This is a genomic window from Pseudomonas zanjanensis, assembly GCF_014268745.2.
GTDB classification, from domain to species: Bacteria; Pseudomonadota; Gammaproteobacteria; order Pseudomonadales; family Pseudomonadaceae; genus Aquipseudomonas; species Aquipseudomonas zanjanensis.
In genome coordinates this window covers 859,189-907,099 of sequence record NZ_JABWRB020000002.1, presented here as the reverse complement: position 1 = coordinate 907,099, position 47,911 = coordinate 859,189, and the positions used below count along the sequence as shown (strand labels likewise).

41 protein-coding genes (1 of these 41 cut by a window edge) are annotated in these 47,911 nt (G+C 61.0%); 13 read left to right on the top strand and 28 right to left on the bottom strand.

Going from position 1 to position 47,911, the window contains the following annotated elements; all coding sequences use genetic code 11:
* Positions 1 to 189: 189 nt before the first annotated feature.
* On the bottom strand, positions 190 to 657 hold the full coding sequence (locus HU715_RS19855) for a TlpA family protein disulfide reductase (protein WP_186707028.1): 468 nt from the start codon (positions 655 to 657) through the stop codon (positions 190 to 192).
* A gap of 113 nt (positions 658 to 770) precedes the next feature.
* On the opposite strand from HU715_RS19855, the gene arsC reads away from it, so the two are divergent.
* The 3 genes from arsC to HU715_RS19840 are packed head-to-tail and all read left to right on the top strand — an operon-like array spanning position 771 to position 2,153.
* Positions 771 to 1,133, top strand: a complete 363-nt coding sequence (arsC, locus tag HU715_RS19850) for an arsenate reductase (glutaredoxin) (protein ID WP_186707029.1) — start codon at positions 771 to 773, stop codon at positions 1,131 to 1,133.
* Positions 1,130 to 1,735, top strand: a complete 606-nt coding sequence (gene wrbA, locus HU715_RS19845) for an NAD(P)H:quinone oxidoreductase (RefSeq protein WP_186707030.1) — start codon at positions 1,130 to 1,132, stop codon at positions 1,733 to 1,735. The genes arsC and wrbA overlap by 4 nt, the downstream gene beginning before the upstream one ends.
* On the top strand, positions 1,728 to 2,153 hold the full coding sequence (locus HU715_RS19840) for a DUF2069 domain-containing protein (RefSeq protein WP_186707031.1): 426 nt from the start codon (positions 1,728 to 1,730) through the stop codon (positions 2,151 to 2,153). Before wrbA ends, HU715_RS19840 begins: the two co-directional genes overlap by 8 nt.
* A gap of 98 nt (positions 2,154 to 2,251) precedes the next feature.
* Here the strand turns inward: HU715_RS19840 and HU715_RS19835 are convergent, their stop codons facing one another.
* Both HU715_RS19835 and ttcA read right to left on the bottom strand, forming a co-directional pair.
* Positions 2,252 to 2,926, bottom strand: coding sequence for a DNA-3-methyladenine glycosylase I (locus tag HU715_RS19835; RefSeq protein WP_109753950.1), 675 nt, complete (start codon positions 2,924 to 2,926; stop codon positions 2,252 to 2,254).
* Between the two features lie 67 nt (positions 2,927 to 2,993).
* Entirely contained in the window at positions 2,994 to 3,818 is an 825-nt protein-coding gene (gene ttcA, locus HU715_RS19830; RefSeq protein WP_003178962.1) for a tRNA 2-thiocytidine(32) synthetase TtcA, read from the bottom strand.
* 395 nt (positions 3,819 to 4,213) lie between these two features.
* Between ttcA and HU715_RS19825 the strand changes: the two genes are divergently transcribed.
* Positions 4,214 to 4,816: a Yip1 family protein gene (locus tag HU715_RS19825; RefSeq protein WP_186707032.1), complete on the top strand. Its 603-nt coding sequence runs from the start codon at positions 4,214 to 4,216 to the stop codon at positions 4,814 to 4,816.
* A 164-nt stretch (positions 4,817 to 4,980) separates the two neighbouring features.
* The gene (locus HU715_RS19820; protein WP_186707033.1) at positions 4,981 to 5,475 is read left to right on the top strand and encodes a SprT family zinc-dependent metalloprotease; all 495 of its coding nucleotides are present in this window, start codon (positions 4,981 to 4,983) and stop codon (positions 5,473 to 5,475) included.
* A 121-nt stretch (positions 5,476 to 5,596) separates the two neighbouring features.
* Here HU715_RS19820 and HU715_RS19815 read toward each other — a convergent pair whose 3' ends face one another.
* Together HU715_RS19815 and HU715_RS19810 are read right to left on the bottom strand one after the other, a co-directional pair.
* Entirely contained in the window at positions 5,597 to 6,778 is a 1,182-nt protein-coding gene (locus HU715_RS19815; protein WP_186707034.1) for a CaiB/BaiF CoA transferase family protein, read from the bottom strand.
* 303 nt (positions 6,779 to 7,081) lie between these two features.
* Entirely contained in the window at positions 7,082 to 8,413 is a 1,332-nt protein-coding gene (locus HU715_RS19810) for a dicarboxylate/amino acid:cation symporter (protein WP_186707035.1), read from the bottom strand.
* A gap of 332 nt (positions 8,414 to 8,745) precedes the next feature.
* Between HU715_RS19810 and HU715_RS19805 the strand changes: the two genes are divergently transcribed.
* Complete coding sequence (locus HU715_RS19805; protein ID WP_186707036.1) at positions 8,746 to 9,744, top strand: AraC family transcriptional regulator; 999 nt, start codon at positions 8,746 to 8,748, stop codon at positions 9,742 to 9,744.
* A gap of 162 nt (positions 9,745 to 9,906) precedes the next feature.
* On the opposite strand, the gene HU715_RS19800 is transcribed toward HU715_RS19805, so the two are convergent.
* The 3 genes from HU715_RS19800 to HU715_RS19790 all read right to left on the bottom strand — a co-directional run bounded on the left by HU715_RS19800 (position 9,907) and on the right by HU715_RS19790 (position 12,637).
* On the bottom strand, positions 9,907 to 11,253 hold the full coding sequence (locus HU715_RS19800; RefSeq protein ID WP_186707037.1) for an ATP-binding protein: 1,347 nt from the start codon (positions 11,251 to 11,253) through the stop codon (positions 9,907 to 9,909).
* A complete protein-coding gene (locus HU715_RS19795) occupies positions 11,250 to 11,927 on the bottom strand; it encodes a response regulator (protein ID WP_053124352.1) in 678 nt (225 codons plus the stop codon). Before HU715_RS19795 ends, HU715_RS19800 begins: the two co-directional genes overlap by 4 nt.
* A 110-nt stretch (positions 11,928 to 12,037) precedes the next feature.
* A complete protein-coding gene (locus tag HU715_RS19790) occupies positions 12,038 to 12,637 on the bottom strand; it encodes a hypothetical protein (protein ID WP_186707038.1) in 600 nt (199 codons plus the stop codon).
* 145 nt (positions 12,638 to 12,782) lie between these two features.
* Between HU715_RS19790 and HU715_RS19785 the strand changes: the two genes are divergently transcribed.
* Positions 12,783 to 13,574: a dienelactone hydrolase family protein gene (locus tag HU715_RS19785; protein ID WP_186707039.1), complete on the top strand. Its 792-nt coding sequence runs from the start codon at positions 12,783 to 12,785 to the stop codon at positions 13,572 to 13,574.
* Between the two features lie 199 nt (positions 13,575 to 13,773).
* Positions 13,774 to 14,499: a 4'-phosphopantetheinyl transferase family protein gene (locus HU715_RS19780; RefSeq protein WP_202892781.1), complete on the top strand. Its 726-nt coding sequence runs from the start codon at positions 13,774 to 13,776 to the stop codon at positions 14,497 to 14,499.
* A 117-nt stretch (positions 14,500 to 14,616) separates the two neighbouring features.
* Here the strand turns inward: HU715_RS19780 and HU715_RS19775 are convergent, their stop codons facing one another.
* Both HU715_RS19775 and HU715_RS19770 read right to left on the bottom strand, forming a co-directional pair.
* Positions 14,617 to 16,227, bottom strand: coding sequence for an ATP-binding protein (locus HU715_RS19775; RefSeq protein ID WP_186707041.1), 1,611 nt, complete (start codon positions 16,225 to 16,227; stop codon positions 14,617 to 14,619).
* A complete protein-coding gene (locus HU715_RS19770) occupies positions 16,224 to 16,946 on the bottom strand; it encodes a response regulator (RefSeq protein WP_186707042.1) in 723 nt (240 codons plus the stop codon). Before HU715_RS19770 ends, HU715_RS19775 begins: the two co-directional genes overlap by 4 nt.
* An 861-nt stretch (positions 16,947 to 17,807) precedes the next feature.
* On the opposite strand from HU715_RS19770, the gene HU715_RS19765 reads away from it, so the two are divergent.
* A complete protein-coding gene (locus HU715_RS19765) occupies positions 17,808 to 20,699 on the top strand; it encodes a ribonucleoside-diphosphate reductase subunit alpha (protein WP_053124363.1) in 2,892 nt (963 codons plus the stop codon).
* A gap of 346 nt (positions 20,700 to 21,045) precedes the next feature.
* Here HU715_RS19765 and flgE read toward each other — a convergent pair whose 3' ends face one another.
* The 6 genes from flgE to HU715_RS19735 form a co-directional block, all read right to left on the bottom strand.
* Positions 21,046 to 22,344, bottom strand: a complete 1,299-nt coding sequence (gene flgE / locus HU715_RS19760; RefSeq protein WP_186707043.1) for a flagellar hook protein FlgE — start codon at positions 22,342 to 22,344, stop codon at positions 21,046 to 21,048.
* Positions 22,345 to 22,372: 28 nt separating this feature from the next.
* The gene (gene flgD, locus HU715_RS19755) at positions 22,373 to 23,095 is read right to left on the bottom strand and encodes a flagellar hook assembly protein FlgD (RefSeq protein ID WP_186707044.1); all 723 of its coding nucleotides are present in this window, start codon (positions 23,093 to 23,095) and stop codon (positions 22,373 to 22,375) included.
* A gap of 15 nt (positions 23,096 to 23,110) precedes the next feature.
* A complete protein-coding gene (gene flgC / locus HU715_RS19750; protein WP_039591882.1) occupies positions 23,111 to 23,554 on the bottom strand; it encodes a flagellar basal body rod protein FlgC in 444 nt (147 codons plus the stop codon).
* 3 nt (positions 23,555 to 23,557) lie between these two features.
* Complete coding sequence (flgB, locus tag HU715_RS19745) at positions 23,558 to 23,965, bottom strand: flagellar basal body rod protein FlgB (protein WP_186707045.1); 408 nt, start codon at positions 23,963 to 23,965, stop codon at positions 23,558 to 23,560.
* A gap of 353 nt (positions 23,966 to 24,318) precedes the next feature.
* Positions 24,319 to 25,146 carry a protein-glutamate O-methyltransferase CheR gene (gene cheR / locus HU715_RS19740; protein WP_186707046.1) on the bottom strand — a complete coding sequence of 276 codons (828 nt, stop codon included), beginning with the start codon at positions 25,144 to 25,146 and terminating at the stop codon, positions 24,319 to 24,321.
* Positions 25,147 to 25,204: 58 nt separating this feature from the next.
* Positions 25,205 to 26,131 carry a chemotaxis protein CheV gene (locus HU715_RS19735; RefSeq protein WP_186707047.1) on the bottom strand — a complete coding sequence of 309 codons (927 nt, stop codon included), beginning with the start codon at positions 26,129 to 26,131 and terminating at the stop codon, positions 25,205 to 25,207.
* Between the two features lie 78 nt (positions 26,132 to 26,209).
* Between HU715_RS19735 and flgA the strand changes: the two genes are divergently transcribed.
* The 4 genes from flgA (at position 26,210) to HU715_RS19715 (ending at position 28,815) form a co-directional block, all read left to right on the top strand.
* On the top strand, positions 26,210 to 26,974 hold the full coding sequence (gene flgA, locus HU715_RS19730) for a flagellar basal body P-ring formation chaperone FlgA (protein ID WP_186707048.1): 765 nt from the start codon (positions 26,210 to 26,212) through the stop codon (positions 26,972 to 26,974).
* Between the two features lie 172 nt (positions 26,975 to 27,146).
* Positions 27,147 to 27,461: a flagellar biosynthesis anti-sigma factor FlgM gene (gene flgM, locus HU715_RS19725; RefSeq protein ID WP_186707049.1), complete on the top strand. Its 315-nt coding sequence runs from the start codon at positions 27,147 to 27,149 to the stop codon at positions 27,459 to 27,461.
* A gap of 47 nt (positions 27,462 to 27,508) precedes the next feature.
* Entirely contained in the window at positions 27,509 to 27,976 is a 468-nt protein-coding gene (locus HU715_RS19720; RefSeq protein WP_186707050.1) for a flagella synthesis protein FlgN, read from the top strand.
* 92 nt (positions 27,977 to 28,068) lie between these two features.
* On the top strand, positions 28,069 to 28,815 hold the full coding sequence (locus tag HU715_RS19715) for a flagellar regulator YcgR PilZN domain-containing protein (RefSeq protein WP_186707051.1): 747 nt from the start codon (positions 28,069 to 28,071) through the stop codon (positions 28,813 to 28,815).
* 60 nt (positions 28,816 to 28,875) lie between these two features.
* Here the strand turns inward: HU715_RS19715 and HU715_RS19710 are convergent, their stop codons facing one another.
* The 12 genes from HU715_RS19710 to HU715_RS19650 all read right to left on the bottom strand — a co-directional run.
* Entirely contained in the window at positions 28,876 to 30,231 is a 1,356-nt protein-coding gene (locus HU715_RS19710; RefSeq protein WP_186707052.1) for an MFS transporter, read from the bottom strand.
* Between the two features lie 70 nt (positions 30,232 to 30,301).
* Entirely contained in the window at positions 30,302 to 31,543 is a 1,242-nt protein-coding gene (locus tag HU715_RS19705; RefSeq protein WP_186707072.1) for a glutamine synthetase family protein, read from the bottom strand.
* A 340-nt stretch (positions 31,544 to 31,883) separates the two neighbouring features.
* Positions 31,884 to 32,576, bottom strand: coding sequence for a sensor histidine kinase (locus HU715_RS19700; RefSeq protein ID WP_060741029.1), 693 nt, complete (start codon positions 32,574 to 32,576; stop codon positions 31,884 to 31,886).
* Positions 32,569 to 34,176, bottom strand: coding sequence for a tetratricopeptide repeat-containing response regulator (locus HU715_RS19695; protein ID WP_186707053.1), 1,608 nt, complete (start codon positions 34,174 to 34,176; stop codon positions 32,569 to 32,571). Before HU715_RS19695 ends, HU715_RS19700 begins: the two co-directional genes overlap by 8 nt.
* A 452-nt stretch (positions 34,177 to 34,628) precedes the next feature.
* On the bottom strand, positions 34,629 to 34,856 hold the full coding sequence (locus tag HU715_RS19690) for a hypothetical protein (protein ID WP_186707054.1): 228 nt from the start codon (positions 34,854 to 34,856) through the stop codon (positions 34,629 to 34,631).
* 51 nt (positions 34,857 to 34,907) lie between these two features.
* A complete protein-coding gene (locus HU715_RS19685) occupies positions 34,908 to 35,777 on the bottom strand; it encodes a hypothetical protein (protein WP_186707055.1) in 870 nt (289 codons plus the stop codon).
* 52 nt (positions 35,778 to 35,829) lie between these two features.
* Positions 35,830 to 36,444 (bottom strand): GAD-like domain-containing protein, encoded by a 615-nt coding sequence (locus HU715_RS19680; RefSeq protein ID WP_186707056.1) that lies wholly within the window; start codon positions 36,442 to 36,444, stop codon positions 35,830 to 35,832.
* Between the two features lie 143 nt (positions 36,445 to 36,587).
* A complete protein-coding gene (locus tag HU715_RS19675) occupies positions 36,588 to 36,944 on the bottom strand; it encodes a hypothetical protein (protein WP_186707057.1) in 357 nt (118 codons plus the stop codon).
* Between the two features lie 300 nt (positions 36,945 to 37,244).
* On the bottom strand, positions 37,245 to 37,958 hold the full coding sequence (locus HU715_RS19665; protein ID WP_186707059.1) for a hypothetical protein: 714 nt from the start codon (positions 37,956 to 37,958) through the stop codon (positions 37,245 to 37,247).
* Complete coding sequence (locus tag HU715_RS19660; RefSeq protein ID WP_225917658.1) at positions 37,955 to 47,179, bottom strand: two-partner secretion domain-containing protein; 9,225 nt, start codon at positions 47,177 to 47,179, stop codon at positions 37,955 to 37,957. Before HU715_RS19660 ends, HU715_RS19665 begins: the two co-directional genes overlap by 4 nt.
* A gap of 45 nt (positions 47,180 to 47,224) precedes the next feature.
* Complete coding sequence (locus HU715_RS19655; protein WP_109753925.1) at positions 47,225 to 47,743, bottom strand: toxin-activating lysine-acyltransferase; 519 nt, start codon at positions 47,741 to 47,743, stop codon at positions 47,225 to 47,227.
* A gap of 9 nt (positions 47,744 to 47,752) precedes the next feature.
* Positions 47,753 to 47,911, bottom strand: partial view of a ShlB/FhaC/HecB family hemolysin secretion/activation protein gene (locus tag HU715_RS19650; protein WP_186707060.1) — the 3' portion only. 1,503 nt of this gene lie beyond the right edge of the window; the window shows 159 of its 1,662 coding nt (coding positions 1,504–1,662); its start codon lies off the right edge, out of view; the stop codon is at positions 47,753 to 47,755.

Sequence of the window (47,911 nt, the reverse complement as noted above, 5' to 3'; positions counted from 1 at the left end):
ATGGTTGACCCTGTGGCGAGGGAGCTTGCTCCCGCTGGGCTGCGCAGCGGCCCCCTCCATTCTGTCTGACACATCAAAGTGACAGGTACATCTGGGGCCGCTTCGCGGCCCAGCGGGAGCAAGCTCCCTCGCCACAAAAGCTCCCTGTCACAGAACCTATATAACCAAACGCCCTATGTCAGTTCGGGATCACTTGAGTGCCTGCAACGCCTCAAGCCTGGCCATCACCCCCGCCGCCGTCTGCTCCCCCAGCAACTGTTCGCGCACCTTGCCCTGGTTGTCGATGATGTAGGTCACCGGCAACCCTTCGCTGCGAGGCAGGTCGAAAATCTCGGCCGGGTCTCGCGCCAGCACCGTGAAGCGAATCCCCATCTTGTCGCTGGCATTCTTGAGTTCTTCACCCTGCACCTGGTCGAAGTTGACCCCGAACACGCCGATGTTGCGCCCCTTGAGCTGTTCGGCCAGGGCATTGAACTCCGGGATCTCGGTGCGGCACGGCGCGCACCACTCCGCCCAGTAGTTGAGCACCAGCCATTGTTTGTCCAGCCGCTGGGAGGCGATGGCCTGGCCGTTCTGATCCACCCCGTAGTCGTTTCCGCAACCGGCGAGCAACAGGATGCCCATGAATGTCAGTGCCGCCGTCAATCGCCTTGTCATGTGCCAATCCTTGTCTGATGTGAACGCTGCCGCGACCCTTCGCCTCTCTAAGGTGCTAGGGACTTCGCGGCACAGTAGAATAGCCGCCACCTTACGCAAGATGCGACCCGCTCATGACCGATCTGACGCTTTATCACAACCCGCGCTGCTCGAAATCCCGCGGTGCGCTGGAACTGTTGGAGGCCCGCGGCCTGGCGCCGACCGTGGTCCGCTACCTGGAAACCCCGCTCGACGCCGCGCAACTGGAGCGCCTGCTGGCCAAGCTCGGCATCAGCGCCCGGCAGTTGCTGCGCACCGGCGAGGACGAATACAAGGACTTGAACCTGGCCGACGAAAGCCTGAGCCAGGCCCAGTTGATCGCCGCCATCGCCGCCCACCCGAAACTCATGGAACGGCCGATCCTGGAAGCCGGTGATAAGGCCGCGATCGGCCGTCCGCCGGAAAAGATCCTGGAGATCCTGGAGATCCTGCCGTGACCACGCCGTATATCCTGGTGTTGTATTACAGCCGCAGCGGCTCCACCAACGAAATGGCCCGGCAGATCGCCCGTGGTGTCGAGCAGGCCGGGCTGGAGGCCAGGCTGCGGACGGTGCCGGCGATTTCCACCGAGTGCGAAGCAGTGTCCCCGGACATTCCGGAGCAAGGCCCGCTCTACGCCAGCCTCGATGACCTGAAGAACTGCGCCGGCCTGGCCCTGGGCAGCCCGACCCGGTTCGGCAACATGGCCGCGCCGCTCAAGTACTTTCTCGACGGCACCAGCAACCTGTGGCTGACCGGCGCGCTGGTGGGCAAGCCGGCCGGGGTCTTCACCTCCACCGCGAGCCTGCACGGCGGCCAGGAAACCACTTTAGTGTCGATGATGCTGCCACTGTTGCACCACGGCATGCTGATCACCGGCCTGCCCTACAGCGAATCGGCCCTGATCGACACCCTGGGCGGCGGTACGCCCTACGGCCCGAGCCATCACGCCGGGGCCGACGGGAAAAGCGGCTTGAACGAGCATGAAGTCGCCCTCTGCCGGGCCTTGGGTTCGCGCCTGGCGAAAACCGCCCTGTTGCTGGAGAACGGCCGTGGCTAAGAAGCCGAAGATCCTGCCTTCCATCCAATGGCTGGAACCGCGCGTACGCCTGGCCCGTGTCCTCAGCCTGCTGTGCTTTTTCGGCCTGGTGGGATTACTCAGCGCGTATTACCTGCTGATCGCCGACCTGCACGGCGCCCGGCCCTGGGTGATTCTGCTGATCGAACTGGTGCCACTGCTGATACTTGCGCCCGGCATGCTCAGCGGCAGTGCCCGTGGACATTCGTGGATGTGCTTCGTGGTGAACCTGTATTTCATCAAGGGCGCATTGGCGGCCTATGACCCGAACCGGCAACTGTTCGGCGTGCTGGAAATGGCGGCAAGCGTGGCGGTGTTCTGCTCGGCCTTGCTGTATGTGCGCTGGCGGTTTCAGTTGAATCGGCGGTTGGCTGGCGAAGGCGAGCCCTCCGTCGCCTGATAGGCCGCCTTCGCGAGCAAGCCCGCTCCCACAGGGATTGGTGAACGCCGAACATTCCCTGTGGGAGCGGGCTTGCTCGCGAATGGAGCGACGCGGTCTCAATGATTGACTGTATAAGCCAGCATCATCGATATCTGCGACATCGGCCGCCCACCGCTCTCTTCATGCCACTGGTTGAAGGCATTCTGCACCGTCGCCAGGTCCCGCAGGCTGGTGGGGACTTTGTCGATGATGTCTTGGGCGTTGAGCGCCGCCACCACGTCATAACTGGGCACGAAGGTGTCCTTGCCCATCATCCGCAAGAAGCGCGGCGCCGACAGGCCGCCCAATTGATGGCCGTGCTTCTTCAGGTAGGTCCACAGGCCAACGATATCGGTCACCGGCCAGTCGGCGACCAGCGCGCCGAAGCTGCCCTTTTCATGGGCCACGTCCAATATCAACTGCGCGTTGCGCGGTACGCTCTTGAGCTTGCCCAGGTGGCGGATGATCCGCGCGTCCTGCATCAGCCGCTCCAGGTGTTCGGCGCTCATCAGTACGACTTTTTCCGGGTCGAACTTGAAGAACACTTCTTCGAAGGCCGGCCACTTGGCGTCTACCAGGCTGTGCTTGAGCCCGGCACGGAACACTCGCAGCGCCATGGTCGACAGGTAGCGGTCGTCGCTGATCTTGCGCAGTTGCGCCGGGGTCTTGGGAACAGGCAGGTGGGCTTCCAGTTCAGCTGCCGAACCGAAGCGGTTCAGACAATACTCGTGCAGCCACTTGTAATCGCGCATGCCCTCTCCTGGGTTAAAAAATGAAAACGGCGCTCGCAAGCGCCGTGAATAGACGTCGCTGCGACCGTCAGAGATTCACCACATTGACGAACCGCGGCGTGGCGTTTTCGTCAATGCGCAGGTTGGTGAAGTCGAACAGGTTGCGGTCCGCCAGTTGCGACGGAATGACGTTCTGCAAGCCGCGGAAAATGCTCTCGGTACGGCCCGGGGTCTTGCGTTCCCATTCCTGGAGCATTTCCTTGACCACTTGGCGTTGCAGGTTTTCCTGGGAGCCGCACAGGTTGCAGGGGATGATCGGGAACTGCTTGAAATCCGAATAGGCCTGGATGTCTTTCTCGTTGCAATAGGCCAGCGGACGAATGACCACGTTGCGCCCGTCATCGGCACGCAGCTTGGGCGGCATGGCCTTGAGCGAGCCGTTGTAGAACATGTTCAGGAAGAAGGTCTCGACGATGTCGTCGCGGTGGTGCCCCAGCGCCATCTTGGTCGCACCGATCTCGTCGGCGAAGGTGTAGAGCGTGCCGCGGCGCAGGCGTGAGCACAGCGAACAGGTGGTCTTGCCTTCGGGGATCAGTTCCTTGACCACCGAATAGGTGTCTTTCTCGACGATGTGGTATTCCACGCCCAGCGACTCGAGATAGGCCGGCAGCACGTGCTCGGGGAACCCGGGCTGCTTCTGGTCCATGTTCACCGCGACGATGTCGAACTTGATCGGCGCCACCTTCTGCAAATGCATCAACACGTCGAGCAAGGTGTAGCTGTCCTTGCCGCCGGACAGGCAGACCATGACCTTGTCGCCGTCCTCGATCATGTTGAAATCGGCGACCGCCTCACCGGCCAGGCGGCGCAGGCGCTTTTGCAGTTTGTTCTGGTTGACCGTAAGAGTGCCCATGACGCGAAATCCGTGAGGTGTGACGAAAGGCCGGCATTTTACGCAAAAAATCCCCGCTGTGGCACGGCCCTTGTGGCGAGGGAGCTTGCTCCCGCTCGGCTGCGAAGCAGACGCCAACAGGACGACCCCAGAGGGTCGCTTCGCAACCCAGCGGGAGCAAGCTCCCTCGCCACAGGGAATCTATTCGCCAGCGAAATTGTGCATACAGATCAAGCCGCGATTAGCCGGCCCCGCTACAGCGCGATTTGCTCTAAGCCCCCCATCCCCCTCGGGGTAACTCCTTTCTATACTGCGACATAAGGTCGCACACATATCCAGACCTTTACTTACTTGGCCGTTTTGGCCCGTAGGCGCTCCGTTGGGGGGCGATGGCAATAACAAAGGAGTGACTGACTATGATCCATCATGTCGTGGGGCTCTTTACCCACCCTGATCAAGAATGGAAAGAAATCCGTGGCGATCAGGAGGAAAGCATCAGCCACATGTACCTCACCCACACGCTGATCCTGGCGGCCATTCCCGCGGTTTCGGCGTTCATCGGCACCACGCAGGTGGGATGGGTCATCGGCAATCGTCCACCGGTCATGCTCACCCAGGAAAGCGCGCTGTGGATGACCATCATGTCGTACCTGGCCATGTTGGGCGGCGTGGCGGTCATGGGGGCCTTCATCCACTGGATGGCGCGCACCTATGACGCCAATCCGAGCCTGGCCCGTTGCGTTGCGTTCGCCACCTACACCGCGACACCTTTGTTCATCGGCGGCCTCGCGGCGCTCTACCCGCACATGTGGCTGGGGATGATCGTTGGCACGGCAGCAATCTGCTACACGGTCTACCTGTTGTACGTCGGCCTGCCGACGTTCATGAACATTCCCCAGGACGAAGGTTTTCTGTTTTCCAGCTCGGTGCTCGCCGTCGGCCTGGTGGTGCTGGTGGCCATCATGGCGTTCACAGTGATCGTCTGGGGGCTGGGCGTCGGCCCGGTCTATACCAGTTGAACTTCTATACCCATTGAAGAATGCCCTCCCATAAAAAAGCAGGATCTGCCGACACAGGCCGCCGCAAGGCGGCCTTCCTGTGTGCGAAACGACCATTGGGCACCTGGACGATTCGCAACGGCCGGCGCTTGCGGCATACTCGGGCTTCTGGAGACCCGTAAAGCATGCTCGAGCAACTCAATACCCGCGTCGAAGAGTGTTACCAACAAGCCGAAGCCTTTTTCAAACGTCCTTTCAAACGCCCGGTGGTCAGCTTCAAATTGCGCGGCCAGAAGGCCGGTGTCGCGCACCTGCATGAAAATCTGCTGCGCTTCAATCCTCAGTTGTACCGGGAAAATGCCGAGGACTTCCTCAAGCAGACCGTCGCCCACGAAGTCGCGCACCTGATCGCCCACCAACTGTTTGGCGACCGTATCCAAGCCCATGGCGAGGAATGGCAGCTGATCATGCGCGGGGTGTACGAACTGCCGCCCAACCGTTGCCACACCTACGAAATCAAACGCCGCACCGCAACCCGCTATATCTATAAGTGCCCTTGCGACGGCAGCGACTTTCCGTTCACGGCCCAGCGCCACAGCCTGGTGCGCCAGGGGCGGCGGTATTTGTGCCGCAGCTGTCGCGGTACCTTGGTGTTCAGTGGGGAGACTCGGGTCGAATAGCGATTTTTTGTAGTGCTTTCAATGGCCCCTTCGCGAGCAGGCTCGCTCCCACAAGGGTCTTTGCAAACGCCAGAGATCCAATGTGGGAGCGAGCCTGCTCGCGAAGGGGCCATTGAGGGCACTACAAAACCACCTTGGCACTGCGCAATTGAGCGATTCGCTCAACACTGAACCCCAACGCCCCCAACACCTGATCCGTATGCGCCCCCAGCCTCGCCCCTATATGCCGAGGCTCGGGCAGCCCTTGGGAAAACTTCAATGGACAGGCCATCTGCGCCTGACTTGAACCCTCCCCACGTGGCACCTGTGTCACCAGTTCCCGAGCCTGTAGCTGCGGATGCCGCACGGCTTCTTCCAGGCTCAACACCGGCTCGACACAAGCATCAATCCCGGCAAACAAACTGCACAGATCGGCAAAATCCCGCTTTTCGAACTCAGCCTGCAACGCCTGCTTGAGGACGTGTTGCTGTTCAGGCTTGGGCGACAACCCCGTGGCCGCCAGTTCCGGCCGCCCCAAAGCCTCGCACAGCGCCTGCATAAAGGCCGGTTCCAGGCTGCCCACCGACATCCAGCGACCGTCACGGGTGCGGTAATAATCATAGAAGCTGCCGCCGTTGAGCATCTGGTTCTCCCAACCCGGTTCCACGCCACAGGCCAGGTAACCGGCGCCGGCCATGGCGTTGAGGCTGAACACGCAGTCGGTCATGCTCACGTCCAGGTGCTGTCCCTGCCCGGTCTGCTGACGGGCGATGACCGCCGCTAGCAGACCGATCACGCCGTGCAATGAACCACCGGCGATGTCCGCCGCCTGGATCCCCAGCGGCAGCGGCCCGCTGCCGGCACGGCCGGTGTGGCTGGCCAGCCCCGCCAGGGCCAGGTAGTTGATGTCGTGACCGGCACGGTCCTTATAGGGGCCGGTCTGGCCGTAGCCAGTGATCGACACGTAGATCAGCCGCGGATTGATGGCCTTCAAGGCCTCGTAGCCCAGGCCCAGCCGCTCCATCACGCCGGGGCGAAACTGTTCCAGCAGGATGTCGTAGTCCCCCAGCAACTGCGTGACCACCTCCAACGCCTCCGGCTGCTTGAGGTCCAGGGCCAGGCTGCGCTTGTTGCGGTTGAGGTAGGCATGGCTGGCCGATACGCCTTGGTCATGGGGCGGCAGCACCCGCAGCAGGTCTTGGCGGGTCGGCGACTCGACGCGCAACACCTCGGCCCCCATGTCCGCCAGCAACAGCGAGGCGAACGGGCCGGGCAACAGGGTCGAGAAGTCCAGAACCTTGAGCGATGCCAGTGGACCTTGCATGGGCGATCTCCGAGAGGGTGATGATTGAAGACTAGGCAGGGATGGAGGGTGGGGCAATCACCGGGGGCATCGTTCGGGCTGACCAATCCGCTCAGTCCGGGACCATCGTGGCGAGGGAGCTTGCTCCCGCTGGGTTGCGAAGCAACCCCAATATGTATCTGCCACCGCATAGCTTCAGGTAATTCGCAGGGGGCCGCTGCGCAGCCCAGCGGGAGCAAGCTCTGGCCACAGAAGCGCGCCAGCTTCAAAATCGAGAACCAATAAAAAACCCGCCGAAGCGGGTTTTTCATTGCAGCCTGAAGATTACTTCGTTGGCACTGCGGTTTCAGCGGTTGCCACCACGTCGTCATCTTCACGGACGTCGGAGATACCACGACCACCGGAAGCCAGCTCGGTCTGCAACTGGTCTTCGTCCAGCTCCTTGACCCACTTGGCAACCACGATCGTGGCAACGGCGTTGCCCACCAGGTTGGTCAGGGCGCGGGCTTCGGACATGAAGCGGTCGATACCCAGGATCAGTGCCAGGCCAGCCACCGGCAAGGTGCCTACGGCCGACAGGGTCGCCGCCAGTACGATGAAGCCGCTACCGGTCACGCCAGCCGCACCTTTGGACGACAGCAACAGCACCAGCAGCAGGGTGATCTGGTGAGTCAGGTCCATCGGGGTGTCGGTGGCCTGGGCGATGAACACCGCAGCCATGGTCAGGTAGATCGACGTACCGTCGAGGTTGAACGAGTAGCCCGTCGGGATGACCAGGCCTACGACCGACTTCTTGGCACCCAGGCGTTCCATCTTGATCAGCATGCGCGGCAGGGCCGATTCCGAGGAGGAAGTACCCAGCACGATCAGCAGTTCTTCACGGATGTAGCGGATCAGCTTGACGACGCTGAAGCCGTGGGCGCGGCAGATGGCGCCCAGTACCACCAGTACGAACACCACGCAGGTGATGTAGAAGCAGATCATCAGCTGGCCCAGTTGCACCAGCGAACCGACACCGTAGGCGCCGATGGTGAAGGCCATGGCACCGAACGCACCGATAGGCGCCAGCTTCATGATCATGTTGATGATGATGAACATGACGTGGGCGAAGCGATCGATGAAGTCCAGGACCGGCTTGCCGTAGGCACCCAGGCGATGCAGGGCAAAACCGAAGAGCACCGAGAACATCAGCACTTGCAGGATGTCGCCGTTGGCGAACGCGCCCACGATGGTGTTCGGGATCACGTTGAGGATGAAGGCGATGATGCTCTGGTCTTTACTGGCATTGATGAAACCAGCGATCTTGCTGGTGTCCAGGGTCGACACGTCGATGTGCATGCCGGCGCCCGGTTGCACGACGTTGACCACGACCAGGCCGATCAGCAGGGCAATGGTGGAGACGATTTCGAAGTACAGCAGCGCGTAGCCGCCGGTCTTGCCCACCGATTTCATGTTCTGCATGCCGCCGATACCACTGACGACGGTACAGAAGATGATGGGAGCAATGACCATTTTGATCAGTTTGATGAACCCGTCGCCGAATGGCTTGAGGGCAACACCGGTCTGCGGGTAGAAGTGGCCGAGCAAAATGCCGATGGCAATGGCTACGATCACCTGGAAATACAGGGATTTGTACAGTGGCTGACGAGTCGTCATGGCAAACCTTCCTCAAGAGTCCCGCATGACGACTTCCACCTGTCGTCCACGGCACCTCAATTGCGAACCCTCCTGCACTGGAGGGATTTGTTTTGTTCGGCTGCACGCGGCAGACCTGCAGGCTCTATCGCAAAGCCCGTGCCATTTTTTGGAAAAGCCCTACAACCGTTATTACAGAAGGCGTCGTGGATTACTCAACGGTTAAACACGGCGGCGAAAGATGGCGGATTTCCGCCAACGGGGTGTTTATCACTCCGGGATTTGGCGGATATCCGCCTTGTCCAACCTCGTCCCCCTGCTACCATCGCCCGCTTAACGGACGGATTTCTGCCATGCGCCAACGCACGATCGCCAGCCACTTCGCCCGCGCCGCCTTGGGCGGTGCGCGGCGGCAAGGCTTCGACTATTTGCCTTTGCTGCAACAGCTGGGCATCAGCCCGGAACTCTTGGATGAGCCGCGCGCGCGGATTGCGCCGGAGCAGTTCGCCCGCCTGTTGCAGGCCCTGTGGCTGGCAATGGAGGACGAGTATTTGGGGTTCGGCCGGGCACCGAGTAAACCCGGGACGTTTGCGATGATGTGTCACGCGTTGATCCACTGTCGGACCCTGGGCAAGGCCCTGCAGCGCGGCTTGTTGTTCTATGGTTTATTCCCCGACGCCCCGCGCCTGACGCTGGAAACCGAAGGCGAACGCGTGCGGCTGGTACTGGACGATTCGACGCTGTGGGACCCGGATCACTTCCTGACTGAAAGCCTGCTGGTGGTCTGGCATCGCCTCGCCAGTTGGCTGATCGGCCAGCGGATCGGCCTGGAGCAGGTGACGTTCGGCTACACCAAGCCCGCCCACGCGGCTGAGTACGACTTGTTGTTCCCCTACCCGTTGGCATTCGACGCACCCGGCAGCAGCCTGTTGTTCCACAGCCGCTACCTGGACATGCCGCTGTTGCAGGACGAACGCACCCTCAAGCATTTCCTCGAACACTCCCCCGCCGACCTGCTGTCGCGCCCGGACGATGGCCACAGCCTCAGCAGCCAGCTGCGCCGCCTGCTCAGCCGCGACACGGCGCGCTGGCCGGACCTGGACACCGTCGCCGCCCATTTGCACATCAGCCCGCAGACCTTGCGCCGGCATCTGCGGGAAGAAGGCACCAGCTTCCAGGAACTCAAGGATCAACTGCGGCGGGATATCGCCATCTACCATCTGGGGCGTGCCGAGCTGTCGTTGCAGCAGATTGCCGAGCAGTTGGGTTTCTCCGAACCTTCGGCGTTTCACCGGGCGTTCAAGAAGTGGACGGGGGTGACGCCGGGGGCTTATCGGGAGTTGGAGAGCTGAGTGATCACATCCAACTTCTGTGGTGTATCCACCGTCTCCTGTGGCGAGGGAGCTTGCTCCCGCTCGAGTGCGCAGCGCTCGCAAGTTTTTGGGGCCGCTTCGCAGCCCAGCGGGAGCAATCTCTGGCCACAAAGGCCGGCAAACACACCGAAAATACTCCAGTCAAACCACCGGAAAGTGAATCCGGAACGCCGCCCCGCCCAGCTCTGAATCCCCCAGGGTCAACTTGGCGCCGTAGCTGTCGATGATGTCTTTCACCACCGCCAGGCCAATGCCTTGCCCCGGATGCTGGCGATCCAGCCGCTCGCCACGCTGGAGAATCCGCGCCCGTTGATCCGGCGGCACGCCCGGCCCGTCGTCCTCGACACTCAACTCCGTGCCGCCGAGGGTCTGGTGCATGCTCACGCGCACCTCGCCCAGGCACAGCCGATAGGCGTTCTCCAGCAGGTTGCCGAGCATTTCCAGCAAGGCGCCCTGTTCGATCGGCACCTGGCAGTGCTCCGGCAGGTCGAAACTGACGGTGACCCGCTTGTCGCGATAGACCTTGTCCAAGGTGTCGCACAGGCTTTGCAGCACCGGGCGCAAGCGCACCTGATGGCGCACCAGCCCACTCTTGCGCAGGCTCGCGCGCTGCAATTGGTAGCCGATCTGCTGGCTCATGCGCTCGATCTGGGTTTGCAGCACCCAGGCCTGGCCACGGTCCTCGGGGCGCCGGGCCATGTCTTCGCTGACGCCCTGCAACACCGCCAGCGGGGTTTTCAGGCTGTGGGCCAGGTCATCGAGGGAGTCGCGATAACGGCTGCGCTGTTCCCGCTCGCTATAAAGCAAGCGGTTGAGGGAGCCGGTCAGGCGCAACAGTTCCCGGGGGTGTTCGGTGCTGAGGCTTTCCCGGGCCCCGCTTTCGATTTCGTCCAGCTCCTGGCTCAGGCGCCGCAACGCCCGCAGCCCCCAGGTCAGGCCGATCCACAACAGCGCCAGCAACACCGCCAGGGCCGCGCCAAAGCCGAGGTAGAGATTGTCCCGCAGGCCCTGCAAGGTCACCTCGTACTCGCGCACCGGGTGCAGGGTAACGATGCTGAACGCCGCGCTCTGGCCGCCGAGCAGCTTGATCTCGACGTCGTAGACAAAAAACTCCTGGCCATTGCTCTCGCGAATGCGGGCGAACTGGTTGCCCTGGCCGTCATAACGCGGCGTGTAGTTGATGTTTTTTTCCTGGGTCGCCTTCGACCGCCAGACCAGCCGCCCCTCGCGATCATAGATATAGCCCAGCAGGCGGGCGTCGGCGAGGTTGAAGCGTTCATCGGGCAACTGCGCCGGCATCTTCAAGCGGTTGTTTTCCACCCGGGCGGCGGAAATCAGCGTGGTCACGTCCGAGGCCAGGCGTTGCTCGATGGATTCCTGCAAGGCCAGGCTGAACGCCCCTTGCATGGCCGGCAGCAAGGCCAGCATGAACAGCACCGCCAGGGTCATGGCGGCCAGCATCAGCCGCAGCCGAAGCGAACGAATCACTGGCAGCGCTCGTTGAACAGATAACCCAGGCCCCGCACGGTGTCGATTGGCTTGAAGCCGGCCGGGGCCTCCAGCTTACGGCGAAGGCGTCCTACCAGCACTTCGATGACATTGGGATCACGCTCGCCGTCATCGGGGTAAAGCTGCTCCATCAAACGATCCTTGGCCACCACCTGCTGGTGATGACGCATCAGGTACTCGAGGATGCGGTATTCGTAGGCGGTCAACGCCAGCGGCTCCTCGTCGAGGGACGCCTGCTTGCGGTTGAGGTCCAGCAGCAACGGCCCGGCGACGATGGTCGACTGGGTGAAGCCGCTGGAGCGGCGCAACAGGGCGTTCAACCGAGCCTCCAGCTCTTCGAACTGGAACGGCTTGACCACGTAGTCGTCGGCACCGGCGGCCAGGCCTTCGACCTTGTCCTGCCAGTTGCCGCGGGCGGTCAGGATCAGGATCGGAAACGTCTTGTCCTGGGCCCGCAGCCGGCGGATCAGCTCCAGCCCGCTGATGCCGGGCAGGCCCAGGTCGATCACCGCCAAGTCATGGTTGAACTCCCGGGCCTGGTACAAGGCCTCCTCGGCATTGGCCACGGCCTGCACCACATGGCCGCTGTCGGTGAGCCGGGTTTGCAGGTGATGACGCAACAGCGCTTCGTCTTCGACGACCAGTAATTTCATGGAGCCTCTCCCCAGGCAAATCAAACAATCCAGTGCGGCGCACCTCAACGAAAGGCGCCGGATCGTCTTCGACCGATCCGGCTGGATCTCCTCACCGTGCCCTCGCCTGCTTAGAACGTGTAGTTGGCGGACAGGTAGGTCTGGGCGCTGCTGGTCAGGTCCAGCGAGCCAACCTTGGCGCCACCGTGCGGGCTCATCTCGGTGCTGGCGTTGCTGCGCAGGTAACGGTAACCCAGTTCAATCGAGGTGTTTTGCGAAATTTGTTGCAGCACGCCGCCCTGCAAGCCCACCGCGTAGCCGATGTCGCTGTCGCGACTGAAGCCAGGCGAATCCTGGGTCAGCTTGGTCAGGCCCGCCGTGCCGCCACCGAACAGTTTGGTGCTGCCGGTGACCGGATAGAACACATCGTAGCTGCCCAACAGGTTTTCCTGGCGCAACTTGATGCCGTTGTGGGTGCCCGAGACGTTGTCGTAGGTGGCGTAGTAGCGGCCCTGGTCGTTCTGCTTGCCCAGTCGCAGACCATAGGTGGTGTCCTTGCCGATGATGCCGTCGGCGTTCGGGTTGTTCAGGGCGCTGTTCAAGGCGTCGGACTTCTTCACCTTGTCGCTGGTCTGGCCCAGGGTCAGGCTGGCGAAATTGTCATCGGCGTGGGCCATGGCGCTGGCGCCCAGCACGGTGAAGGCCAGCAGCAGTTTTTTCATAGCAGTCATGATCAAGTTCCTTTGCAGCGTGGATGTGTTGTGAAGTCGCCGTCACCTTAACCAGCGGTCCCTGAACACCCGTTGAACGTTCTCTGAACCGGCGCTGAATGAATCGGCTAATCTGTGCGGACCACTTTTTATAAGGAGATCCGTCATGCGCAGGCTGCTAGCTGTTGTACTTCTGGCCATGAGCGGTGTGAGCCACGCCGCCATCCAGACCCAGGAGATCCCCTACACCAGTGCCGACGGCACCCAGCTGATCGGTTATTACGCTTATGACGACGCCGTCAAAGGCCCGCGCCCAGGCGTGGTGGTGGTGCATGAATGGTGGGGGCTGAACGATTACGCCAAGCGCCGTGCCCGTGATCTCGCGGGCCTGGGCTACAGCGCCCTGGCCATCGACATGTACGGCGGCGGCAAGAACACCGAGCACCCCAAGGACGCCATGGCCTTCATGCAGGCGGCGCTCAAGGACGGCAAGGCGGCCAGCGCCCGCTTCCAGGCCGGTCTCGACCTGCTGAAAAAACAGCCCCAGACCGATCCGGACAAACTCGCTGCCATTGGCTACTGCTTCGGCGGCAAAGTCGTGCTCGACGCGGCGCGCCAGGGTGTGCCGCTGGCCGGCGTGGTGAGCTTCCACGGTGCGCTGGTGACCAATACCCCGGCCACGCCAGGCAGCGTCAAGGCCAAGGTGCTGGTGGAACATGGCGCCTTGGACAGCATGGTCACCCAGGACAACGTGACCGCGTTCAAGAGTGAGATGGACAAGGCCGGTGTCGACTATAAATTCGTCAACCTCGAAGGCGCCAAGCACGGTTTCAGCAACCCCGATGCCGACCGCTTGAGCCACGGCGAGCATGGCGGACCGGACATCGCCTACAACAAGGAAGCCGACGAGAAGTCGTGGGCGGATATGCAGAAGTTCTTCAAGAAAATCTTTGGCTGAGCACACTTCTTTCAGCTGAAAAAATGATGTTTTTGTGGCGAGGGAGCTTGCTCCCGCTTGAGTGCGTAGCGCTCACAGATCTTTTGGGGCCGCTTCGCAGCCCAGCGGGAGCAAGCTCCCTCGCCACAAAAGCCAGCCATGCCTCACATAAACGCCACGCCACTACCCAGCCTCCCACCAACCCGGCAAAATGCCCGGCATGAAGACACTCCCCACCCTCCCCGCCTGTTGCTCGCCCCTGGATGAGCACTGGCTATTGCCCGACGCCCTGCCCGATACGGTGCTGCTGAGCACCCGCTTCGACCCGTTGTTGCTGGTGGGCGCCGACTTCACCAACAGCGTCATCGAGCCACCGGCGAGCATCCAGCGTTCGGTGGCCAAGCGTCAGGCAGAGTTCCTGGCCGGGCGGATCTGCGCTCGGGCGGCGTTGCAGCGACTCGATGGCCAGATCTGCGTACCGGCCATTGGCGAAGACCGCGCCCCGGTGTGGCCGGCGCATATCAGCGGCTCGATCACCCACAGCACGGGCCGGGCAGCGGCCATCGTCGCGAAAAAAGAACACTGGCAAGGCTTGGGCATGGACGTGGAGAACCTGCTCGACCCCGAACGCGCCGAACGCCTGGCCGGTGAAATCCTCACCTCGCCAGAGCTGCAACGCATGACCCGGCTCGCCCGCGATGACCAGGCCTTGCTGGTGACCCTGACCTTTTCAGTGAAGGAAAGTCTGTTCAAGGCGCTGTACCCCATCGTCAGGCAGCGTTTTTATTTCGAGCATGCCGAGGTTTTGGATTGGAGCCCCGATGGACAGGTGCGATTGCGTCTGCTGACGGACCTGTCGGCCGAGTGGCGCCATGGCAGTGAGCTGCAGGCGCAGTTTGGGGTGAAGGATGGGCAGTTGTTGAGCCTGGTGGGGATCAGGGCCTGAGACTTGTTGTGCCTGGAATGCCGCCTTCGCGAGCAAGCCCGCTCCCACAGATGGAATGCATTCCAAAATGTGGGAGCGGGCTTGCTCGCGAAGGGGGACTATCGATCACTGCATCTCTCAGGACCTGTCCTGATGCCTCGGCCAACTCAAGCTGAAGCACGCCCCACCCAGGCTCTTGCTCTTGCCGATCAATGCCCGGCCATCGTGCCAGTGGATGATCCGCCGCACGATCGACAACCCCAGCCCATGACCGCCCGACGCACGGGCACGGCTGTCGTCCAGGCGCAGGAACGGCTTGAAAATCCGCTCCCATGCCGCTTCCGGCACGCCGGGCCCGTCGTCTTCCACATCCACCCGGCAGCGCAACTGGCCCACCTGATAACTGACCGTGACCTTGGAATGGGCGTGGCGCATGGCATTGCCCACCAGATTCTGCAACGCGCGATGCAGGAAGCGTGGCTCGGCCTCGACCCAGGCGCCGTCGCAATCAGCGGCCGACAGGCAGAGGCCGCGCTCGACGATGACTCCGGCCCGCAACGGTCCCAGTTCATCGATCACCTGATTGACCAGCGCATCCAGATCCACCCGCTGGAAATTCAACGCCGGTGAGCCTTGTTCCAGCCGCGCGTAGGTGAGCATTTCGTCCACCAGCCGATCCAGGTCTTCGATGTCGTGGTCCATGCCCGCCAGGTATTTGTCCCGGGCCTGGGGCGTGGTGGCGCTGCCGAGCATTTCCAGGCCGAAGCGCAGGCGCGCCACCGGGGTGCGCAATTCGTGGGACACCGCCCGCACCAGCTCGCGCTGGATCGCCAACAGTTGCTGCAGGTGTTCGGCCATGCCGTTGAACGCCGCAGCCAGTCGCCCGACCGAGTCGGCGCCTCGGGCGGGCACCCGGGTTTCCAGGCTGCCCTGGGCGATCTGGGTGGCGGCCGATTCCAGGCCACGCAACCGTCGCTCCAACTGACGCACCAACAGATAGACGATCAAGCCGATCAGACTCAAGCCCAGCGCCGCGATCAACACCAGCCATTGCGGCGGATAAGGGTTCATCTGGTACAGCGGGCCGATCTCCAGCACCCACGGCGTACCGACCATGCCAGCGAAGACCCGGATGGAGTCACCGCCCTTGCCCAGGGCCATCACCGTATCGCCCTCGGACACGCGACGGCGCTGGTCTTCGTCCATGTCAGCCTGCTCGGCGGTCATGAGTCGCAGGTCGAAACCAAAGCCTTTTTCCTGCTCCAGTTGCGCCAACCGCTTGGGTTGCTCGGCCACCGGGTAACGCACCAGTTCGTCGGCCAACAGGTAAATGGTCGCGCGGGCCAGTTGCTCGCTGATCTGCTGGACTTCCCCGACCAACATCAATTGCTCGGCATCATTGACCAGCCGGTAGACTTTTGCCGCGTGCGGCCCGGTCTGCTCGACCAGCGCCTGGCCGCGCAGTACGCGGGTGCGCTGGCCGAGGTCGAGGTCGGTCTGGGTGAAGGTCTGCAACGCCAGGGGAATGCCCAGCAGGCGCTCCCACACCGCCAGCGCCCGGCGGCGCTCGGTGTCGTTCATCGGCCGCAGGTTGTCGGCCATCAACGAAAACGTGCCGTGGGCCAGGCGCTCGCGGTATTGCTCGCCGCGGGTCTGGTTGAGCAGGTGCAGGGCCAGCACACCGAGGATCGCCACCAACACCAGCGCCGCGCACATGCCGCCGTAAATACGCAGGAAGATCGAATTCACGGCGCCAGGTCTACGCAAGCTTCAGGAACGAACAGGTAGCCTTTGCTGCGGATGGTCTTGATCAACCGTGGATGGTCCGGGTCGTCGCCGATCTTGGGGCGGATGCGCGAGATGCGCACGTCGATGGAACGGTCCTGGCCGTCATAACCAATGCCGCGCAGGGCGGTGAAGATTTCTTCCCGGGACAGGATGCGCCCGGCATTGGACACCAGCAGCCACAGCAGGTCGAATTCGGCGCTGGTCAGCTCGATACCGTTGCCCTGCAACCAGGCTTCGCGCAGGGCATCGTCGACCACCAGCGGGCCGAATTGCAGGCGCCGCGGCTTCTGCGCCGTACTCGGCTCCGGCTCGCTGCGCCGCAGCAGGGCCTGGATGCGCGCCAAGAGCAGACGCGGGCGAACCGGTTTGCAGACGTAGTCATCGGCGCCCAGGTCCAGGCCCTGGATCTGATCGGTGTCGTCGGTGCGAGCGGTGAGCATCAGGATCGGCCCGTCATACTGCTGGCGCACTTTACGGCAAATGCTCAGGCCGTCTTCGCCGGGCAGCATCAGGTCGAGGACCACCAGGTCCGGCTGCTCGGCAATGATCCGCGCCGCCGCCACCGCACCGTCGCCTTCGATGGCGACACGCAACCCGTTGCTTTCGAGGTATTCCCGGGTCAGCTCGGCCAGACGCTGGTCATCCTCGACGATCAATACCTGCCAGGCTTCTTGTTCCACTGGGGCCTCGTCTTGCTGCGAATATAAAAGGAAGGATCAGCACAAACCTCTGTGGCGAGGGAGCTTGCTCCCGCTGGGGTGCGAAGCAGCCCCAAAAACTTGCGAGCGCTGCGCACTCGAGCGGGAGCAAGCTCCCTCGCCACAAAGTGCCCGCTTCAACTATTCGGAAACACCTCCCCCCATCTTTTTGTCATGTTAAAGGAGGATAAACACACCCATGCATGGGCCGATTGTATAAACGTCGCCTGCGCAGAAAACAAGCAGACAAATGCGTTTCGATCGGGTGGGTTTTCTGTGGTAACGTCCGCGCCCGCAAAAACCTTCAAGCTGTTTTCGGATCATCGAAACCAATGAAAAAAGGTCCACTCCAGCTAGGTCGCGGCCTACAGAGCTGTTCCACGTTTCGCACACAAATTACGCACAGGCTTATCCACAGGTAGTACGTTGCATACCCCCCAAAAACGCATTATCTTGTAGCCCGCCGCGTAAAAAACCCTACATGTAGGGTTTCAGGCCAAAAACCAAACACAAGTCGGGCAGAGAATTCAAGCGCTTTTCTTGCTTCTGTCCAACTGGAACATCGCATTTCCCCAAGCCCAGACCGCCCCTGCGGATGGCAACTGTTTCAAGGTCCGAAACGACCGAAACGGTACGGGTGTTGCAGTCAATTGCTGCCACCCCGGCAACCCGGTTTCGAGCCTCGCTCGCAACCTGAGAACTTCGGATGGAAGCGGCATTAAACGCCTGCTTCCTACTGTCCCGAAGTTGTTATGCCCGGCGCCAGTCGGTTGTAGTGCTTCAGGACGGAACGGTGGGCACCGTGATGGTGCCCAAACAAACATAGAGAACGTGGAGACACCCATGCACACCGACACAACTCGCGAGAACCCGCAGGGCACCGCGCCGCTGGCCGCCGATTCGAGCCCGGATCTGTCCGCCACCGCGCCGGGCCAACTGCGCGTGATCAAGCGTAACGGCACTGTCGTTCCTTACACCGATGACAAGATCACCGTCGCCATCACCAAAGCGTTCCTCGCAGTTGAGGGCGGCACCGCTGCCGCTTCGTCGCGAATCCACGACACCGTGGCCCGCCTGACCGAACAGGTCACCGCGACCTTCAAGCGTCGCATGCCGTCGGGCGGCACCATCCACATCGAAGAAATCCAGGACCAGGTCGAACTGGCCCTGATGCGTGCCGGCGAGCAGAAAGTGGCTCGCGACTACGTGATCTACCGTGACTCCCGCGCCAAGGAGCGTGCTACCCGCTCCCCTGCCGACGCCCCGGTCCAGGCCCACCCTTCGATCCGCATCGCACGCGCCGACGGCAGCCTGGCGCCGCTGGACATGGGCCGCCTGAACACCATCGTCACCGAGGCCTGCGAAGGCCTGGAAGAAGTCGATGGCGACCTGATCCAGCGCGAAACCCTGAAGAACCTCTATGACGGCGTCGCCCTCAAGGACGTCAACACCGCGTTGGTGATGACCGCGCGGACCCTGGTGGAACGCGAGCCGAACTACTCCTTCGTGACCGCCCGCCTGCTGATGGACACCCTGCGTGCCGAAGGCCTGAGCTTCCTGGAAGTCGCCGAGAGCGCGACCCACCACGAAATGGTCGACCTGTATGCCAAGGCCCTGCCAGCCTACGTCGCCAAGGGTATCGAATTCGAATTGCTGAACCCGGTCCTGGCCGAATTCGACCTGGAAAAACTCGGCAAGGCGATCAACCACGAGCGCGACCAGCAGTTCACCTACCTGGGCCTGCAAACCCTGTACGACCGTTACTTCATCCACAAGGATGGCGTGCGTTTCGAACTGCCGCAGATCTTCTTCATGCGCGTGGCCATGGGCCTGGCCATCGAAGAGAAGCAGCGTGAAGACCGTGCGATCGAGTTCTACAACCTGTTGTCGTCCTTCGACTACATGGCCTCGACCCCGACCCTGTTCAACGCCGGCACCCTGCGTCCGCAGCTGTCGAGCTGCTACCTGACCACCGTTCCGGATGACCTGTCGGGCATCTACGGCGCGATCCACGACAACGCCATGCTGTCGAAATTCGCCGGTGGCCTGGGCAACGACTGGACCCCGGTTCGCGCATTGGGCTCGTACATCAAGGGCACCAACGGCAAATCCCAGGGCGTCGTGCCGTTCCTCAAAGTGGTCAACGACACCGCCGTCGCGGTCAACCAGGGCGGCAAGCGCAAGGGCGCGGTCTGTGCCTACCTGGAAACCTGGCACATGGACATCGAAGAGTTCATCGAGCTGCGCAAGAACACCGGTGATGACCGTCGTCGTACCCACGACATGAACACCGCCAACTGGATCCCCGACCTGTTCATGAAGCGCGTCTTCGATGACGGCAAGTGGACCCTGTTCTCGCCATCCGAAGTGCCGGACCTGCACGACCTGACCGGCAAGGCTTTCGAAGAGCGCTACGAGTACTACGAAGCCCTGACCGAGTACAACAAGATCAAGCTGTTCAAAGTCGTCCAGGCCAAAGACCTGTGGCGCAAGATGCTGTCGATGCTGTTCGAGACCGGCCACCCATGGCTGACCTTCAAGGACCCGTGCAACCTGCGCAGCCCGCAGCAGCACGTGGGCGTGGTCCACAGCTCGAACCTGTGCACCGAGATCACCCTGAACACCAACAAGGACGAGATCGCGGTCTGCAACCTGGGCTCGATCAACCTGCCGAACCACATCGTCGACGGCAAGCTGGACACCGCCAAGCTGCAACGCACCGTGAACACCGCCGTGCGCATGCTCGACAACGTGATCGACATCAACTACTACTCGGTGCCGCAAGCGAAGAACTCCAACTTCAAGCACCGTCCGGTGGGCCTGGGCATCATGGGCTTCCAGGACGCGCTGTACCTGCAGCACATCCCGTATGGTTCGGACGCTGCGGTCGAGTTCGCCGACAAGTCCATGGAAGCGGTCAGCTACTACGCGATCCAGGCTTCCTGCGACCTGGCCGACGAGCGTGGCGCCTACGAGACGTTCCAGGGTTCGCTGTGGTCCCAGGGCATCCTGCCGCTGGACTCGCAACAGATCCTGATCGCCCAGCGCGGCCAGAAGTACATCGACGTTGACCTGAACGAATCCCTGGACTGGGCACCGGTTCGTGCCCGCGTGCAGAAAGGCATCCGTAACTCCAACATCATGGCCATCGCACCGACCGCCACCATCGCCAACATCACCGGCGTGTCGCAGTCGATCGAACCGACCTACCAGAACCTGTATGTGAAATCGAACCTGTCAGGCGAATTCACCGTGATCAACCCGTACCTGGTTCGCGACCTCAAGGCTCGCGGCCTGTGGGACTCGGTCATGATCAACGACCTGAAGTACTACGACGGTTCGGTGCAACAGATCGAGCGCATCCCGCAAGAGCTCAAAGCGCTCTACGCGACCGCGTTCGAAGTGGACACCAAGTGGATCGTCGACGCCGCCAGCCGTCGCCAGAAGTGGATCGACCAGGCTCAGTCGCTGAACCTGTACATCGCCGGCGCCTCGGGCAAGAAGCTGGACGTGACCTACCGCATGGCCTGGTACCGTGGCCTGAAAACCACCTACTACCTCCGTGCCCTGGCCGCTACCAGCACCGAGAAGTCGACCATCAACACCGGTAAGCTGAACGCGGTTTCCAGCGGCGGCAACCACGGTGACGATTCGGTCCTGGCTGCTCCAGCCGGACCTGCGCCAGTGCCAAAGGCCTGCGCGATCGACGAGCCGGATTGCGAAGCTTGCCAATAAGCTGAGCGGGTGGGCGTGTAAAAGCGCCCGCTGAAGAAGCCCCCGATAGACCGCTGGTTTATCGGGGGTTTTCTTTTGCCTGAAGAAAATTCGGCGCCTGGCCCCATCGCGAGCAGGATGTAGAACTGCGTACACATAACCCTGTGGGAGCGGGCTTGCTCGCGAAAGCGGTGGGTCAGGTACCGTCAATGCTGATTGTGCCGACGCCTTCGCGAGCAAGCCCGCTCCCACAGTCGGAAGTTGTTTGCTCGCGATGAGGCCAGCACAGGCACCACAAAAATAGCCACCCATAAAAAAGCCCCTCTTTCGAGGGGCTCCTTGTGCAGCCTTCAAACAGCCATCGACATCAAGCCATCTGAATGATGGTCTGCATGATGGTGCTCTGGGTGGAGATGGTCTTGGCGTTCGCCTGGTAGTTGCTCTGGGCCTTGATCAGCTCGACCAGTTCGTTGGTCAGGTTGACGTTGGACTCTTCCAGGGAGTTGGAGACGATCGAACCCAGGGTGCCGGTCTGTGGCGCATCGTAGCCCGGGATGCCCGAGGCGAAGGTTTCTTTCCAGCTGGTGCCGCCTACCGGTTGCAAACCTTGCTCGTTGGTGAAACTGGCGAGGGCGAGCTGGCCGATCGGCTTGGTCTGGTTGTTGCTGAAGTTAGCCAGCAATACACCGCTGCCGTCGATGGTCAGGTTAGTGATCTGGCCAGTGGCGTAGCCGTTCTGGGTTGGGATCGAGCGGGCGGTGTCGGCGTTGAACTGGGTGGTGTTGCCCATGGAAATCGTAATGGTCGGTGCGCTGGAAGCGCCGTTGGCGGTCCATGTCCCGTTGGTCACGGTGCCCGGAACCCAGCCGGTCAATACCAGATCGCTGTTGACGGTCGCTGGCGGAGTGGTGACCGTGGTCAATCTGCCGCTTGAATCGAAGTTCATGGTCGAAGGAACAGGCGCGGTCGCACCAGTCGTGGTCGGTGCGGTGCCGTTGAGGTTACGGCCATCGATCAAGGTGTAGACATTCCAAGTGTTGCCAGCCGTCTTGACCATGTACTGGTCCATCGAGTGCTGGTTACCCTGGGTGTCGTAGATCGGGGTGGTGAACTGCTTGGTGAACGTAGCGGTGTCGGCCGGATTGAACGCAGCAGTGATCGGCGTCGCTGTCGAGTTCAGGTTGATGGTCGAGGAGACCAGGCTGGTAGCGGTCGGCGGCAGGTTCGAGGTGTCGATGCGCAGGTCGGTCAGGATGCCGTTCTGGATCTTGCCGTTGGCATCCACGCCATAGCCCTGCAGGCGCGAGGTGCCATCACTGTTGGTGATGAAACCTTCCTTGTCGGTCTTGAACGTACCGGCACGGGTGTAGCTCAGGGAGCCGTCGTTGCTCAGGACAAAGAAGCCCTGGCCCTGGATGCCCATGTCCAGCACGTTGCCGGTGTTGTTCACGTCACCCTGGCCGAACTGCTGGGAAACGTTGGCCAGGCGCACGCCGTTGCCGACGGTCTTGCTGCCCGAACCCAGCTTGGTGGCCGAGTAGACGTCTTCGAATTCCGCGCGGGACGATTTGAAACCGGTGGTCGCCACGTTGGCGATGTTGTTGCCGGTCACGTCCAGCTGTTTGTTGGCTGCATAGAGACCGCTAAGGCCGATGTTGAAAGACATGTTGACTCCTTTTGCCGGTTAGTCGGCTCTACATACCAATAGTTTGTACTTTGGACAGGGCAATGCTGCCCAGCCCGGCCAGGTTGAGCATCAGCTCACCGCCCGTCTGGCTGATCGTCACGCTGCTGACCGTGGCCGGCAGGTTGGTGATCAACGACGTGGCCTTGCCATCGATGGTGGTCGAGGCCGCGAAGGTGTACGTGCCCGACTCGACCGTCGTGCCCGCGTCGTTCTTGCCATCCCAGATGAAGGCGGAGTTGCCGGCCTTCTGGCTGCCCAGGTCGATAGTGCGGACGGTCTTGCCATCCTTGTCCATGATCTTGACCGAGAGGGAAGACACTGCCGCCGGTACCACCACCGTGCCGTTGAGGCTCTTGGAGGTGTCGACCACGGCCTTGTCACCGGGCGCGATCACCGAGCGACCGACCAGGGACGAAGCCTGCAACGCCTGGGACGAGTTGTAATTGCCAGCGATGCCGCTGACGGTGTCGTTGAGCGTGGTGATGCCTTCCAGGCTGCTGAATTGCGCCAGTTGGGCAACGAATTCACCGTTGTCCTGTGGCTCCAGCGGGTTCTGGTTTTTCAATTGGGTAACGAGCAGTTGCAGGAACGCATCCTTGCCCAATTCCTGGTTGCCGCTCGCCGCATTGGTCGCCGCGCCCAGGCCATCGGTCGTGGTGTTGGTCTTGACCGAGGAGTTGGCCAGAATCTCGTTGAGGCTCAAACCGCCTGTTGTACTGGTGACGCTCATATGAATCGCCCCTTATCACTGACCGAGGGTCAGGACCTTCTGCATCATGGTTTTGGCGGTGTTCATCATTTCGACGTTGGTCTGGAACGAACGACTGGCGGAAATCATGTCGGCCATTTCTTCGACGACGTTGACGTTCGGGTAGTAGACATAACCCTTGGCGTCCGCGGCCGGATGGTTTGGCTCATAACGTGCTTCGAGGTTGCTCTGGTCTTCGACCACGCCAAGCACTTGCACGCCCTGCCCCGCCGCGTCCTGGTCCTGGAACAGCGAGTCGCTGCCGCCGGACTGGCCGCCCTGGAACATGGTGGCGAACACCGGGTGGCGGGCGCGGTAGGTCTGGTCGATGCTCGACGAAACGGTCTCGGCGTTGGCGATGTTACTGGCGACGGTGTTCAGGCGAGTGGTCTGGGCACTCATGGCACTGCCGGCGATGTTGAAAACGCTCGCGATCGACATGGCTTACTCTCCACGCAGGGCCGATACCAGCCCTTTGAATTTACTGTTGAGCAGGGTGAAGCTGGCCTGGAAGTTCACGGAGTTTTCCGCGTAGTTGGACTGTTCCAGTTGAGCGTCCACGGTGTTCTGGTCGATCGACGGCTGCATCGGCGTGCGATACATCAGCGATTCGTCGCCGCTGCCCACGCCTTCGGCTTCGATATGACGGTTGTTGGTCATGTTCAAGGCGAAGTGGCCGTTCTTGGTCTTCTCGTTCTGCTCGGCGAGCACCTTGGAGAAGTCCAGGTCGCGGGCCTTGTAGTTCGGGGTATCGGCGTTGGCGATGTTGTTGGCCAGGACTTCGGCACGCTGGGCGCGGAAGCTCAGGGCCTGTTCGTGGATACCGAGCGCTTTATCGAAGCTGATGCTCATGTCGGAAACCTTTGGGTGACCAGAATGTACGTACGATGGCTTTAGCAAGCGTCGTGCCACTTTCAGAAACCCCGTAAACCGGGGCTTTGCGGGGATCGGCAAAGCGGCAATGCCAGAAAAGCGGCAATCGGCTTCCGCTGGCTGCCGCTTTTCTGCCGCTTTCCAAGGGCAGTGATATTCAAATTGTGGGAGCGGGCTTGCTCGCGAAAGCGGTGTGTCAGTGACTGTTATCTTGACTGACACACCGCTTTCGCGAGCAAGCCCGCTCCCACAGGGGACTGTGGTGGATTAGAGAAAACCGGCAGGCAAAAAAAACGGGAACCCATGGGGCTCCCGTTCTTTTACAAAGCCAATCACTTCGCCTGGTAGATGATCCCCGGGCTGCACTGGACCATCTGGTAATGATCCGGCAAACCGTTCAACGCCTCGGAGGCGCCGAGGAACAGGTAGCCACCCGGCTTGAGCGTGCCATGGATACGCAGCAGGATGTCTTTCTTCACTTCGGCGGAAAAGTAGATCAACACGTTGCGGCAGAACACGATGTCGAACTTGCCCAGGCTGGCGTAGCTGTCCAGCAGGTTGAACGAACGGAACTCGACCCGGCTCTTGATCGGCGCCTTGACCACCCACTTGCCCGGCCCTTTCGGGTCGAAGTAGCGTTGCAGGCGGTCCGGCGACAGGCCACGGCCGATGGCCAGGCTGTCGTACTCGCCGGTCTTGCAGTTATTGAGCATGGTGCCGGACAGGTCGGTGGCAACGATCTGCACGCCACCTTTCAGCTGGCCCAAGTTGGTCCGCTCGAACTCATCGATCGACATCGACAACGAATAGGGTTCCTGGCCCGACGAACAGGCCGCCGACCAGATCCGCAGGCGCTGGCCCGGGCTGGCCTTGATGGCCGCCGGCAGCACTTTGTTCTTCAGCACCTCGAATGGATAGGTGTCACGAAACCACAGGGTTTCGTTGGTGGTCATCGCGTCCACCACCATCTCGCGCAAGCCGCTGCGCGGTTGGGTCTGGATACGCTGCACCAGCTCGCCCAATGACTTGAGGCCCTGTTGCTCCATCAATTTATTGAGACGGCTCGACACCAGGTACTGCTTGTTTTCACCAAGCAGGATGCCACAGGCTTTTTCCAGGAAGACCCGGAACTGTTCGAAATCCAAATTACCCGTAGACAAGATACCGCCTCTTTCATCGTGTTGACTTGCCGGGCGCACAACGCACCCGACCTCTACTTTATTCTGCTGCCTTGATCCGATCGACGACCCGGGACGCCAGGTCATCGGGGCGGAATTTCGCCAGGAAATCGTCGGCACCGACCTTCTTGACCATCGCCTGGTTGAAAACACCGGACAACGAAGTATGCAAGATGATGTGCAGCTTTTGCATACGCGGGTCGCTGCGGATTTCCGAGGTCAGGGTGTACCCGTCCATCTCCGGCATCTCGATGTCGGAGATCATCATCAGAAACTCTTCCTCGGGCTTCTTGCCCTCGTCGACCAGCTTGCGCAGGTAATCCAGCGCCTGTCGCCCGTCGTTCAACGCCACCACATCGACGCCGACCGTTTGCAGGCAACGAGTGACCTGCTTGCGGGCCACCGAAGAATCGTCGACGGTCAGCACCCGCAGCGAAATCGCCTTGTGCTGGGTCTCGGCGTCCACCACGCCCGCGGAGATCGCTTCCGGCGTGGGTGCCACTTCGGCGAGGATTTTCTCCACGTCGATGATTTCCACCAACTGGTTATCGACCCGCGTCACCGCCGTCAGGTAGTGATCGCGACCGGTGCCCTTGGGCGGCGGATGGATCTCTTCCCAGTTCATGTTGACGATGCGTTCCACCGAGCGCACCAGGAAACCCTGGGTCTTGGTGTTGTACTCGGTGATGATCACAAACGGATTGCTCTGGTCCAGCAGCCGACCGGAACCGGTCGCCATCGCCAGGTCGAGAATCGGGATGGTCGCACCCCGGATATTGGCCACACCGCACACGACGGGGCTGGACTTGGGCATCAGGGTCAGCTTGGGGCATTGCAGCACCTCGCGGACCTTGAATACGTTGATCCCATACATTTGTTGGCCGTCGAGACGGAACAACAACAGCTCCAGGCGATTCTGACCGACCAGCTGAGTGCGCTGGTTTACCGAATCCATTACTCCCGCCATGCCCTGACTCCTACCTAACGCTAATGTGTCCGACGCGCATTCATCACTAAACGGCACGGGGCTTGCTATTGAACCGGCATGAACGCACAAACGACATTTTCTCGACGCCTGACCACTCACTGCCGCCACTGGCTCGGTGCACTGTTGGCTGCCTGCCTGTTCACCTCGGGTGGTCCTGCCCTTGCGGCGGTTCCGGTTACCTTGCCTGATCTCCTTATCGGCGTCACTCAGGGCTTTCTTGAATTCACCGTAGAAGACTATCTGGCAACCAGTCAAACCGAAGGTCGTTACGAAATCGAAGTCAACCAGCTCGACCCGCGCCTGCGCATGCCCATGTGTGACAAGGAATTGACTGCTTCCCTGGAGAGCCCGGCCCGGCCCCTGGGTCGCGTCACGGTGAAGGTCCGTTGCGACAGCGCCGCGCCCTGGACGGTGTTCGTGCCCGCTCAAGTGCGCCTGTTCCGGGAAATTGTCACCACCACCCGTCCGCTCAAGCGGGCCGGGATCGTCGAGCCACAGGACGTCATGTTGCGCGAGCGCGACATCAGCCAGATCACCCAGGGTTTCCTGACCTCGGTCGATCAGGCCGTCGGGCAGAAACTTGTCCGACCAATGGTCGCCGACCAGGTCGTAACCCTGGTGCATCTGGAACAGGCCGAGGTGGTCCGCAAGGGCGACCAGGTGGTCATCACCGCCCGCAGCGGTTCCCTGGCCGTGCGGATGCCCGGCGAGGCCCTGTCCAATGGCGGCATGCGTGAGCAGATACGAGTAAAAAACCTTAACTCCCAGCGCGTCATCAAGGCGCAGGTGATGGCCCCAGGCCAAGTGGAAGTGGCGATGTAATGACCTGGTAAAGGAGGTAGAAAGCTGGCGCTTGATCCCGGTGTTCCCTAGACTGTGCCTTATGCAAAGGCAAGCGCAGACGTGCGCACGTTCATTGAATAAATGAGCCTAAAGTTTTTTTGGGAATGGCCGAAAACATGGCAAGCGTCCAAATACCCAGAGGTTTTTTACCATGGTCATCGATTTCAATCGTTTAAACAGCTCTTCACCGCTGACAGGCACTACGCGTACCAGCGCCACCAAGGAAACCGTCGAAACCGACAAATCCGCGCCGCTGTCCACGCCAGCCGAAGTCAGCAACGGGGAGTCGGTACACCTCAGCAATGAGGCTCAGCAGTTGCAGAAGCTCACTGACAAGCTGCGCGATCAACCTGTCGTCAACAACGCCCGCGTGGCCGAGTTGAAAGCAGCCATCGCCGATGGCAGCTACAAAGTCGACAGCAACCGCGTAGCCAGCAAACTGCTCAACTTCGAAGCCCAGCGCTAGGCCGCCGCCTGCGCCAGGCTTTTGGACGCTAAGACCCAAGGCCAGCCATGCACGACACTCAATTATTGCAACTGATCATCGACGATTTCGTACCAGCGCAACAATTGCTGGAGTTATTGCAGGCCGAATCCGTGGCCCTGCACGGTCGTGACATGCCTTTGCTGGAAAACATCCTGGCGCAGAAACAGGCACTGATCATCTTGCTCGACCAGCATGGCCGCAAGCGCAGCGAGATCCTCGCCAGCCTCAACCTGCCCGCCAATCATGACGGCCTCGAGCAATTGGCCGGTCAGTCGACCGTCGGCGATCAGTTGCTGTCCCAGAGCAAGGTGCTCAACGACCTGCTCGCACAATGCCAGGCCACCAACGCCCGCAACGGCCAGTCGATCCAGATGCAGCAGGCCGCCACCGCCAACCAATTGCGCATTCTCAACGGTGGCGAGATCCCGACACTGTATGACGCCAGCGGTTCGACGGCCAGAATGGTCAAGCACCGTCCGCTCAGCCAGGCATGAAACGAACTATGCCTTCGCTCTATCAACGCGCGAAACATGCTGGCAAAATGCTAGCCATTCGTAGTCGTATTTTGCCTGGAGATTGACCCACCGTGTTCAATGCCTCAAACGCGGATGATGCTCCGCAGCCACCCAAGGTCCTTACCACGCCCCTGGAAATCTCCGGCAACCTGCGGATGCTGCAAGATAGCCACGACCCGCTGATCATTACGTTCCATGAACGCACCCAGCGCTTTCAGAGTTATCTGGTCAATGTCGATCGCGAGACCAATTCCATCGCCCTGGATGAAATGATTCCCCGGGACGGCGAGCGTTTCCTACTGGCCGGCGAGCCGTTTCGCGTCGAGGGCTTCCATGACGGCGTGCGCATCGCGTGGGATGGCAAGGGCCCGCTGACCATCGATGAATCCAGCGACGGTCGCTGCTACCGCGGCGCCCTGCCCGACGAGGTGGTCTACCACCAACGTCGCAACGCCTTCCGCGCCGCCTTGAAGCTGGCACAACTGGTGAGCGTCGAACTGGGCGGCGACAAGATGAAGTCCCCCGTAGAAGGCAAGCTGCTGGACATTTCCGCCACCGGTTGCAAGTTGCGTTTCGACGGCGATATCACCGAGCGACTGCAATTGGGCCAAGTGTACGAGCGCTTCGTCGCAGCCCTGCCGTTTGGCAACATGACCGCCCCCGTCGAGCTGCGCTACCTGCACTTCGAAGAACGATTCAACACCACCTTCGCCGGCGTACGCTTCCACAACATCAGCGGCCTGGTGCAACGGCAAGTCGAGCGGTTCGTCTACCAGCTCCAGCGCGAAGCCCGCCGCTTCGACAAAGACGACCTCTGATCCTCAAGCATAAAAAACGGGCAGTCCCTTGCGGTGACTGCCCGTTTTTTTATGCCTGCTTCAAGGCCTGGCCTGGGTAAAACTGGGGCCCTCGGGCTCTTCGGTTTCCGCAGCGGCTTCGGCGGCCGGCTCAGGCTCCCCGTCCGGATTGGGCGATGTCTGCATCTGCTCCTGAACGACCTGCTCGTCGACCCGCGGATCAAGGCACGCCACCAAGGGCGAGCTGGTCATGTTGTCCGGCATGGCCACATGGTGCAGCGGCGCATCATCGACCTGATGCAGATTAGTGACCGCTTTCGGCCGAATCCGCCACACGAGCACCAACGCAAACAAAGCGAAGAAGCCATACAGCATCTGGCTGCCGTACAGCTTCATCAGCACGCCGGCCACCAATGGGCCGATACTGGCGCCCACGCCGTAGGTCACTAACAGCATCGCCGTGAGCGACACCCGGCGATCGCCCTCGACGTGGTCGTTGGAAAACGCCACCGCCAGCGGGTACAGGCAAAACTGCACCAACGAACAGCAGAACCCCGCGACGAACAATATTTCCAGCGGCACCTTCGACAAGATGGCCAGGGGCAATGCACATACCGCCAGGGCCAGAGCGAAGCAGCGGATCAACAGTGCCCGGTCATAACGATCCGATAGCCAGCCCAGCGGCCACTGCACCAGCAGGCCGGCAAAGATGCAGCTACCCATGAACAGGCCGACCTGTTCGGTGCTCAGGCCCTGCTGGGAGGCGTAGAGCGGCGCCAGACCGTAGAAGGAACCCACGATCAGCCCCGAGCCCAACACCGTGGTCAAAGACTGTGGCACGCGTTTTATAAAGAAACGCGGCTCCATCGGTGCCGGATGCAGCGGTGCCGGGTGAATCCGCCGGGTCAGCGCCACCGGCACCAGGCACAGGGCGAAACACAGCGCCACCAGCATCAGCAGTTCCAGGCCCAGGGCCGGGTGCATGACCAGAATCAACTGCCCCAGTACCAACCCCAGGTACGAGGCAATCATGTAGCCGCTGAACACCACACCGCGCTGCTTGGCGTCGGCCTGTTCGTTGAGCCAGCTCTCGATGACCATGTACTGGCACATCATGCCGAGGCCAACGATCATCCGCAGCACGATCCAGGCCGGCAGCCAGTTCACCAGGCCATGGCCCAGCACGGCCGCCCCGACGATCCCGGCACAGGCCGAGTAGGCGCGGATGTGTCCGACACGGGCGATCAGCCGGTGACCGATCTTGCCGCCCAGCACCAGCCCGAAATAGTTGGCGGCCATCAGCGCACCGACCCAGAGGCTATCCACATGGTCGGCGGCCAGGCGCAAGGCCAGGTAAGTACTCAAGAGGCCCGAGCCGATCAACATCATCAGCGAGGCGAAATAAAGCGCTCGAAAAGGTTTCCAGATTTGGCGCATCGGCGTTCCGAGCGGCTCCTTGAGGTAAGTAAGGGCTATCCGTTGAAGATAGCCCGAATGCGACGGTTCGTTAGGCCTGGGCCGCGAGGACACGCCGCTCCCAGGGCGTGATTTCGTCAAAGAAACTGGTCAGTTCCAAGGTCTTGGAGGCGATGTAGCCTTCGATGAACTCCGTGCCGAACAGTTCCTTCGCCAGATGACTACGCTTCAGACGCTCCAGGGCGGCATGCAAGGTACATGGCAGTGATAGATTATCAGGCACTTCAAATTCGCCCTGGATCGCCGCGCTCGGCTCCAGGCGATGTTCGATCCCATACAGCCCGGCGGCCAGGCTGGCGGCAATCGCCAGGTAGGGGTTGGCATCGGCCCCGGGCAAGCGGTTCTCGACCCGTCGGGCCACCGGCGAACTGGCGGGAATCCGCAACCCGGCCGAACGGTTGTCATGGGACCAACAGGCATTGTTCGGCGAAGCGAACGGATGGCACAGGCGTTGGTAGGAATTCACGTTCGGCGCGAACAACGCGGTGAAGTCCGCCAGGCACGCCTGTTGCCCGCCGATGAAATGCCGGAACGTGGCCGTCGGGTCGCCCGCGTCGTCACTGAACACGTTGCGGCCGCTGTCCACCTCGACGACGCTCTGGTGGATATGCATCGAGCTGCCCGGCGTGTGGGCCAGGGGCTTGGCCATGCAGACCACGGTCAGGCCGTGCTTGAGCGCCACTTCCTTGAGCAGGTGCTTGAACAGGAAGGTCTGGTCCGCCAGCAACAAAGGGTCGCCGTGCAGCAGATTGATCTCGAACTGGCTCACGCCCATTTCGTGCATGAAGGTGTCGCGAGGCAAGCCCAGCGCCGCCATGCAGGCATAGACTTCGCTGAAGAACGGGCGCAGGCCATTGTTGGAACTGATGCTGAACGCCGATTGGCCGTCTTCGCGACGTCCATCCAGGCCCAGCGGCGGCTGGAACGGCTGGGTCGGGTCCGGGTTGGGGGCGAAGACGAAAAATTCCAGCTCGGTCGCGACCACTGGCGCCAGGCCAAGGGCGGCATAACGCGCGACAACTGCCTTGAGCTGGCCGCGTGTCGACAGCCGGGAGCTTTCACCGGTCAGTTCGTCGGCGTCACAGATCGCCAGGGCACGGGGCTGTTGGCTCCAGGGCAAGCGGTGGATCTGTTTCGGATCGGCCACCAGCGCCAGGTCGCCGTCGTCGCTGCCGTAGAAACGCGCCGGCGGATAACCGCCCATGATGCATTGCAGCAGCACGCCCCGCGCCAACTGCAACCGCCGCCCTTCGAGGAAACCCTCGGCGGTCATCACCTTGCCCCGCGGCACGCCGTTCAAATCCGGCGTGACACATTCAATCTCATCAATGCCCGTCAGTCGCTGCGCGAGTGAACGCTGGCCATCGGTTGTCATGACGCAATCCTTGTTATGTGCGAGCCGCGAACGGCAACCCGTACAAAATAGGCTCCGGCTGTTCGGAATATCAAGCGCCCACAAACAATAAACACGAGTGCGGGGAATGTGAGGTCCAGTGTGGGAGCGGGCTTGCTCGCGCAAGCGGTGTGTCAGTCAGCATAAGTATGACTGATGTACCGCTTTCGCGAGCAAGCCCGCTCCCACAGGGGATTTGTGGTGTTTTTTTAGGGCACGCTCAGGGCAAGTAAAGCCGGAACACCCCACCGCCCAACACACCGCCATTGGCAATCTCGGTCCGCCCGCTCACGCCGCCACGCTGGTGCAACCCGGCGATCCGCGCGGCGAAATACAGGCCCAGCCCGGTGCTGCCGCTGCTGTGGTTGATGCCCTGCACATACTCGGCCTGACGCTCGATCATCTCTGGCGGGTAACCCTCGCCGTCGTCGTTGATGGTCAGCACCAGTTGCCCGGCTTCGTCGCTCACACTGATCAACAGCGCCTGGCGCGCATGGCGAATGGCGTTGTTGATGCAGTTGTCGAGCACCGACGCCACCAACTCGCGGTCGAAAAAGCCCAGCGGGCTGAGCGGATCGACGTCGTAGGTGGCCATGATCCCACGGCTGCGGAACACATCCTGATGGCCGGCCAGTTGCGCCTCGATGAAGTCATCCAGCTCATGGTAGGCCGGGTGCAACGGCAACTGGTTGACGCCGAGCTTGTACAACCCCAGCAACTGCACCATGAGACCGTTGAGATGGGCGAACTCGAACTCGATGACGCCCTGCTCCGAGGTCTGTCGCTCGGATTCGGGCAAGCGCTCGAGCCATTGCCCATGCGCCTGCATGAGCAAGGTCAGGGAGTTTTTCATGTCATGCACGGTCGACGCGATCACCGTGGAAAAATCGAGTGCCTGTTCGCTGTCATTCATCGCCAAATGCCTTGCTTCGCAGTTTTTGATAGCGCGCAAAACGCGCATCGGTATCGGGCATCATGCCCACCAGTTTCAGGCAGGCGCGGCACTCCTGCAGCAGTTCCGACTCCACAGTGGTGTCGGTGCCATGCAGCAGCGATTGCGCCATGTTCAGGGCAATACTGATGTTCTTCGGTTGCATCTTCAGGGCGCGGCGGAACAGCTCTCGCGCCTCCGGCAATGCGCCAGTCTTGTAGACCCGCACGCCTTCGCGGTTCAACTCGGCGGCGGCATTGCCCTGGTTGAGGATGTTCGGGTCATCGGTGAGCTTGGCGATGCCTTGCATCACCGTCGGGTCATCGCCGTAGATCTCCGCGCAGTTCTTGAGCATCGACTCGCCGGCGCTGGTCTGGCCGAGCATTTGCAACTGCTTGGCCACCAGCAACGCGGCCTCGGCGCTCATGAACTGCTCCATGCCATCGAGGCGCTGCAAGGCCTGTTCGGTGAGCTTTTCGGCGGTTTCGGCATCGTTGAGCAACAAGCTGGTGGCCTTCATCAACCGCGCCCGGACCTGCAACCCCGGGTCGTTGAGATTCTCCTTCGCCACGGCGCTGAGGGTCGTGTTGATCTCCAGCCGCGTCCGGGTGTCGAGGCCTTTTTCGCTGCCCTTGCTGATCAGCGCATGGGCCAGGCCGAGGTTGCTTTCCGGGTCCTTGAAGCGCGACTGCGCGCCCTGCCCCACCGCTTGGCGATAGGCCCGGGAAGCCGTGTCGAAGTCTTCGTTGGTCATCGCCAGCTTGCCCAGCAACGACTGACGGCGCACCGCCAGCGGCGACAGGCGCACCGCCTCTTCCAACACGTGCTGCGCCTGCTTGGTGTCGCCTTCGGCCATCAACACTTCGGCCATGCCGTCGTACAACGCCGGCATCATCGGAAAGACTTTCAGGGCTTTTTCATAAACGGCCTTGGCCTGCGTCACCTGGCCGCGCTTGAACATCAACTTGCCCAACCCCGCGTAGGCCCACGGCAACGGGCGATCCGCGATGATCGAGTTGTACAGCCGCTCCAGGGCCTCGTTCTGATTCAGGTCGCGCAACGCATCGGCCCGATAACGCAGGCACAACGGCCCGTAGCGCGGGTCCTGCTTGCACAGGGCGATGCAGGCATTGAGCACTTCCATCGGCTTGCCACGGTCGAGGGCTTGCAGGATCGGCTTGAGCAGGGTCTTGCGCTGCTCGAGCCGCTCCAGCCGCTGGGCCAGGCCGGAGCGGTTGAACGGTTTGGTCAGATACGCGTCCGGCTCGTGCTCCAAGGCACTGAGCACCATCGCCTGACTGGTCTCGGCGGTCACCATGAGGAAAACACTTTCATGGCTGATCAACTTCTCGACCATCAGGTCTTCCAGCACCTGCTGGCCATTCTTGCGCCCATCGCCCAGGTGATAGTCCTGCAGGATGAAGTCATAGCGCTTCTGCGAGCACATGCGCAGCGCCACTTCACCGGTGTCGGCGGTGTCCACGTCCTTGACGCCCAGCTCACGCAGCATGGAGCGGATCGAACTGCGGAAATCCGAGAAATCATCGACGATCAAAAAGCTTTTTTGGTGGTACGCCAGCATCGAGGATGTCCAGGCAAGTAAAAAAATAACCCAATGGCATAACAACGAAACGCCGTGTCACAACCCCGAGGCGCGCAGATGATAGTCACCAGCCAGCAACGTTCAAGGGATTTCAGCACCCGCTTGGCCTGGCTGTGTCGTGACGCGCATTGCGAGCCGAAACGCAGGAGACAACCGGGCTCATCAGGTTATCGGCAGGCGATGGCGTTCCGTTAAGAGGAACATGGGGAGAAACCAAGTACGGAGGACTGGTCGAACACCCGTGGCGAGGGAGCTTGCTCCCGCTGGACCGCGCAGCGGACCTGTTTGTTTGGCGGCTGCTGCGCACCCGAGCGGGAGCAAGCGCCCTCGCCACGATCAGCAGATAACCTCTCCCTCGCCATTCACGCCCTTGAATAACATTCCAGAGAGCTCCGCTCGCTCCAGCCGAAGCTTCACTTCCTCGCTAACGATCAATGCAATGCAGTCCTGGCTTTTTCGCTCAGGATCGGCACAGAGGCATATCCAGCCAAGGAAAAATCCAGACTCACACCTTCCTCACGTACCTCAAGGGCGTAGGTACACGGCTCCATGTACTCGGAAGGGGGATCGATAAAGAGCCAGTTATTGCAGTGTTTTATATCGCCCAGATACCAGCGCTCAGGAAACCGCACGTCTTCCCGCAATAAGTAATACTTCATTTCAGCCCACCGCATGTCATTGCTTAACTGAAAAAAGGGTCGCGCCTGCGTCTAAAGCCCGAAGAAACGCTCGTAGGCCGTTTCCACTCGGACAGCAAGCTGATCAGGAACGGTGACCAGGTTTTCTAGCGCAGCCGTCTCTGCGGACATCAACGGACTCGACACCGCTGGAGCAGTCAAACCCAGTTGCTGTCGGACCTGGAGAATCGCGTGGATCTCTAAAGGCAACAGATCGAAAGGCGCATGCTTGAACTCAGGATCCCAGGCCCCACCGTTGTCTTCAGCGTTGGACAAGTGATACCGACAAAGCGCTTCCAACGCATCAGCTAGCCCTCGCTCATTTGTCCATTCGTCTATCACGTTTTGATAAATCCCCAGATCCATCGACTTGATCTTCGGAAGCGCAGCACCTTGCGAATAGACTGAATAAAGCCAGAGCATGAAAGGTTCAAATCGACGCCGTTCAAGATAGCTCGAATCGACGGCGCCTTTGACGGACAACATTCCGGCAAGCACATCGGCCACGGATGCAGCCAGATCACGACGATCCACCGCGATCAACCCGGCCAGCAAGCACCCCGCAATGCTCAACTGGTTAGTCAGGTTGGGGACGGTTTGGATGCCCTGAAGAAAAATCGTTTTGGAGAAAGCCTTGGCCTTGAGCATCAGCGCCCAATAACGGTACATCATCGAGCGCGAGACCTGCTCCCAGCCAGAAGCCTCTCCGTCACTGATCGCGACTTCGCCCCGAATGCCGTAATAAGTCGCCAGCATCCCCAACGAGTCAGCCACATTGTCCAATCCGCTTAATGAGTCGCTGGCCAGATCCTCATCGATAAAATCAAGCTCTTGAGCCGTCAGGCCTTCCGACTGTGACAGCCAGCGCCGGTGTTGGTGAAGCCGGACGTTGATTTCATCCATTTCGATATACTCCTTTACGCCAGTACAACGTCGTTCCGCTTACCGTGCTCACTCAGGAACGCATCTGTCGAAGGCTCGTTAAGTGAACCCCCAAATTGCACTTAACCAACTGATCCAGCGAAGCCGTCCCTCCAACAAACAATGCCGGCTCAAAGCCGTAGACCTCACTCTCGTCAAGTGCCCCCAACTTCTCTAGCGCTCGATCAAATAAAAAATCACCTTGACCATCCTCCAGATCATAACGTTCCTTATCAGACATAGCGAAAAATGTCTGAATAGCTAGATCTGGATCTTTATTAGGTACATTCAGTTTATTCATCAACGCGACGATAGACCCCGTCGGACATGAAACAACAATTTTTTGATTGTATTTCTCGCCCCAAGCATACAGCGTTCCAAAAGCACTCCGGGCAATAACGTGGTAATTATCTATTTGCGAAAATTCAGTATCGGCTAACCACGTATCGAGCAGGTGTTTGTAATCGTCCGGATCCACCGTCCAGAAAAGTCCATTGGCATACCCACACCAACCTTCTTTCTGCCAATAGTTGAGCAACGCGTCCGGCAGTACCCCACGATATTTCGCGAGGTGGGAGCCAAGCACCTGCCGACGTGATGTTGCTTCACCCATTGCACGAATGAAACACTCAAAATCTTCGTATCTCACCTCCGTGTGATCTCCCGTTGGCAGCTCGAATATATTGTTGACCTATCCACTGCCTTCACAGAAGGCACGCCAGTCGGACAACAAAGACTTCACGTCTAGTTCCCGCCATTTTTGGTGAAAGCTACAATAAATCCGCGCAACCATCACTCTTCGTCCCAGAAGTCCCCTGGTGGTGCATATTCACCATCCCTCAAGATAGCGCACCAACCAAAACTCCTATAAAACATCTCAAGATCAATTATTTCATAAACCCCATCCCCAACGTCCTTCAGGGTAATCAAACCAGACGCATGATGCGTGTACTGCCCCCCCGCCCCTGCAACAGCTCTTAACTCCAATTCTTTCCGATCCCACTCCAACACCACTCCAGACGATTCGGGAATAGTCTCGGCAAAAAAAACCTCAAACTCGCTGGCTATCTTGCATACACAGGGAATCCGTTCCTGTCGGAGCAGCTCATCCGTAACTAAATTTTTGGGAAATTCAACTTTCAACTTCATTACAACGCACTCCGAGGCACAACAACCTCACCTGAAAAATTTTTCTCAAAGGTAGTAACAGGACTAAAATACTGACTGCCATGCGGATCACGAATGGCAACAACTGGGATATTATTTTTTGTTGTAACTCCATCCACGACAACAAAGTGCGAGAAATCAGAGCCTCCGGATTTATCAAAAATAAGCAAAGGGGACAAGAAAAGGGGACAGATTTATTTGGAAACCTAGAAATTAAACAATCCGCCCTTTCCAATAAATTAATCCGCCCCCCCTTTTCCCGCTTTTCCCCAGATATGCCCTCTAGACCAGCCCCAAGATCGGCTTGATCTGTTCATTCATTTCTACAAAAGTCTCATAGGACATGTCCGGCTCATCATTGAGAACCAAATAAACCCCATCCATCAGCCGAACCGCCATACGACACTTGCCTTGCAGTCGTGCAATGACTTCATCAGGGCCATAGCCTAGAGCACGCTGACAAAGGGCTGCATCCCAGAACTGGGCAGGAAATAGCGTATAAATATTGTTACGCCCATCAACATCTATAGTTTTATCCTGACGCAACCGATTGTAAGCCAAGTTATCATCATTCAACCCGCCTTGATAATATAGACCATACAAATCATAGGACACATGAGCCTTATACCCCTTAAACGCCTCAATCACTTTTGGCAAGTGCTCATTCACAACAAGCTTATAATCAATAGCCTTGTTTGATACCTTAAATCCAAAACGCAAGTGCTCGTCATAGGAGGCCCTATCCTCATATATGTATCGATCACCACGATACGCATAGTCCCCCACAAACCGAAGCCCTCTGATAGGAAGCTTAACAGTATAGGTAGCAATCAACCCGTCGCCACAACTCGGGGTGGACGGTAGCTCAAGACCTGCGAATCCTAAAGGAGCACCAATCCGAGACATCCTATCCATGACTTCAGCATGCCGCTGATCTATAGATAAAGCTCTGTCAGGACGCGCATAAAACCATAGTTCTATATCTGCTGCACTCATGGGGTTCTTGTCCTAGTACTAACAATATTATCGAAACCACTGGATCGAATGAAAGCCCTAGCCTGCGCCTCAACTTTCTGGTTAGGAAACTCATATACAACTTTAAACCCAGGATTCTGATCCACAGCAGATTTCACACGCTGCAAAGTATCCATAACCGACTTCTGCGTTGAAGGGCTCCAAATCGCCAATTTTGTCTTTGCATCAATTAACATAACAGATGAACCATCAGCCGCCTTCTCTATTCCGTCAAACTTAACAAAATTGACACCTTTTTCGTTGGGGTTGGTATAGCGCAGAGCCGGCACCGCTCCTTTACCTGTCGCTAAATCAGTAAACGCACCATTGGTACCCGCCTGAAAATCCTGCGCCGCCGGCTTGCCTTTTGGGCCTTCAGCAACATAAATCAGCCCTTTATTTTCACCACCCAAGGCTCTTGCCTCAGTCTCGGTCAGTACCCGGGTATTGAGGTTTGGCAATAGATCATCAGCCTTACTTCCAGGCCCTTTTGCCCCAACACTATACTCCCCCGCATTCTCGACAACCTTCCCATTAACGGTCGTCGTGCCAGGGCCATACCCCCCCTCAAGCTTCTTGCTATACGCCCCCTCCACGCTGGTCCAGTTCATCGGCTTACCGGCCGACACTTCAGCTTTGGCAATGTTGGCCATATCGGCCATTTTTTCAAGCTCTTTGGCCCCCACCTTGATCCCGGTTTTCGCCAGCGCCACGCCGCCCTTGGCCGCCGTGCCCACGCCCGTGGCGATGGTGCCGACTTGCCAGACCAGCTCGCCAATATCCTGGCCCAGTTGCACGGCACGTTCGTCGCCGCCGTGTTCAAGGGCGTCTTCGATACGTGCGATTTTGGCTTTGGCGTCACCGACCATTTCATCGCCTAATCTTTGGCGCGCCTCGGGATCGTCGATCAAGGCTTTGATACCTTTGATCCCTTCAACCGGATTGAGGAGGAATTGCGCCAAGCCTTCGACATCGCTCCAACCCGCCTGCGCCAAACCTTTGCCCACGCCGAAGCGGGTCAGGACGTCTTGTTTCTTGTGGATGTACGCCCACTTGGCGATCACCTGCGCTTTGGCCCCGAGACCGTCAGCCGCGCTGTACTCCTTCTCCGCCTGAACCCACTGCTGAGTCGCCAGCCAGTTGTTGTCTACCGCAGCGCCCGCCGCACTGTTGGCGGTAGCCGGGTCGAGCGAGGAGCTGGTGGCGGCCAGCCCGGTGACAATGCTGACGATCAGGTTGCGCTTGGCCTCACGCTGGGCTTCGCTTTCATCGGGGCTGGCTTCGGAGAACAGACCAGTGAGCAGGCTCGACGCCGCCGCGCCTGCAGCACCGCTGCCACAACTCTGGCTGCTGGCGGCGGCGCCCGCGCAGGCGACGATGCCGTGCAGGGCGGCGTGCAGTGGCGAGCCTTCGGTGAGTTTGCCGTCCGCCACCAGGTCGCCGATGTAGCCGGCGCCCTGCTGCTGCAGGTAGTTGACCACCAACCCTTGGACGAAGGCACTGTTGCCGCCGCTGATGTTGCCGCTGGCCGCGCCGACCAGGGCGGTGGTGATCTGCCGGTAGGTGCCGCCCGCGCCCCACTTGTCGGCGATGCCGCTGGCTTCGGCATTCAGCCGCTGAGCGCTGCCGAGCAGCGCCAGGCGTTCGGTGTCGGTGAGTTTGGCGTTGGGGTCCAGGGCCGCTGCCTGAGCTTCCTTGGCCTGTTTGCGCTTGAGGTCGACTTCCTTGGCCTTGTTGGCGAGCAAGGTGCTGGCTTCGTTGGCGAACGCCCCGACAATCTCGAAACCGGCACGGATTTCGTCTTCGTCGAAGATCGGCTTGAGGGTGTTGGTGGTGTCGCGATCGCTGGAAACATCGCGGTTGAGGCTGGCGATAGTTTGCTCGCCGTTCTTGCCGGTGCGCTTCTGTTGCTCGGCGTCGTTGCTGATGACAATGGTGCCGCCACTGATGCCGCTGCGGGTGACGCTGCTGGCGTCGTCGCTGGCACTGATGGCGATCGGCATGGTGGCGCTGAAGTCGTTGTCGTTTTTCGGCAGGTCGGTGCCCGGGGTTTGCGTGCCGCCGCTGGTGGCGTTGCCCTGCTGGTCCTTGCCGACCTCGCGATAGCCGCCACCGACGCTGACGGTGCTGGCGTCGTACTCGGCCTTGTTCTTGATGTCGCGGCTGGTGAGGCTGGCGGTGACCAGGCGATTCTTGCCGTCCTGCACGGCCTTGTCGCTGCTGGCGATGACAGCGCCGACCAGATCGGTGTTGCCCCCCACGCGAATGTCAAAGCCGTCGTCCCCGGCCTTGATGCCCGATTGCTCGGTCACGCTGGCGTAGTTGGAGTCGATATCCGTGGCACCGAAGCTGCCGCTGGCACCACTGATCGTACTCATGCCTAAGCAGAACGGCGGAATGCACAGGCTGATGCCAACGCCCAGGCTCTTCTCATCGACCACGTAGGTGTTGGTGTCTTGCAGGCTTTCGATGTTCAGGTCGCCGCCAACATCGGCCAACACTCGCTTGCCGCTGGCCACCGCGCCTTTGAGGTTGGTGTCACCGCCCGAGGACAGCAACAACTGGTTGCCCGCCTGGACATGGGTATTGGTGTGGGTGAGGCCATCGCCATCCGCCTGGCCACGGCTGCCGGATGCCCCCAGATCCAGGGTGAAACCGTTGCGAGCACCGAGAGAAAAGCCGATGCCGATGCTGGCGCTGCTGCCTTTGCTGTCGGTTTCCTGTTTGTCGATATTGCGCGCGGCGAGCAGGTTGATGTCACTGTCCGCCAGCAGGCTGGCGTTGCGGCCGGCCTTGATATCGCTGCCTTGCACGGTGATGTCGCTCGCGGCGCCAGCTCCCGTGGCGCGCAGGCGAACGTCGTTGCCAGCGGTCATGGTCGAGCCGGCCGCGCTGTCGCTGGTGTAGGTGGTGGTGCTTTCGTTCTTCTTGGTGCCCAGCGACAGGCTGATGTTGATCCCACCCACCGCGCCCGGGTCCATCGCCACGGCGGTAGCGGCATTGTTGGTCGCCAGTACGGCGGTGGCGGCGGCCAGGGCCTTCATGCGCCCGTCGTCGGTTTTTTCCGATGCCCGTTTCATTTGCTGGGACGTCTGGATCGCGCTGATCACCGGGTTGGTCACGGTAAGGGTGAACCCGGTCTGCTTGAATAGGGTTTCCCGTTCGCGCTCGCGGGTGTTGCGCGCCTCGACGACGTCGATGGTCTGCGCCGTGACGTCGATGTTGCCTTGTGGTGCCGATACCTGGCTGCCCACTTGGCGGTAGCCCTTGCCCGCTTCGATCAGCACATCACCGGTGGTCGAGCCGACCGTGCTCGCCACGGCCGTGTGCTCCGTGGTGAGGTCCTTGACGCTCTGTTGCTGGGTCCCCATGGTCACGGCGATGCCACCGCCGCTGAACAAGCCACTTTTCTTCACGGACTTGTCATGGCGTTCGCTGCTGCTGGCGGTGTCGGCCTCGATGTTGACGTTGTTGTCCGCCACCAGCACCGTCTGGGTCGTGGACACCACGTTGCTGCCCTTGAGGTTGATGTCGCGACCGGCCTGCACATAGGTCTGCTCGCCGCTCAGGGTGGAGCCTTCGACCGAGGTCTGGCTGATGGTGTCGCGGGTGGTGGTGGTCTTGCTGGAGAACATCCCGTTGCTGCCCTTGACCTTGTGGGCTTCATCGGCGAACTGGTAGTTCTGGCCGGCGGTCAGGTTGACGTCGCGCTTGGCCTCGGCAAACACCGCGCCTTGCTCGCTGGTGACCTGGGCGGCGCGGGCGTTGAGGTCCTGGCCGGCGCTCAAGCGCACGTCGCCCTGCCCTTGGATCTGGGAGCCGACTTCGGTCTGGCTGGCATCCTTGCGCCAGTTGCTGCTGTTCCAGGCCAGCGCTTGCTCGTGGGCTTCGCCGACGGTGGCCAGGTTGATGTTCTTGCCCGCCTCCAGCAAGGTACTGCCGCCCTTGCCGGCATTGACCACCTGGGCTCCGGTGAGGTTGAGGTCGTTGCCGGCACTTACGCCCATCGTGCCTTGGGCGCCGCTGACGAACAGCCCGGCCACCCGCGACAGGTTGGTGCGGGTGCCTTGGGCGCTGCTGCTGTCCCGGCTGCTGGAGATGACGTTGACGTCCTGCCCGGCCTTGAGCGACAGGCTGTCCACGGCACCGATCAGGCCGCCGAGGTTGTTGAGGTTTTCCCGCGCGGTGAGCGAAACCTTGTCGGCCTGGATGCGCCCGCCGAGGTTTTCGATGTTCTGCGCAGTGATCGCCATGACACTGCGCCCGGCCAGGCTGCCACTGTTGACCAGGTCGCCGGCGATGTTCAGGTTCAACTGCTGCCCGGCGATCAGGGCACCGGAGCCGTTGAGGTCGCCCTCCTGGACCCGTACGTACACTTGCGGCACCAACACGTTGCGGGTGTCACCGTTGGCCAGGGTGACCTGCTTTTGCACCAGCCAGACGATGTCACTGGTCAACTGGGCCATCTGCGCGGAGGTCAGGGCCACGCCGGGCACCAGTTGCCATTGGCTGGCGACGGTCACGGCGTTGTCGATCAGGGCGCGGTATTGCGCTTCGTCATTGGCGTAGCCGTCGAGGAAACGTCGGCCGGTGAGTTGCGCGATCTGTTCACGAATCAATTTCTGTTCGTAGAAGCCGTCGCCCAGGCGTTGTTGCGTCAGTGCCGGGTCGACTTGCAGGCGCTGCAGCATGTAGTCCGATGACAGCCAGGTGCGGTAGCTGGCAAAACGCGGATCGGTTTCGATCAGGTAGCTGCTGGTGTTCTGTGGGTTGGTGCTGAACAGGCTGTTGTTCGGCAATGCCAGGGAGGGCCCGCCACTGCGGATCTGCTCGGCCACGCCCTTGCTGTTGAGGGTGGTCTGGGCCGCGACCTGAACGATGGGCGCCACTTGAAAGGTCCTGTCGATCGGAGCGCTGACCGTGCCCGTGGCGGCGATCTGTGCGCCGACGCCCTGTGTGGCGCGGGCGCTGATCTGGGTGCCGGTGCCGTTGCCGGCGGCGTTCTGGGCGAACACGGTCGGTTGCAGGGTGATGTCCTGGATCAACGGCGCAGGCGTATAGGCCGTGACGGCTGTTCCCTGACGGTCCCGACCCTTGCGCTGGATGCGATAGAAGCTCGTTGCCGTGCCGCTGTCGGTGGTGGTGCGCTGGCCGGTCAGTTCGGTGTTGGTCAGGTTGGTAATGTTGGCCTGCAACAACCCACCGGCAATGATGCGGCTCTTGTCGTTGAGCACATCCCCTGCATTGATCTGCATCGTCCCGCCCGAGAGGATCTGCGCCGGTGCCGAGGTGGCGATCTGGGTTTCCTGGACCACGCGAGTGTAGTCGTAGCGGTTCCAGCTATCTTTGCTCCCCTCAGGCGTGTTGAGGTAATTGACCTCGTTGTAGCCCACGGAAATCTGGTTGCCCTGGTAACGGTTCGGCGAACCGCTGAGCTGGAATTCCTGCAAGGCGGTGCGGCTGACTTCCACCTGTTGGGTACTGAAGTGTTCGTTGGTGTTGCGCACGCTTTGCACATCGAGCGACAGGTTGCCGAGGGCCTCGATGGTCGCGCTGGCGTTGGTCAGCAGTTGGGCCCGGTCCTGGGCCTTGTCAGTGGCGCTCAGCGCACCGCCAATGGCGAGGTCCCCGGCACTGAAGATCATCGCCTGCTCGCGGTTGTCCAGGGTGCCGGTGCCAATGTCCAGCGACTCGCGGGCGGCGATGGTCGCGGCGACGCCATTCTCATCGCGGTTGCTCAGAGCCGAAGTGGCAATCGCCAATCGGTCGCCGTATAGACGTCCCGTGCCCAGGTTATTGAGCGACAGCGCTTGCACACGCACTTGCTGGCCGTCGATCAGGCCACGGTTGGTCAAGCTGTCGTTGACGGTCAGGCGAACCTGGCCGGCGCTGATCTCGCCGTTGGCGGCGTTGTCCAGGGTTTGCGCGCGCACCAGCAGGAGATTGCCCGCCAGCAGTTTTCCGCTGTTGTTGAAAGCCCCTTCGGTGCTCAGGTCAACCTTGCCATTGGCCTGTATCTGTCCGCTCAGGTCCAGGCCATTTTGCAGGCTGAACGTCAGGTCCCCCAGGCTCAGGGCTCGGCCGGTGCCCGAGTAATAGGCGGCGTTGAGCGACAACAAGCTGCCGGCGAGCAAGGTCCCATTGAGGTTGTGCACCGCCTGGCGACGTTGCGCCGGATCGCGATCGGTGATGGTCAGGCCGGCCCCCGAGGAAATCAGGCCGCCCTGGTTATCCAGCGCTTGGCTGACGCCGATGGACAACCCTTGGTCGGCGCGCACGGCTCCGGCCTGGTTGCCGAAGGTGTCGAACACCAGGCTCATGGCACCGCCTTCAAGGCCCTGATTGGCACCTTGGGTGGCGCTGTTGTCGAGCACGCCGGCAGTCACGCCCAAGGTGCCCGCGCTGCGCACCAGTCCGCCCTGGTTGCTGAGCGTATCCCCCAGCGCCAACTGGACATCGCCGAGGCCCTGCAATTGACCGCCGCGGTTATCCACCCGGGCGCCTTCGACCTGTACGCTCTTCTGGCCAATGATCTGGCCGCCGCTGCCGTTGGTAACGTCGGTGGCCTTGAGCACCAGCGCGCCCTTGGCACCGAGGAAACCGGCGCTGTTGTTGAAATGGGCACTGTGGATTTCCACCGCGTCCTGGCCGCTGATGCCTTGGGTGGTGCCGGACTGAAGGTTGTTCAGCGCCTGGGTGCCGGTGTCGATGAACAGCTTGCCCTTAGCCTGGATCAGGCCCGCCGCGTTGCGCAATTCACCGCTGCGCAGGTCGAGGGTCGCACCGGCATTCAACGTGCCTTGGCTGTTGTCCATCAGCAGGCCGCGGCTGTCCAGGTCCAAGGCTCGGCCACTGATGACCCCGCGCTGGTTGTTCAGGCCCTCGGCCGACAGCGTGATATCGCCCAGCGCTTCAAGGCGTCCGCCGCTGTTGTTCAGCGCATCCGCCGAGACGGTGACCTGCAACCCGGACTTCACCGACCCCAGCACGCCGTTGGTGTTGTTCAACTGTCCGGCGATGATCTCCATGCGCTGGGTGGCGGCGAGCGTGCCGCCGATATTGTCCAAGCGGTCGAACGTCGCGTGCAGCTCACCGCCGGCACTCACGGTGCCTTGGGCGTTATCCAGCGCCTTGCCGCTGACCTTTGTCGTCCCACTGGCGGCCAGCGTGCCACCGCCGTTGTTGACCTTTTCGTCGGCCGTGACGGTCAAGTCACCGCCATCGGTGGCGAGGACTTTGCCGCCCTGGTTGTTCAGCGCGCCGACCTTCAGCACCACTGCACCAGGACTGCTGACTTGCCCGGCCTGATTGTCGAAGCGTTCACGGGCAGTGACCTGCAACGGTTGCGCGCCGGTCTGGAGAATACGTCCACGCTGGTTGGACAACGTCGTGGTGTCGAGCGTGATCTGCTGGCCTTGGGTCAGGCCATTATCGACCACCACCTCGCGGGCCTTGACGCTCAATGTGCCATTACTCGCCAAGGTACCTTTGCTGCCGGCCAACTGGGTGGCCTGGATGTCCAGGGTGCCTTTGCCGGCGTGCTCGATCTTGCCCGTGCTGTTGTCGAGCCGGTCGGCGCCAAGTTTCAGGTTAGTGGCATTGGAGGCAATCCGGCCGTCGCTGTTGTCGAACGTGGCGGTGGCCTTGATCGACGTGTCGGCCATGCCGGTCTGCACCAGCTCGCCGCCTACATTGGAAATATCCCGCGCGCGCATTTGCAGGTTACCTGCGGTGACCTTGGCCGTATCGGTGCGCAAGGTCTTGGCCGCTTTGGTATTCAGCACTTGGGTCGCATCGACCCGACTGCCAGTGAGGTTGGCATCGCCGGTGCTGGCCGTCAGGGTCACATTGCGGCCCAGGGTCTGGCTGCCGCTCAGGTCCAGGTCAGCCGCCTCGACGCTGACATCGCCGCCAGCCAGATTCTGGCCCTGCGCCTTGACGGTGGCGGCCCGTAGCGCGAGGTTGCCGCTGCTGCCCAGTTTGCCGTCCGCGCCGACGCCCGCCGCCAGGCTCGAGGCCGTGGTGCTGCGGATGGTCTTGGCGGTCAGCGTGGTGTTGGTCTGGCTGGCAACCGTGCCGCTGTTGTCGATGTCACCGGTGCTGTCGAGCCTCAGGTCGCCCTTGGCGTAGAGCGTGCCGCTGTTTTCAACGCTGGTGGCAGCAACCCGGGTCGCCGTTGTGCTGCTGATGGCGCCCTGGTTTTGCAACTTGCCGTCGGCGCTGATGACCACCTCGCCCGCCATGGCGCCGATCTGCCCGGCGTTGCGCACACCCACGCCGGACTCCGTGCCCACCAGCATGATCTTCCCGGCATACATGCCGCCGAGCTTGGCCACGTCGATGGCAACGGTGGGTTTTTCTCCCTCGGCGCCTGGTAGCGGCGTGGCCTGGGTGTTGTCGGCATTGACCTGATTACGTCCGGCCGTAACCTTCAAGTCGTTGGCCCACACCCCGGCGTTGACTTGTACCGAACGGGCAATCAGATCCGTATAGTCGGCCTCGCGGGCGTCCAGGCCTTTGCCTTCGATGTTGATGGTCCCGCCCTGCACGGTGTAGCCGGTGATGCGACCGTTCTCCAACTGCGCCCGACCGGTGCTGAGGGTGGCCCGATCGGCGTTGATGAAGCCGCAACCGTTGCAGGTGATACCGGACGGGTTGGCGATCACCACTTCGGCGCGCTGGCCGGCGACTTCGACGTAACCGCGCAATTGGCTGGGATTACTGGAATTGACTTCGTTGAGGATGACCCGCGCGCTACCATTGCCCAACATCGGATTGCCTTCGATCCAACCGCCCAGTTTCGTCTGGCTATTGCTCGCGCCATTGTTGAGGATTACCCCGCGGCCATCGACGTCGAACTGGTTGTAGGTGTTGCGCGAGACACCGCCAGCGCTAGGCGCGCGGATATTCACCTGCGGCGTGCCGTTGGCGCTTTGTATGATCACCGGTCGCTGGCCAGCCGGCGCGCCCGAGTCGGCGACGATGGTGCCGGCCCAGGTCGGCGCCACGCTCAAGGACACCAGGCCAATCGCTGTCATCAAGGCAAAGCGCAACGCCCCGAGCGTCGCCGTGCAAGCCGCTGCGCCCGCCGCCGGGCCAGAACGAGTCCCCGGCGCCTTGACTTGGCTGGTAACGTTCTCGGCCACTACCATCAACAGTCCGCGAGCCTTGTTGAAAACGATTCGGTACAGATGCTTGTTCATAGCAATTCCATTTGCGGAGCCAGCCCGCACGAGCAGTGGTTGGAGTTACGCTTCGATTGCCAGCGGGTGGGCGGCAAACCAGGCCTGGGCCTGTTCGGGAATGACCCCGATGCCTTGGAATGTCTTGACCCGCAGGCCGCGCTCGTCACCTCGGTGATAGAGGGCACGGGCGCAGCGATCGATAAAAAGATGCCGTTGCAACAAGCGGCTCAATACCGCCGTGTGGCCAAAGGGAGCGACCCAGTCGTTGAGCCAGAGGCGCTCGCCGCTGTTCCAGTCGTCTTGGGTCAGCGCCAGTGGCGACTGGCGCAGGTAACGTTGCTCCGCCGCCTCGTCGAGGTTGAGCCAGGACAGGTAGAACACCGGCTTGCCGTGTTCCGAGCCGAGCACGAACTGGCGATGCTTGAGGGCCGGCAATAGCAGCGTTGGCAAGGTGTGCAACGGCGCATCGCGATGGGCCTTGGAGTGCATCCACAACCAGGTGGCGGAGCCGAACACCGCGGCTTCGCTCCAAGGCTCGTCGATCAGGCCGGGGGCGATAATGTCTAGCGTCTCGAACTGCATGGGATCACCTCAGAATGACCAGATGACGGTGAACGCGCTGGTCACGTTGGCTGTCTCGAAACCATCGGGCTTCTTCAACGGCGTACCCACCGACCAGTCATAGGACAGGCTCTTGTAACCGCCGCGTATACCCACCACGGCCCCCGCCAGGCGCTGGCCGATCAGGAA

Coding starts and splice junctions, on each gene's coding strand:
- HU715_RS19815 (WP_186707034.1), bottom strand. CDS start 6,778: ATGCAAGGTCCACTGGCATCGCTCAAGGTTCTGGACTTCTCGACCCTG.
- HU715_RS19765 (WP_053124363.1), top strand. CDS start 17,808: ATGCACACCGACACAACTCGCGAGAACCCGCAGGGCACCGCGCCGCTG.
- HU715_RS19835 (WP_109753950.1), bottom strand. CDS start 2,926: ATGCGCGATTACAAGTGGCTGCACGAGTATTGTCTGAACCGCTTCGGT.
- flgB (WP_186707045.1), bottom strand. CDS start 23,965: ATGAGCATCAGCTTCGATAAAGCGCTCGGTATCCACGAACAGGCCCTG.
- flgM (WP_186707049.1), top strand. CDS start 27,147: ATGGTCATCGATTTCAATCGTTTAAACAGCTCTTCACCGCTGACAGGC.
- HU715_RS19820 (WP_186707033.1), top strand. CDS start 4,981: ATGCTCGAGCAACTCAATACCCGCGTCGAAGAGTGTTACCAACAAGCC.
- flgA (WP_186707048.1), top strand. CDS start 26,210: ATGAACGCACAAACGACATTTTCTCGACGCCTGACCACTCACTGCCGC.
- HU715_RS19810 (WP_186707035.1), bottom strand. CDS start 8,413: ATGACGACTCGTCAGCCACTGTACAAATCCCTGTATTTCCAGGTGATC.
- HU715_RS19720 (WP_186707050.1), top strand. CDS start 27,509: ATGCACGACACTCAATTATTGCAACTGATCATCGACGATTTCGTACCA.
- HU715_RS19655 (WP_109753925.1), bottom strand. CDS start 47,743: ATGCAGTTCGAGACGCTAGACATTATCGCCCCCGGCCTGATCGACGAG.
- HU715_RS19700 (WP_060741029.1), bottom strand. CDS start 32,576: ATGAATGACAGCGAACAGGCACTCGATTTTTCCACGGTGATCGCGTCG.
- HU715_RS19705 (WP_186707072.1), bottom strand. CDS start 31,543: ATGACCGCCGAGGGTTTCCTCGAAGGGCGGCGGTTGCAGTTGGCGCGG.
- HU715_RS19795 (WP_053124352.1), bottom strand. CDS start 11,927: ATGAAATTACTGGTCGTCGAAGACGAAGCGCTGTTGCGTCATCACCTG.
- ttcA (WP_003178962.1), bottom strand. CDS start 3,818: ATGGGCACTCTTACGGTCAACCAGAACAAACTGCAAAAGCGCCTGCGC.
- HU715_RS19710 (WP_186707052.1), bottom strand. CDS start 30,231: ATGCGCCAAATCTGGAAACCTTTTCGAGCGCTTTATTTCGCCTCGCTG.
- arsC (WP_186707029.1), top strand. CDS start 771: ATGACCGATCTGACGCTTTATCACAACCCGCGCTGCTCGAAATCCCGC.
- HU715_RS19855 (WP_186707028.1), bottom strand. CDS start 657: ATGACAAGGCGATTGACGGCGGCACTGACATTCATGGGCATCCTGTTG.
- HU715_RS19695 (WP_186707053.1), bottom strand. CDS start 34,176: ATGCTGGCGTACCACCAAAAAAGCTTTTTGATCGTCGATGATTTCTCG.
- HU715_RS19785 (WP_186707039.1), top strand. CDS start 12,783: ATGCGCAGGCTGCTAGCTGTTGTACTTCTGGCCATGAGCGGTGTGAGC.
- HU715_RS19825 (WP_186707032.1), top strand. CDS start 4,214: ATGATCCATCATGTCGTGGGGCTCTTTACCCACCCTGATCAAGAATGG.
- flgE (WP_186707043.1), bottom strand. CDS start 22,344: ATGTCTTTCAACATCGGCCTTAGCGGTCTCTATGCAGCCAACAAACAG.
- HU715_RS19660 (WP_225917658.1), bottom strand. CDS start 47,179: ATGAACAAGCATCTGTACCGAATCGTTTTCAACAAGGCTCGCGGACTG.
- HU715_RS19665 (WP_186707059.1), bottom strand. CDS start 37,958: ATGAGTGCAGCAGATATAGAACTATGGTTTTATGCGCGTCCTGACAGA.
- HU715_RS19675 (WP_186707057.1), bottom strand. CDS start 36,944: ATGAAGTTGAAAGTTGAATTTCCCAAAAATTTAGTTACGGATGAGCTG.
- flgC (WP_039591882.1), bottom strand. CDS start 23,554: ATGTCGATCGCGAGCGTTTTCAACATCGCCGGCAGTGCCATGAGTGCC.
- HU715_RS19780 (WP_202892781.1), top strand. CDS start 13,774: ATGAAGACACTCCCCACCCTCCCCGCCTGTTGCTCGCCCCTGGATGAG.
- HU715_RS19690 (WP_186707054.1), bottom strand. CDS start 34,856: ATGAAGTATTACTTATTGCGGGAAGACGTGCGGTTTCCTGAGCGCTGG.
- HU715_RS19790 (WP_186707038.1), bottom strand. CDS start 12,637: ATGACTGCTATGAAAAAACTGCTGCTGGCCTTCACCGTGCTGGGCGCC.
- flgD (WP_186707044.1), bottom strand. CDS start 23,095: ATGAGCGTCACCAGTACAACAGGCGGTTTGAGCCTCAACGAGATTCTG.
- HU715_RS19735 (WP_186707047.1), bottom strand. CDS start 26,131: ATGGCGGGAGTAATGGATTCGGTAAACCAGCGCACTCAGCTGGTCGGT.
- HU715_RS19685 (WP_186707055.1), bottom strand. CDS start 35,777: ATGGATGAAATCAACGTCCGGCTTCACCAACACCGGCGCTGGCTGTCA.
- HU715_RS19805 (WP_186707036.1), top strand. CDS start 8,746: ATGCGCCAACGCACGATCGCCAGCCACTTCGCCCGCGCCGCCTTGGGC.